Here is a 56,850-nt window from a genome sequence, read left to right as displayed (position 1 = left end):
CACTCTCGCAGCGCTCGGACATCCTCGGCGCTGAACGTCGGCTCCGATTCCGAAGCTGGCGCTACGGCCGGATCGCGGTCTGTCGACACCCTCGAGTATCGGTGGTTTACCCAACGTTGGACAACCGGGTTCCCGGCGATGTCGCGGTTTCGCGAAGTCCATACTCCGCCGCTCGTACGCCGATAACCACGCATGATTCCCTGACCTCGAAACAGACCTTCCCTTAGAGATTTCGGAGTCGACATGCACATGTGGGTCAATCTGGACGCACGGGTACAGATGCGCCTGGGGTTCGGGGTCGACATCGTCGGATACAGCAGCCGCCTCGTCCCCGAACGGGACGAGATCCAACAGCGGCTGGCCCGATTGGTGTCACAGGTGCTCGACGGTCTCGGTATCGACCTCGAGCAGACGGATTGGCAGGGCACCGGCGACGGTCTGTTCGTCTTTCTGCCGCTGGAGGTCGAGGTCCCCAAGGCGCTTGCCGCTTTGATGGGCGGTTGGCAGGAGCGGATTCACGCGGACAACCGCCGGTACCGCGATCGGATGCGACTGCGAGCCGCCGCGGCTATCGGCTTGTTCGGGCCCGGTGACCTCGGCTTCCACGGCGAGACCATCGTGGAGGTCAGCCGCCTGCTCGACAGCGCGGCTCTCCGCAACGCCGTGACCGAAAACCCGGACTCCGACCTGGAATTCATCATTTCCGACAGATTGTATCGCGATGTGGTCGAACCCGGCTATCAGCTCATGCGCTCATTCCGGTTCGAACAACGGGCTGTCCGTTACAAGACCTACGACAAGATCGGCTGGCTGTGGATCAAATGAAGGTCGTAGTGCCATGTCTCTGACCGACAGCGTAAGTAAGGGATTCGCTCACGGCGTGTTGATGTTTCGTGGCGGCATTTCGCGGCGATTCACTGAGGTGCAGGGTAATTCGAACCCTAAGGACCCATTGGGGTCACGTTCCGCGCTGCGATGGATCGGGCGCCGCCGAGGTGTCGCCGCCAGTCGCGATCCCCAGCCCGAACTGGCGAAGCCCCTGGACCTGGACGCGTCTTGGCGCACGCTGACGATAATGATCGACTGGATCAAACACGCTGAGACGAAGGCGGCGACGACGCTCGCCGCCGCGGGTGTGGTCGAGTTGGTCGTCTTCGCCTTGATCAAAGTGGCGTCGAACCCGGGAACGGTATTCGTGGTGGCCGTCTCGGTATCAGCGTGTTTGGTGGTGTTTGCCGGGATTTGCGCCGGTCTTGCCCTGCGACCGCGCCTGCGGGTGCCGCCGATTGGAACTAATCTGCTCTACTTTGCGGACATCGCGCGAATCTACCCCGAACAGGTCGGCGAATTCGCCGACGGGTTCACCGCTCTGGTCCAGGACCGTCGTGCACTGGCCGCCGCGGTCACCACACAGATTTGGGCAAATGCGCAGATCGCACATCGAAAATACCGGTGGAGCGGACTGGCGGTGACATTCTTGCTGCTGTCGCTGCCCACGCTGGCCCTAGCAGCCACGGCACTGGCCCTCGCCAACAATCAGCCCTAGCCCCACCCGCCACGTCGGGTGGGGCTCCGCCCGTTTCAGCTGGCGGCGTGCAGGACGGCGAGGTAGGCGAAGACCAGGGCGGGGCCGATGGTGGCGCCGGGGCCCGCGTAGGTGTGGGCCATGACGGGGGCGCTGGCGTTGCCTGCGGCGTAGAGGCCGTCGATGGGTGAATTGTCTTGGCGGAGGACTCGGCCGGTGACGTCTGTGGTGAGACCGCCCTTGGTACCCAGGTCGCCGGGGACGAGTTTCGCGGCGTAGTAGGGGGCCACTTCCAGGGCGCCCAGGTTGGGGTTGGGGTGTTGGCGGGGGTCGCCGTAGTAGCGGTCGTAGGCGCTTGCGCCGCGGTTGAAGTCGGTGTCGGTGCCGGTGTGGGCGAAGGTGTTGAAGCGGGTGATCGTGGCAGCCAGGCGGTCGGCGGGGACGGCGAGTTTGGTGGCCAGTTCGGCGAGGGTGGGGGCGCTGGTGAGGGCGCCGGATTTGAACCAGGCGCCGGGGAGGGGCTGGCGGGGTGGGAGGCCCGCGAAGGAGTAGCGGTTGCGGTAGCGCTGGTCGAAGATCAGCCAGGCGGGGAGGTTTTCGGCTGGGCCCGCGCCCTCGCCGTTTTCGCCGCCGTACATGCGGTGGGTGGCTTCCACGTAGGGGAGGGATTCGTTCATGAAGCGGTCGGCGCGGGCGTTGATAATGAGGCTGCCGGGGAGGTTGCGTTCGGAGAGGCAGAACCAGGGTTGGCGCGGGAGGGGGATGGAGGGGCCCCACCAGGCGTCGGGCATGAAGTCGACTGCGGCGCCCAGGGATTGGGCGAGTTGGATGCCGTCGCCGGTGTTGGCGGGGGCGCCTACGGTCCAGTCGGTGCCGATGGGTTCGCGCTGGTACCGCTTGCGCATGGCCTCGTTGTGCTCGAAGCCGCCGCTGGCGATGACGACGCCGCGGCGGGCGGTGACGAGGTGATCGACGCCGTTGCGCTGCACGACGACTCCGGTGACGCGGTCGCCGTCGGTGTGCAGGTCGACGAGCGGAGTGTCGAGCCACAGTGGGACATTCGCTTCCAGCAGACCGGCGCGGAGCATGGCGCTCAAGGCTTGGCCGCGGGCCAGCAGGTGTTGGCGCAGCAGTTGGCCTTTGAGCCAGCGACCGGCAATGCGCATGCCGCGGAAGGGCGCTCGGGGGTTGCGCAGGCCCAGATGGAGCTGGCGGAAGTCGGCCTGGGTGAGGGCGACATTCTTGGGCGACGGCGCGTAGTCGGGTTCCAGCGTGGCCAGTTCCGGGCCGAGGGCCTTGCCGTTGTAGATCCTCGGTTCGACCGAGCGGCCGTGGGCGCGGCCGCCGGGGGCTTCGGGGTAGTAGTCGGAATAGCCAGGCACCCACTGCAATCGCAGCGGGGAGTGGGTGAGCAGGAATTCGAGGGCTTCGGGACCGCGGTCGATGTAGGTGTTGATGCGGTCGACGTCACCGTATTCGCCGACGATGTGGGTGAGGTATTTGCGGGCGGCCTCGAGATCATCGGCCGGAGCCTCGCGGGCGAGGACGGAGTTGCCCGGAATCCACACGCCGCCGCCGGAGCGGGCCGTGGAACCGCCCCAGTGCGAGGACTTTTCGACAATGACGGTGGTCAGGCCGTGATGGGCGGCGGTCAGCGCCGCGGCCATACCGGCCGTGCCGGAGCCGACCACGACCAAGTCGAAACTGTCGGAGCTGATTGGCTGAGTGGGCATGTCGATCTCCGGATTCCGTTCATGAAGGTGTTGCCGCCCCGACCATTTCGGGTGGCGGAGCAGATGGTTGCGGCGGCCGGACGGAGCCTACGGCAGCGCTGCCGCCGACTCCCGGCCACGCGGTACGTCAAGCGCCGGTGCGCCAGCGATCGTCGAGCACCGCCGCCAGCGCGCCCTCGACGCACACCGCGAGCGAGGCCTCGCGCGGGTGCGGTGTGCGCAGCCATTGCAGGTAGCCGAATTCGGCGGCGGCCAGCATGAGGTGCACCAGAAGCCCCGGGTTGCTGTCGGTTTCCGGATCGCGGGACATGCGCCGCGCGACGAGCTCGACCAGGCGGGTGCGATGTTCGGGGGTGATGAGGGCGACACGGTCGAGCAGATGCGGCGCGGTGCGGAAGGCGGCGCGCCATTGTTCGAGCTCGTCGGAGGCGAGGGTGGTGGAGCGGGTCAGGATCGATTGGGCGAGAGCCACATCGGCGGGTTCGGCGACGGGACGCGCCTCGAGGAGCGGGGCGATGCCCGCACCGCCCTCGCGGACCGGATCGAGCAGAAGATCGTCCTTGCTACGGACGTGGCGGAAGTAGGTGCTCGGCGAGATGCCCGCCGCGGCCGCGATCTGTTCGGTGGTGACGGCGTCGAATCCCTTGTCCGCGAACAGATCGAAGGCCGCGTGCTGGATGTCGGCACGAATCTGACGTCGTTGCCGTTCACGAAGTGACACAGTGAGAGTATCTACAGACATGACAGAGACTGTCAACAACGGAGTAACACCCAGTCTCGTTCACCGGCCGGACCGTCCCGCTCAGCGACAGAAGCATCCCGTAACGTGGATCACACTCCTACTGTCCCGCGCATGAATTTCAATTCGCTCGTACGCGTTAAATTTTCGATAGTTTCCCTAACTGTTGCGGCCCTTGCGGTATGCGGAGTGGTTGCGACAATTCCGGTACCGACCGCGACCGCGGAACCGGTCATGACGGCGGCGACGAGGATCGAGTTGCAAGGTGCGGTGAATGTCCGCGATATCGGCGGCTATACGACATATAACGGCGCTCGGACGAAATCCGGCAAAGTCATACGATCGGATGCCCTGGGCAAGCTGACCGATGCCGATGTGGCGAAACTCGGAACTCTCCAGTTGCAGAAGGTGATCGATCTGCGCACGCCCGCCGAAGTGCAGGGCATGGGTTCGGATCGCTTGCCCGCGGGCGTCCCGCTGGTGACCCGCCCCATCGACGACACCGGCATGTTCGTGAAGATGTTCGAGGCCATTTCCTCCCGCGACCCGCAGAAACAGCAGGACCTGCTCAGCGACGGCAAGGCCGAGCAGATCATGGGCGATGTGTACCGCAGTTTCTTCACCGCGGATTCGCTCGGCAAATTCGGCCAGACCATCAGGGATATCGCGGATACGAATACCGTGACGCTGGTGCATTGCACGGCGGGCAAGGACCGGACGGGCTGGCTGACCTATGCGATGCTGCGCGCGGTGGGCGTCCCGGAATCGGTGGCGCGCCAGGACTATCTGCTGTCCAACCAGTACCGCCAGGCCGCCGACGCGGCGCTGCGTGATCAGTTGAAACAGGGCGGCATCATGCAGAATCCGGACCTGCTCATCCCCTTGCAGGAGGTCCGCGACGAGTACCTCGACATTGCCGTCGAGCAGGTGGAGCAGACCTTCGGCGACTTCGGGAGCTTCCTCACCGACGGCCTCGGCCTGGATCCCGGGACCATTCTGAAACTGCGGAAGAACCTGGTGCGCTGAGCGCGTGCGGTTCAGCCGAAGCCCGGGCGAGCGATGGGACCCAGAATGCTGAGGTCGAGATCGCCCGCGGCTTCGGTCCATCCGGTCGCATGGAGTTCGTCCGGCGAACCCACGCCGAGCGCGTCGTGCAGGCCGATGGCTGCCGAGCGGGCCAGTTCCATGAGGCTGCTGGCGGGCCGGGGCCAGAGCAGGGTGCGGCGCCAGTTCTCGATTTCCCGGTTCATGACCGGAGCCGTCCAGCCCAGCTCGCGTAATCGTTCGGCGGCGGATTCCGGAATCGGCTCGGCGAGATAGTAATTGCCGGTGAGCTCCGCGGAGAGCTTGATATCGAACTGCTGGAACTGCACATAGCGGTTACCCGTCGCGGCGATGACCACCGTCGCCCGGGAGGGCAATTCTGCGAGTAATCGGGCCAGTGCCTGCACGAACTTGTCCCATTCGGTTGTCACTGCCCACTCGCTCTGCCCCCGCACGATGCCCATCGACGCCGATCCTACGCCGTCGAATCACTTGGGTCACTGCATGTTCTGCGGCGCATACGCGCAAAACGGGAGCCGTGGCTGCGTCGACTGTGCAGCCGCGGCTCCCGGACTGTCCACTACCGCCGGACGGCGCCGAGGATTGCGGTCGGGGCATAACCGGCCAGCCGGGCATCCCGTTCCTCGCGCGTCGGAATACGGCGTACACCGAATTCCCGTGCCGCCCAACGCATCGCGTCGAGCACCGACGACGGTGTGGTGCGAACGACCGCAGACATTCCGCTCATTGCACTCTCCCAATTGCGATTTCACGACATCAGGCAGTCCATTCTTCCAAGTCCACGATGGTCCGGCCGTAAATCTCCCGTGAAAATTCGCGCACCGCCCCGGGCCCGCACCGCCCCGAGGGCTGTGACGGTTGCCACCGAGTCGATAGAATGAGATGATTCGAGCGTAACTCTCTCACCCTGTCGAGATCCTGCCCGTCAGGACCGTGATCAAAGGAGATCACCATGACCGCCGCCGTCGCGCCGATCGATCGTGCGCCCCGAGGAGCACGTCCGGAACGCCGCGCGTTCGGGCCCGGCAGCCGGATGTGGGAGGACACCGGACTCATCACCTTCTCGCTGACCGCGGGCTCGGCCTTCCTATTGCAGACCATGGAGCCGAGCATTGCGGCGGTGGTGGACGAGCACTCGGTCTTCCGCACCGACGCCATAGGCCGCGCCGCCCGCAGCATCGCCTCGGTCATGATGTGGATCTACGGCGGCGACGAGGCCCTCGCCGAGGCCGACCGTCTGCGCGCCATGCACGCCACCCTGAACTCCACCGATGCGCACGGCGTCAAACACCGCGCCCTGTCCTCCGGCCCCTGGGCGTGGGTGCTGCACACCGCCGTCTTCGCCTTCACCGAGGGCAACAAGTACTTCTCCAGCGAGAAACTCACCGAGGCCGAAATCGAGTCGTACTACCAGGAAGTCGTGCAGCTCATGCGCAATTTCTCGGTGGCGCCCAAGGAGATCCCCGCCACCTACGCCGACTGGCTGCCCTGGTTCGAGGACCAGCTGGAGAACCACCTCGTCCCCACGAATGTCGCCTACGACTACCTGAAGGCGGCCCGAACCCTGGCCCCGCCCAAGCAGATCCCCACTCCCCTGCACCCCCTCTGGCGCACCGCCGCCCGCCCCGTCGGCCGCCTGCAGCACTTCTTCACCATCGGCACCACCCCCGAGATCATTCGCGAAAAGCTCGGCATCGAGTGGACCGCCACCGACGAGCGCACCCTCCGCATCCTCGGCCGCCTGATCGGCCACACCGTCCCCCTCCTCCCCGAACGCATCCGCTACTTCCCCATCGCCTACGAGGCCCGCCGCCTCGAACGCGACCGCGCCCGCCTCCGCAAAGTAATCACTCTCCGCCCCCTCTGACCTCGCTTGCGGGTGTTACACCCCGGTTCCGGGGGCTGGCCTGCGGGGGCGATACCGACCAAGGTCACTATGGTGAGCATGCGGATGGTGTTGTGGCGGGCCCTGGTTGGTCTGTTGCTGGTGGTGGGGGCGGTGGCGGTGCCGGGGGAAGCGGCTGCTGAGGCGGGGTATCAGTGGCGGCAGGAGTACATCACGGCCGCGGATGGGACTCGGCTGCATGTGGATGTGCTGCGGCCGGAGGGTATCGCCGATGACGTGCGGACGCCGGTGATCATGACTGTCAGTCCGTATCGGGCGCATTTGGCTTATTTGAGCGATCCGCGGCTCAAAGGGGGGCCTTCGACGGAGAACCTCGAGGTGGGGATGTTCCTCGCGGCGGGGTACACGTTCGTGATCGTGGATCTGCGGGGGTTCGGCGGGTCCGACGGGTGCCCGGATTTCGGCGGGCCGGGTGAGCGGTCGGATGTGAAGACGGCCGTCGAGTGGGCGGCCGAGCAGCCGTGGTCGACGGGCAAGGTGGGGATGTTCGGGGTGTCCTATGAGGGCTGGACCGGGCTCATGGGGTTGTCCGAGAAGCCGAAGGGGCTGGCGGCGGTGGGGTCGTTCGAGCCGGTGGTGGATCCGTACGCCTATCTGCACATGCAGGGGGTGTCGTGGAAGTTCTCCGGGAAGCCGATCACCGAATACGGTGTGCGGCCGGGTGATTTCGCGGGGCTGGAGCATCTGCTCATCGCGACCACGCCCGCGCACTGGGCGGATTCCGCGGAGTACCGGGCGAATGCGATCAACTTCGATGCGAGCTGCTACTCGAAGTACCTGAGCGAGACCACCAATCATGATGGGAACTCCGCGTTCTGGCGGGACCGGGATCTGGTGGAGAAGCTGCGCGGGAATACGATTCCGCTGTTCCTGGGCCAGGGCTTCGTGGACTACAACACGCGCGCGGATCGCGTGTTCCAGGTGTGGAACGGGCTCGGGGCCGGTGAGCACAAGGCCTGGTTCGGGCAGTGGGGGCATCGGACCTGCCACACCAAGTGCGGCACACCGCATTTCGACACCGAGCTGCTGGCATTCTTCGATCGGCATGTGGCGGGCAAGGATGTGACGGTGCCGGGACCGCGCATCACGGTGAGTCAGTTCGACGGCGGATGGCGTTCCGAGCAGCAGTGGCCGCCCGCCGACAGCGGTGCGGTGACCGTCGATCTGCGCGCCGGGGAGTACATGGACCGCGGTCTGGTGCCCGGCGCCGATCGGGAGATCTGGACCGTCTCGCAGCCGCTGGAAGCGGATCAGCACATTTCCGGCGCCGCGTCGGCGACGCTGACCCTGGACAATCCCCCGCAGGCCGCCACGGTCACCGTCGAGGTGTACGACATCGCCCCGGACGGCCGAGCCACCAATATCACCCGCGGTATCGCGCCCGCGACGGCCACCACCCAGGTGCGGTTGCTGGCCCAGGACTGGCCGATCGCCGCGGGGCATCGCCTCGGATTCCGTATCACCGATGTGGTCGACGACGTCTGGTCGCACACTCCGGCCTTCGCCCGTGTCACCGTGACCTCGGCGCAGGTGCGGCTGCCGCTGCTGAGCGAGGTCCGGACTCCGGACCTGCAAGGCGGGCTCACCGAGGGCATTACCAAGTGGCGTGCGGAGCGGTCGACCACGCTGGCGCCGAATTTGATCGACAATGCAACAGTGACCGTCAACTTTCCGCCCCGGACCGGTGACCGATGACCCGAACCGCACCCGCCTCCCCCACGGTCGACGACGCCACCGCCGAACGCCTGGCCGCCGCCCTGCGCTGCGTGACCATCTCGCGCGAGAATCCGGCGGAGACCAACCTGGTCGAATTCGACCGTCTCGCCGAACATCTGGAGAGCTCGTTTCCACTGGTGCACACCCATCTGACCTGGGAGACCTTCGGTCACAGCAGGCTGTATCGGTGGGCAGGCACGCCGGACACCAGCAAGGTGGCGGCCATCCTGCTGGCGCATATGGACGTGGTGCCGGTGGACGATGAGGACGGCTGGACCCATCCGCCGTTCGCCGGGGCCGTGGACGACGAATTCGTCTGGGGGCGCGGGGCGATCGACGACAAGAGCCGGGTGCTGGCCATCCTGGAGGCCGTCGAATCGGCGCTGGCAGACGGCGTGCAGCCGGAGCGCACCATCTATCTCGCCTTCGGCCACGACGAGAAGGTCGTCCGCAATGGCGGCGCGGTGCGCATGGCCGAGCGGCTGCGGGAGACCGGGGTGCAGGCCGAGCTGCTGCTCGACGAGGGCGGGGTGATCACCCAGGGCGTTGCCGTCGGCATGGATCGCCCGGTGGCCACGATCATGGTGGGCGAGAAGGGTTTCGCGACGGTGCGGCTGGCGGTGACCGCGGTCGGCGGCCACTCCTCCATGCCCGGACGGCAGACCGCGGTGGGGCGGCTGGCGCGGGCCGTGGCGCGACTCCAGGACAATCCGTTCCCGCTGCGCCTGACCCCCGTGACGGTGGATATGGTCGCGCGCCTGCGGCAGTTCATGTCCGAGCCGCAGCGGACCCTGCTCGGCCTGGCGAAGGTGGCCGGACCCGCCGCCACCCGCATTCTGGCCATGCGCCCGCAGACCGAGGCCATGGTCCGCACCACCACCGCGCCGACCGTCATCCACGGCGGCGTGAAACAGAATGTGCTGCCGCAGCAGGCCGAGGCGTTCGTGAATTTCCGCATCCTGCCCGGTGATTCGGTCGCCGACGTGCTGGCCCACTGCCGTCGCGTGGTCCGCGACAAGCAGGTGAGCATCGAACTCCAGGGCGCCGCCTCCGAACCGTCGGCCGATCCGTCCGCCGGTCCCGCCTTCGACCTGGTCGCGGAGCTGGCGCGGGAGGTTGTCCCCGAGATCGCGGTCACCGTCGGCATCGTCCCCGGCGCCACCGACTCCCGCCACTACGACGACCTCGCCACCACCCGCTGCAATTTCGCCCCCATCATCCTCACCGCCGCCGACCTGGAACGCATCCACGGCACCGACGAACGCATCTCCCGCGCCAACTACGCCCGCCTCATCACCTTCAACCGCCGCCTCCTCGACCGCCTCGCCCACTCCTGACCGCGTCGGCGCTCTCGGCTCCGCGCCGACCACGATGCCTGCCGCCTGGGTCGGCTGGAGGGCCATGCATCGGTGGCGGCTCGCCTCGCGCCTCCGCCCGCCCCTCGACGACACGCCGGGCTGATGCGGTGGTGTACGCGCGTTCGGCGGGTGGGTGCGTGGTGTGCGGGCCGGTTGCGACCGGCGTGGGCGAGTCGGGCAGGAGTGCGCGAGAATGGCTCTGCAGTACGCGACAATTCGGGCATTCTCGTGCTCGGTGGCGCGATGACAGCGATCCCGACGAAAGGGTGCGACGATGACCCGCAGCGAGACCGGCGAGTTCCAGGGCAATGGGGGGCGCGTGTTCTGGCAGGCGTGGCTGCCCGACGGGGAGCCGCGGGCGGTGGCGGTGATCGTGCACGGGTATGCGGAGCATTCGGGGCGGTACGCGCATGTGGCGAAGCGGTTGAACGAGGCCGGGTTCGCGGTGTACGGGCTGGACCATATCGGGCACGGGCGGTCCGATGGCGGGGTGAATGCCAATATCGGGTCGGCGGACGCGGCGGCCGACAATGTGGCGACCATGTTGTCGACGGCGGCGGGGCGGCATCCGAGTGTGCCGAAGTTCCTGATCGCGCACAGCATGGGCGGGCTCATCACGGCGTATCTGGCTACGCGGGCACCCATCGACGTGACCGGAATCGCGCTGTCGGCACCGGCGATCGATATCGACGCGGGCAATGCCGTGCAGAAGCTGCTCGCGCCGCTGCTGTCACGGTTCACGCCGAATCTGCCCGTGGTGAAGCTCGATTCGACGCTGGTGAGCCGTGATCCCGAGGTGGTGCGCAAGTACGACTCGGATCCGTTGAACTATCACGGCGGCGCGCCCGCCCGCACCGCCACCGAGATGCTGAAGGCCGGTGATTTCGTCAAGGCGCACGCGGGCCAGTTGATCGTGCCGCTGCTGGTTCAGCAGGGCACCGCCGACGGGCTGGTGTCCACCAGGAGCAGCGATATCCTCGAGCAGCGCGCCGGGTCGAAGGACAAGACCGTGCTGCGCTACGACGGGCTCTATCACGAGATCTACAACGAGCCCGAGCAGGACAAGGTCATCACCGATCTCGTCAACTGGCTGGAGGCGCACCTCACCCAATAGGGGTGCGGTCCAAGCGGATTCGCTCTACTGGTAGGCGCTCAGGCAGGCGCCCTCACCGTCCAGGACGCCGGTCCGGAAGGCCTCCAGGCGCACGAAACCGCTGGCGACGACCTCGCCGTTGACATCGCTGGCGGCCAGGCCGTCCGACAGCAGTCCCGACACCGCCTCGTCGAGATCGTCCGCGGAGAGCCGGATATCGCTGCCCGGCTCACTGAGCGTCGTGGTGAACGCCCCCGACAGGCAGGCGGCGCGCAGGCCCGCGGTCTCCGCACCGGTGACGCCCAGATCCCGATCCTGTTGTACGGCAAGCATGTAACGCGAGATGAGCAGGATGAAGGCGGTGTAATCGCCGCTCACATCGGCGGTGAGGATCTCCCCATCGCCATTGCCGCGGGAGAGCCGCGCCAGATCGGGGACGTCCATGCCGATCGTGCTGTCGGCCGGGCAGTACGAAACCGGTTCCGTGGCGGTGACATTCGCGCAGCGCTCGGCGACGCCGGTGTAATCGAACAGCAGTCGATCCTGAACCGGATAGGCCCGCGCCAGGGTCTGGCCGACCAGATCCAAGGAGGTGCGGTCCACCGGCAGCTGCGCGGACTCCTCACCCGGCAGGAAACTGGTCGGCAGGGTGCCGCGCCGCTGCGCCAACTCGGCGCGGTCGATCTCGACACAGGCCTGGGCGCCTTCGGTATAGCCGATCTGCACGGCTGTCACGCGCTCGAAGGCGGTGCCGTGCTCGTTCTCCGAGGCGCCCGGCTCCTGATCGCGCACGGCGATGGTCGCGCCCAGGACGCCGTTCAATCCATCGGTGGTATTGATGGTGAAATGCCGCGAATTCCCTTCCGCCACATGGTGGAGGAAGACGCCTTCGAAGCAGTCGGCCTGCTGTTCGAGCACCACGGTGGGGGTGCGCATGCCATTGAGCCGCGCCATGGCCTGTAGCGCGTGACCGTATTCGTGGGCCATGACCATGACCACGGACATGGGCCCGAACTTGCTCACCAGCTCCGGCAGCAGCACGCCGCGGTCCCAGCCGATGGACCGGTCCACGGTGCAGTAGGCGGCATTGATCTGCTCGAAGGTGGTCTCGCCGCAGAAGTCCGGGGCCCGGCTGCGCGCGGCGGAGGCATCCCAGGACAGGAATCCGCTCGGCGGTTCGAAGGTGCCGGGGAAGGTCTTCGAATACTCCGCGCTCCAGAATTCCTGCAGATCCGCCATGGCATTGAGCGCCAGCCGGTCCTCGGTGCCGCCGTAGGCATTGACCGCGGTGAGCGTGGTGTCCGGAACGCCCGGGCGTAGACCGCTCGGTCCGGTCGCCGAAGAGGCGCCATTGATCTCGAACGGATTGTTCATCCCGCCCGAAAGATTCTCCGCGCCTTGCTTGATCGCGTCACAACCGGTGAGGGCAACCCCCGCCGCCAGCAGGAACGCGGCCAACCCGGCCCGCAGTCGCGAAATCCCCATCTCGCCTCCCGAGTCCCGCTCCGGGGCGGCCCCGCACCGTCCCGGGAACTCGTGACGGCGATCTCAGCAATCCCGGCGTCTTCGAGTATCCCCTGGTTTATCGCTCAAAGTCGCAGTCTCGCAACGACGGCACGATGATCGGTACCGGGAATGGTCACGGTGTGAATGTCGGTGGCGTGTCCGCCCGCGACCAGCACCCGGTCGATGCCGATGAACGGTCCGGCTTCGGTGAGGCTGCCCATGGAATCGCCGTCCGGCCAGGTGGGCAGCGCGCCCACGCCGAGCAGTTCGGCGGAATCGGCGTAGCGGCCGCGCAGCAGATCGCGGAAGGGGGCGTGATCGTAGGTGGCGTTGAAATCGCCGCCCACGATGACCTTTCCGGGAGTCTGGTCGAGCAGGTCACGGATGGTGCGCAGTTCGCGGCGCCAGGCGTCGAAGTCCAGATTCGGTGGCATGGGATGGAATTGGAAGACCGTGACCGGGCCGAGTTCGGGGTGGATCATGGTGACCCGCACATTCCTGTTCAGGAAGCCCGTGAGGTTCTCGGCGCCGGTCAGCTCGTAGCGGCTGAAGATACCGCCGCCCGCGCCGCCGCTGGCGGTTTCCACGTAGTAGTAGGGCAGTTCGTCGAGGAGTCCGGCCGATTGGACGCCCCGGAAAGCCTCCGGAGTGAGTTCGTCCAGGGTCAGCACATCGATGTCATTGTCCCGGACGGTCCGTACGACGGCATCCAGATCCGCGCCGCCGAAGAGCAGGTTCGACTGCATCACAGCCACATCCACGCCGGACGGGGCGGTGCCGTCCGGCAGGGCCATGGGCAGTTGCGACCAGACGGCGGCGGCGGTCACGAACAGTGCGGCCAGCGCGGTGCGCCAGCGCCGGGCGCAGGCGAACAGTACGGCGGCGATCGGGGCGGCCACCATGAAGTAGGACGCGAAGGAGGCGGCCAGGACGAATGTCATGAACGGCCACGAACCGTAGTACAGCGCGACACCGGCGATACCGGTCAGCAGGGCGAGCCAGCCGAACACCGCCAGGATCCGCCGGGACCAGCGGCGGACCGAATTCTTTTCGGGCGCACCGCTTCCCGCATCCGGCGGGCCGCCCGCCGGTGGGTCTCCGACCGCGACTCCGCCCCCGGAGAACGATCGATGCGCGACCGATGCCTGCCCGTCCCGACCGGCCGGGAACGAACCGCTGTGTGCGGCAGCGCCGTTCATCGGGGCGGCGATCGACTCCGCCGTCCCGGCGACCGGTTGCGCGGCGAGCGGGGTCTGCACCGTCTGGCCCGTCAGGGCCTGTTGCGCCGCGATCGCGAGCTCGGCGCAGGAGGCGAAGCGGTGATCCGGGTTCTTGGCGAGTGCCGAGTCGACGACGACATCGAATCCGGCCGGTAGGCCGTGACGTATGGAACTCGGCTGCGGCACAGGAAGATTCAGGTGCCCGTGCAGCAGCTGCCCGGCATTGTCGCCGGGATAGGGCGGAGTGCCGGTGAGCAGGTGATACAGCGTGCCGCCCAAGGCATACACGTCGGCGCGGCCGTCGACGGCGCGTGTGGTGTCGAACTGCTCGGGCGCGGCGTACCGGAAGCTGGCGTACAGCTGCCCGGTGCGGGTGGCGTCGCCGACCTGGTCGAGCACTTTGGCGATGCCGAAATCGGCGAGGAAGACCTGGTCTCCGGTGCGCGCCAGCAGAATGTTCGCGGGTTTCACATCACGATGCAGCACCCCGGCCGCGTGCGCGTGATCCAGCGCACGCGCCACCTGGGCAATGATGTGCACCGCCCGGTCCGGTTGCACCGGCCCGGCGCGCAGGACTGCGGCCAGATCCGTCCCGTCGACGTACTGCATGGCCATCCACAGCTACCCGTCCTCCTCGCCGCGGGCGTACACGTCGACAATGTTCGGGTGGGCCAGTCGCGCCACGGTATCGGCCTCACGCAGGAACCGTGTCCGCACGTGCGCATCATCGGATACCGCGCGCCCGAGGACTTTCAGGGCGATCATGCGCGGCAGATCCCGATCGTGCGCGAGATACACCTCCCCCATACCGCCCGCGCCGAGCAAACGCTCGATTCGATAGCCGGCGAAAAGCTGACCCTGCGCCAGCACACGAACCACTCGAACACCTCCACCTGATCGCCGACCACCCTACCCGGACTCGCGCATCGCTCCGGGGGGTGCGCGAACCGCCGAGAACGGCCCGTGCGGTGTCGGGGGGTCGTGGCAGAGTCGACGGGGCGAGCGAATACCCCCGCACCCGCCACGGGCACGAGCAGCGAAAGGACAATCCATGAGCGCAGAAGCCGTCGTCCCCATCATGCGTGTCGCCGATGCGGCCGCAGCCGTCCGCTGGTACGAGCGTCTCGGATTCACCAAGCAGTGGGAGCACCGGTTCGAACCCGATTTCCCGGCGTTCGTCGAAGTCGCCCGGGGTGAGGTGGCGATCTTCCTGTCCGAGCACACCGGCGATGCCCGGCCGGACACCCTGGTGTACCTCTGGGTCGACGATGTCGATGTCATCGCAAAGGAATTCGGCGTCGAGCCCCAGGAGATGCCGTGGGCCCGGGAGATCGAGCTGAAGGATATCGACGGAAACCGGCTGCGCATCGGGACCGCGACCGAGTAGGCGACCGCCCGGAGACTCTCGCCGTGGAACTCCGCCCACGCGCGTAGACATCCACGTCGCCCGCCCGTGCGAATCACCACGGAACCGGGTCCGGCTGCCGCGCGTCCAATCCGGTGATTGGCCGAGGCGACGGGAGGACGCCGATGGATCCGGAGGTATTGCGCCGCACCGCACAACAGAGCCTGCGCGGCGCCGAGATAGAACAGCGGCGGATATCCGGCAGCGCCGTCGACCCGGATTATGTGCAGCGGCTGGAGCATTTCGGCGGGCTCTCACACGAGCGGATCTACGCGTGCGTGCAAGCCATGGATCCGGGTGAGATGCACGCCTGCGCCGAGACCTGGGTGAATATCGCCGACAACCTCTGCGGTGACGTGACCGGCCTGACCATGACCGTGCTGGCGACGCTGGCCGACGGCCCGGCGGGCCGAATAGCGGAGGCGGCCGATATCGCGGCCCGGCAGTTCGTCCGACAAGCCATGGACGTGGCGGAAATCCTGCACAGCACCGGCCACCGCCTGACGGCCGCCGCCTACGGCGCAGAAGTCTTACGCAAAACCGTTCCCCCACCCCCGATCCCACTCCAAGGCGACCAATCCGACCCCACCGCAACCTATCTCGCCCTGGTCCTCGGAGCCCCCGGCGACGCCCACGACTTCGAAGCCGCCCGCGAGGAGCAATACCGCCTCGCCCTCGCCGCCCTGGAAGCCAACTACGTCCCGATCTACCCGCCCGCCGGATCGGGAGTCCCGCCTTCGCCCCCATCGAGATGCCCGGCGCGACCGAAGAAGTCCCAGCGATCTCCAATCCCGGAGCTCCCGAAAGCCTCAGCCCCGCACCCGTATTCGCGAGCCCACCGCGACAACACGACCCCGATTCCGCCGATCCGATCGGTTCGTCCACCACCGGCCAGCAACCCGTCCAGCCCGCAACCGCACCGGCTGCCTCCTCGGAAACAGCTGCCGCCCAGACGGTGCCCACCACCGGCAATGCCGATTCCGGCACCTACTCCCCCACCCGCGACCGCGACCTCACCACCAAACCCGCGAGTGTCGACGACACCGGCCGCCCCCTCACCCCACTCACCCCGGTTCTCGCGAGCACGCCGTCCACACCGGGCTCCCCCGGCACTCCCCGGACTCCACGTGATCCAGGCCGCAGCATCCCAGCTCCACCGACCATCGGAACCCCCTCCTCCCCACCCCTTTCCAGTACACCGGCCCGCGCCGTGAACCCCACCATGGGCTGGATGCCAGGCATGTACCCACCCGCGGCCCGCCCCACAACCGACTCCGACGCCACCCGCACCACCCCTGCCTGGCTCATCCGCAACCGCGAACAAGAACTCCTCGGCACACCACCCCCAGCCGTCCCAACCGTCCTCGGCGCCGAACTCCCCTGCGCCCGAACAGACCTCACCACCCCCGAGGACACCGCCATATGAGATGAGAATGCGCCCGCGCCCACCACGTCCAAGAGGAGACCCGCCCATACCGCCCGACGCGCATGCCCACCGGCCCTCCCCTCACCGCGGCAGCCAGCATCTCGCGGTTCACTGCCGCAATCTCGTTGTGCCTCATCGGCGCCCGCCGCAACCCCGGCGTACGGACATACCTCACCCAACCGAGGACACCTGAAATGAAATGGGAATTCACCCCTGACGAGTTCATCCACCTCTGGCAGCAAACCCGCACCGACCGCTATCCCTTCCCCCTCCGCCTCCGTTCCTCCTGTCACTGGCAGGACGACCACGACCAGCTCACCCGCGCTCTCGCCGACCGCTTGCCGACCGACAGCGACCGGACCCTGACGTCGCTGCTGCGCCTAGCCGCCACCCCCGCGATCTCTCTGTCCCTCACCGGCACCCGCCGTCACCCCTTGCGCGCCTACTCCGCCATCGATGGCAATGCTGCCGTCACCCTGGTCCAGCGCCCCAGCCCCGATCCCGACCTGGGCGCCAACGTCATCATCGAAGCCGGAACCCCCTCACTCGTCCCGAAAGTCTTCGCCGCCGTCACCGGCTCGGCCGCCGCGGGCCGTCTCCTTTCCCACACCGAAACCCGCGAATCACTCCGCCGCCTCCTCGAATCCACCCCACCCCCAACCCATCCCGCCGCCGCCCTCCGCAGGCTCCTCACCACCCCGCGCACCGGCGAGGGCCATATCGCCGCCCACCACGCCCTTCGATCCCCCGCACCCGCCACCCCCGAATACCTGAGCTGGTTCGACGTCCCCGCCGACGGTCGCTACACCTACCGTTACAACGGCCAGCGCTTCGCCATAACACCGTGCTCCCCCGAAACCCTCGCCGAACACCTCACCCGCCTGTGCGACGGCCACAGCGTCTGAAGTGCTGGTGCGGGGTTAGTGTTCGCCGCCGAAGACGCGCTCCACCACGGTTTTCGCGCGGCGGGTGACGCGCATGTAGTGGTCGAGGAATTCGCTGCCGTCGTCGTTGGGCCAGCCTGCTACGCGGGCGATGGCGGAGAGGAGGTTGCCGGGGCCGGGGAGTTGGTCGGCGGGTTTGCCGCGGACCAGGACGAGGGCATTGCGGGCCTTGGTGGCGGTGAGCCAGGCATCGCGGAGGAGTTCGGCGTCGGCGGGGTCGATGAGTTCGGCGGCTTCGATGGCGTCGAGGGATTCCAGGGTGGAGGTGTTGTGCAGGGCCGGGAACTCGTGGGCGTGCTGGAGTTGCAGGAGTTGCACGGTCCATTCGATATCGGCGAGGCCGCCGCGGCCCAGTTTGGTGTGGGTGGCCGGGTTCGCACCGCGCGGGAGACGCTCGGCGTCGACCCTGGCCTTGATGCGGCGGATTTCGCGCACCGCTTCGGGGGACATGCCGCCCGCGGGGTAGCGAATGGGATCGATGGTGTGCAGGAAGCGCAGGCCCAGATCGCGGTCGCCCGCGACCTGGTGGGCGCGCAGCAGCGCTTGGACTTCCCAGGGCTGGGCCCATTGTTCGTAGTAGGCGGCGTAGGCGGCCAGGGTGCGGACCAGTGCGCCGTTGCGGCCTTCGGGACGCAGCGCGGCGTCGACCTGCAGCGGCGGGTCGGTGCTGGGTGCGCCGAGCAACCGCTGGACCTGTTCGGCAATGCCGATGGCCCATTTGACGGCGACGGTCTCGTCCTCGCCGGGACGCGGATCGCACACGAACAGGACATCCGCGTCGGAGCCGTAGCCGAGTTCCATACCGCCCAGTCGTCCCATGCCGATGACGGCGAAATCGGCCGGAGCCGGTTTGCCGAGTTCGGCCTCGCTGGCGCGAATGGCGGCCTGCAGCGCGGCCTCGAGGGTCGCGATCCAGACCGAGGACAGCGCCGCGCACACCTGCGGCACATCGAGCATGCCGAGCACATCGGCGGAGGCCACGCGCGCCAGTTCGTGGCGGCGCAGCGAGCGCGCGGTGGTGACGGCGCGTTTGGCGGAGTTGTATCGGCCGGTGCCGGAAAGGATTCCGCGCGCCACATCACTGGGCTCCGGGGCCAGCAGCAGCGGGCCGTCCGGGCCGTCGGCGTACATGCGGATGGTTTCGGGCGCATTGATGAGCAGATCCGGCAGGTAGGCCGAGGAGCCGAGCACGATCATCAACCGCTGCGCGATGGCGCCCTCGTCGCGCAGTTCGCGCAGGAACCAGATCTCATTGTCCAGGCCCTCCGACACGCGCCGGTAGGCGAGCAGGCCCGCATCGGGATTCGGTGTCTCCCCGAGCCATTCGAGCAGCGTGGGCAGCAGCAACGCCTGAATGCGCCCCTTGCGCCCGACCTCCCCGGTGAGCGCCTTCAGATGCCCGAGCGCGTTCTCCGGCGCCACATAACCCAGCGCCGCCAACTGCCGCACCGCCGCCTGCGGGCTGAGTCGCAGATTGTCGGCGTCCAGGCGCGCCACCGACTCCAGCAGCGGCCGATAGAACAGTTTGGCGTGCAACCGCCGCACCCGCAGTGCGTTGCGCTTGATCTCGCTGGTCAGCACCCCGACCGCATCCTGCCGCCCATCGGGCCGCATATGCGCGGCCCGCGCCAGCCAGCGCATGCCCTCCTCGTCCTCCGGGGCGGGCAGCGTGTGCGTCCGCTTGAGCCGCTGCAACTGCAGCCGGTGCTCGAGCAACCGCAGGAATTCGTAGGAGGCGGTGAGATTGGCGGCATCGTCACGTCCAACGTACCCGCCCGCCGCCAAGGCCGTCAACGCCTCCACGGTCCCCTGCACATGCAGCGATTCATCGGCCTTGCCGTGCACCAATTGCAGTAGCTGCACGGCGAATTCGACATCGCGCAGACTGCCGTGCCCGAGTTTGAGCTCGCGCTCGCGCAGATCGGCGGGCACCAGATCCTCGACCCGGCGGCGCATGGCCTGCACATCGGCGACGAAGTCCGGGCGTTCGGAGGCCGCCCACACCATGGGCATCAGCGCGTCCCGGTACTTCTCGCCGAGTTCGAGATCGCCGGTGGCGGGCCGCATCTTGAGCAGCGCCTGGAATTCCCAGGTCCGCGCCCAGCGCTTGTAATAGGCGATATGCGAGTCCAGCGTGCGCACCAGCGCACCGGCCTTGCCCTCCGGCCGCAGCGCCGCGTCGACCTCGAAGAAGGCGGACCCGGCCACCGTCATCATCTCCGCGGCCACCCGGGTGGCGGTGGTGTCGGCCGGTTCGGCGACGAAGATGACATCCACATCGGAGACGTAGTTCAGTTCCCGCGCACCGCATTTGCCCATGGCGATGACGGACACCTGTGCGGGCATGGGCCGGTCCGCGCACACCCGCGCGACGGCCACCGACAGCGCCGCGGTCAGCGCGGCGTCGGCGAGATCGGTCAGATGCCGCCCCACCCGCTGGTACGGCAGTACCGGTTCATTCTCGACGGTCGCCGCCAGATCGGTGGCGGCCAGCAGCATGAGCTGATCGCGATACTGCTTGCGCAGCAGGGCGATAGCCTCCGGTCCGATGATCCCCGCGCGGAACATCATGGGCCCGGCATTGGGCCCCGTCTCCGGTTCCGCCTGTACCGCGGCCAGCAGATCCGCCAGCAGATCCTCGCGCGAGGGCAGTTCGTGCCGCAGCAGCTGCCACGCCCCCGGATCGGCCACCAGATGATCGGCGAACGCGCTGGACGACCCGATCAGCGCCAGTAGCCGCCCGCGCAGCGAGGCATCGGTCCTCAGCGCGGAATCCAGCGCCTTCCAGTCGTTTCCGAGCCGTTCCCGCAATCGGATGAGCGTGAGCAACGCCAAATCCGCATCGGGTGAGCGCGAGAGCGCCCACAGCAGCGGAACACTCTCTGCGTTGTCCCACGCCAACTCCCGCAGCGAGTCGGCGGCAGTCGGCTCGAGCAGACCGAGCCTTCCAACACCGGGAACAACGGAACGGGACGTCGGTGGCCGGACCATGCCCATAAATTACATGTCACGCACATGGGACGTCCCGGCCAACCCTCCCAAAGGAGACATCGTTGCCCGTTCGCCGCGAACCGGAAAGCAAAAGGGGTTAGAGGGCTGTGCCCTCGAACCCCTTGAACGCTACGGCCGCCTACAGGCCCAGGTATTCCTTGAGCTCGTAGGGCGTCACCTGATTGCGGTAGCCCGCCCACTCACGGCGCTTGTTGCGCAGGAAGAAGTCGAAGACGTGCTCGCCCAGGGTCTCGGCGACCAGTTCGGACTTCTCCATGTTCTTCAGCGCCTCGTCCAGGCTTGCGGGCAGTTCGCGGAAGCCCATGGCGCGACGCTCGGCGGCGGTCAGCGACCACACGTCGTCCTCGGCCTCCGGCGGCAGCGTGTAGCCCTTCTCGATACCGCGCAGGCCCGCGGCCAGCAGCACCGCGAAGGCCAGGTACGGGTTGCAGGCGCTGTCAGGGCTGCGGATCTCGACGCGGCGCGAGGACGACTTGTTCGGCGTGTACATCGGAACGCGCACCAGCGCCGACCGGTTGGAGCGACCCCACGAGGCGGCCGTCGGGGCCTCGCCGCCGTGCACGAGGCGCTTGTAGGAGTTCACCCACTGGTTGGTGACGGCGCTGATCTCGTGCGCGTGCTCGAGAATGCCCGCGATGAACGCGCGCGCCGTTTCCGACAGGTTGATCGGATCGTCCGGATCGTGGAAGGCGTTCTGCTCGCCCTCGAACAGGCTCATATGCGTGTGCATGGCCGAACCCGGGTGATCGGCGAAGGGCTTCGGCATGAACGTGGCGCGCACGTTCTCGTCGATGGCCACTTCCTTGATCAGGTAGCGGAAGGTCATGACATTGTCGGCCATGGACAGCGCGTCGGCGTAGCGCAGGTCGATCTCCTGCTGGCCGGGCGCGCCCTCGTGATGGCTGAACTCCACCGAGATGCCCATGGACTCGAGCGCGTCGATGGCGTGGCGGCGGAAGTTGGGCGCCTCGTCGTGCACGGCCTGATCGAAGAACCCGCCATTGTCGACCGGGATCGGCGTGGAGCCGTCCATCGGGCCGGGCTTGAGCAGGAAGAACTCGATCTCCGGATGCACATAGCAGCTGAAGCCCAGGTCGGCGGCCTTGTTCAGCTGGCGGCGCAGCACGTGCCGCGGATCGGCCCAGGACGGCGAACCGTCGGGCATGGCGATATCGCAGAACATGCGCGCGGAGTGCTGATGCCCCTTGGAGGTCGACCACGGCAGCACCTGGAAGGTGGACGGGTCCGGCTTGGCCACCATGTCCGCCTCGGACACGCGGGCAAACCCCTCGATGGCGGATCCGTCGAACCCGATGCCCTCTTCGAACGCGCCCTCCAGCTCGGCCGGAGCGATGGCCACGGACTTGAGATAGCCCAGAACATCGGTGAACCACAGGCGCACGAAACGAATATCGCGCTCTTCGAGCGTGCGGAGGACGAATTCCTTCTGACGGTCCATGACCGCGAGCGTAGGGAACCGGAGTTAAATCCGTGTTACATAGGGGATGAAACCTTCGGCATGTCTGCCTCGCCTTCAGCAGGTGAGGCCCTGGGCGGGCTCCTTCAGATCCACGAGGTAGGCGATGACCGGGTCGTCCACGCACGCCTCGCCCGACAGCGAGATGGTGTGCCGGGTCCCGTTGTAGGTGATGAGTGCCGCGCCCAGCTGCTCGGCCAGGTCGACACCGGCCTGATAGGGGGTGGCCGGGTCCTCAGTGGTGGAGATCACCACGGTCTTGGGCAGGCCGGGGATCGAAATGCGATGCGGGGTGCTCGTATTGGGAACCGGCCAGGTGGCGCACAGTTCGAGCGGCGCAGCATCGCTGCCGTGGCCGTCGTCGATGAAGGGGGCCACGCGGCGGTATTCGGCATCCTGCTTGGCGGCGATGGAGCGGTCGGTGACCGGCGGATCGTCCACGCAGCGGATGGCATTGAAGGCATCGCCGCTGTTGTCGTAGGTGCCGTCCTCGCGGCGGCCGTCGTACATATCGGCGAGGGCGAGCAGGGTTTCGCCGCGGCCCTGCGCCAGTTCGCTCAGGCCCTTGGTGAGCGCGGGCCAGAAGCGATTGGAGTACAGGGTCTGCTGGACGCCGGTAATGGCGTCGCCGTAGTGCAGCCCGCGGCCGTCCTCGGTGGGAACGGGCTTGTCCCACAGCGGGTTCACCAGCTCGCGGAACTTGGTGACGGCCTGGGCGGGATCCTGGCCGAGCGGGCAGCCGGGCTTGGTGCTGCATTCGGCGACATAGGCGTCGAAGGCCTTCTGGAAGCTGGCGGCCTGCAGCACCGATTCCTCGACCGGATCCTGTTGCGGGTCCAGCGCGCCGTCGAGCACCAGGGCGCGCACCTTGTCCGGGAACTTCTCGGCGTAGGTATAGCCGAGGCGGGTGCCGTAGGAGTAGCCGACGTAGCTGAGCTTGTCGTCGCCGAGCGCGGCGCGGATCACGTCCATGTCCTGCACGACCTCGCGGGTGCCGACGTGGGCGAGGAAATCCTTGCCGGTGCGCTCGGCGCACTTGTCGGCGTACTGCTTGTTGTCGGCCTCGGCGGCGGCGATACCGGCGGGCGAGTTGTCGGTATTGGGTTCCGCGCGCTCGGCGTCGTTCTCACTGGCGGTCAGGCAGCTGATGGCGGGCAGCGAGGCCCCGATGCCGCGCGGATCGAAGCCGACGCGGTCGAAGCGCTCGGCCAGTTCGGTGCCGTCGGCCAGTCCGGCCATGGACAGGCCGGGCACGCCCGGACCGCCCGGATTGAACAGCAGCGAGCCGATCTTGTCACCGGTGGCCCGGATCCGCGAGAGGGCGATCTGCGCCTGCGCACCGTCCGGATTCTCGTAGTCCACCGGCACTTTCACCCGGGTGCACTCGGCGTCGGAGGGCATATCCTCCCCGAAATCGGCGCAACTCCCCCAGCTCACCTTCTGGCTGTAGTACTGCCCGAGCCCCGCCGGCGCGGGGGCCGTCGGATTCCCGTCCACCGAGAAGGAGCAGGATGCCGCGGTCAGCGCCAGCGTCAGCGCGGCGAGCGCGGCCCGGCCGGTTCGCATCAAACCCATGCCCCGATCGTGCCATCCCACGTTTCGCACCCCTGCATCCCTTCGGTTACCGCGCACGTCCCCTGTAGATCGCACCCGCAGCAGGTACCCGCAACGAGCCGCGGATAACGGAAGGAGTTCGATGCCGCCGAGGGCGGGGCTGGATGTGAGCAATTGCATCGTCGGACGGGGCGTCTCCGGTGGCACACTGAGGAGCGTCAGAACCCCCCGGGGACCCGCGCTTGGGCCTCGAGGAACGACGAAAGAGGGACGATGATGTCCGTATCCGATGCGGAAACCCCTGCCTACGGTGCCGCTCCCGCCAAGACGGCGAAGCGCAAGACACGTGTGCATCATCTGCAGCAGATGAAGCAGGCCGGTGAGAAGTGGTCCATGCTCACCGCCTACGACTACTCCACGGCGCGGCTGTTCGAGGAGGCCGGTATTCCGGTGCTGCTGGTCGGCGATTCGGCGGCCAATGTCGTCTACGGCTACGACACCACGGTCGCGGTGTCGGCCGATGAGCTGATTCCGCTGGTGCGCGGTGTGGTCAAGGGCGCGCCGCATGCGCTGGTGGTGGCCGATCTGCCGTTCGGCACCTACGAGTCCTCCCCGGAGCAGGCCCTCGCCACGGCCGTGCGCTTCATGAAGGAGGGCGGCGCGCACGCGGTGAAGCTGGAGGGCGGCGAACGCGTCGCCGACCATATCCACAAGATCACCGCCGCGGGCATCCCGGTGATGGCGCACATCGGCTTCACCCCGCAGAGCGTCAACACCCTCGGCGGCTTCCGCGTCCAGGGCCGCGGCGACGGGGCCGACCAGCTCATCGCCGATGCCATTGCGGTGCAGGAGGCCGGGGCGTTCTCGGTAGTCATGGAGATGGTCCCGGCCGAGCTGGCCGGTCAGGTCACCCGCAAGCTCACCATTCCGACCGTCGGCATCGGGGCGGGTGTCGATACCGACGCCCAGGTGCTGGTCTGGCAGGACATGGTCGGCTACACCAGCGGCAAGACCGCCAAGTTCGTCAAGCAGTTCGGCGCGGTGGGCGACGAATTGCGCAATGCCGCAATCGCTTACGCCGAGGAAGTGCGGCGCGGCGTGTTCCCGGGACCGGAACACAGCTTCTGATCGACAGACGGGAATGCTCACGTACATAGCCGATAGCTATGAACGTGAGCATTCGTTGTGCATAGCCCGGACTCCCCTGGGAAATCGATGGCAGACTCGTTGCCAAGAGAGTCATCGATCGATCAAAGGGAACCAATGTCGAAAACCCGTTGGACGAGCATCCTCCGGAACCGGCGTACGCCGTTATTGCTGGTGGCCACGGCGGCGACCGTCGCCCTGACCGCTGGCTGCGGAGGCGGTACGACCACGGGGTCCGGGCAGCCGAGCGGTACGAGCAAGCCCTCCAGCACCACCAAGGCGCCCACCACCAGCGGCACCACCGCCGCGCCCGGCACCGAGGGCGGCAAGGTGACCGTCTCCGATGCCGCCGCCGTGCAGCTCTGCGATCTGATTCGCCCGCAGCTCTCGGACTGGCGCGTGCAGGGTCCGACGCTGGGCGCCATCGCGCTCAATACCGCCGTGCACGAGTGGGCGCTGCGCAATGGCGGCATCAATATGCAGGTGCTGGGCGACAAGGACGTGGTGGACCGCATCATGATCGCCAATTGCCCGGATGTGCGGGATCAGGTGCTCTCGGCGCTGAACCTGCAGTCCATGGCCGCGGGAATCGCGTTCTGATGCGCACCCTGTACCCGGCGATCGAGCCGTACGAGCAGGGCCTGCTGGACGTCGGCGACGGCCAGCGGATCCATTGGGAGGTCAGCGGGAATCCGGCCGGTAAGCCGGTGGTGTTCCTGCACGGCGGGCCCGGCGGCGGCACCGCGCCGTTCCATCGGCAGTTCTTCGATCCCGAGGCGTACCGGATCGTGCTGTTCGATCAGCGCGGCTGCGGGCGGTCGGTGCCGCATATCGCCGACGGCGCCACGCTGGAGGCCAATACCACCTGGCATCTGGTGCGCGATATCGAGGCGCTGCGCACCCATCTGGGCGTGGAGCGCTGGCAGGTCTTCGGCGGTTCCTGGGGTTCGACGCTCGCGCTGGCGTACGCCCAGACCCATCCGAACCGGGTCACCGAGCTGATCTTGCGCGGGATATTCCTGTTGCGGCGCAAGGAAATCGACTGGTATTACAATGGCGCTGCGGGGTACGTGTACCCCGACGAGTGGGAGAAGTTCCTGGCGCCGGTGCCGGAAGCAGAGCGCGGCGGTGATCTGGTGGAGGCCTACCACCGCTTGCTACATTCCTCCGACGAGAAGCTCGCCACCGACGCGGCCGTCGCGTGGTCAACCTGGGAGGGCGCCACGAGTTCCCTGCTGCCCCAACCGGATCGGGTCGCCGAATCGGCCGATCCGCGCTTCGCGCTGGCCTTCGCCCGCATCGAGAACCACTACTTCCACCATCGCGGCTTCCTCGACGAGGGGCAGCTGCTGCGCGATATCGACCGCATCGCGCACATTCCCGGGGTGATCGTGCAGGGCCGCTACGACGTGGTGTGCCCGGCCGTGAGCGCCTGGGATCTGCGCAAGGTCTGGCCCAATTCGGAACTGCACCTGGTGCCCGATGCCGGTCACGCCGCCGCCGAACCCGGTATCACCCACCATCTGGTGGAAGCCACGGACAAGTACAGGACGTAAATGAGCACCACAGCCGGTCCCGCATTGATCGCCGCCTTGAACGTCGATGTGGACCGGCTGTGCGAAGCCGAACCTGATGTCCGCCAAAACCTTCCGGATTCGGTGCACCAGATGCGGGTGGCGACCCGGCGGCTCTGCAGCGTGCTGCGCTCCTACCGGCAGTTGCTGCCCCGTAAGCAGGTCACCGAGGTCCGCAACGAATTGCGCTGGCTGGCAGGGCTGCTCGGGGTGCCCCGGGATGCCGAGGTGCGGGCCGAACGGTTCGCGGCCCTGCTCGGCCAGAACGGGGCGCCCTTCGATGCCGATACCGTGCCGCTCGGTGAGAAGGCGGCGCCGAAGCCGGATTTCGGCGCCCGCCTGATCGCCGAGGAACGCGCCCGCTATGTCGAGGGCCACCGTGCCGCCGTCGACGCGCTCGACGGCCGCCGCTACCGCGCGCTGACCGGCCGCCTGCACGGCATGATCACCGATCCCCCGCTGCGCCCCGCCCACGCGAACAAGCCCGCGGCGGACGTCTTCACCGCCGTCCTCAAACACGACTTCCGCGACCTGCGCCGCCTGGTGCGCGCCGAACCGGCCCTGTCCGAAGCGGAGCGCGTCGAGCACCTGCACGATATCCGCAAGGCCGCCAAGCGATTGCGCTACTCCGCCGACGCCGCCACCAAGATCCTCGGCGAGCCCGCCGCCGCCCTGTCGAAGAACGCCAAACGCCTCCAGACCGTCCTCGGCGACCACCGCGACGCCGTCGAAGCCCTCGAGACCCTCCGCGCCCACGCCGCCGATGCCGGAGAATCCGGCTACCAACGCCTCTGCGACGCCGAGGAAGCCGCCGCCGCCAAGGCCCTCGAGCAATACCCGGCCGCCATCGAGTTCCTCCGGCATCACGCGCTGTAGGCGGACGGCGAGACCCTCGGCGTGCGCCGACTCGGCCTTATTCGGCGGGGAAGGTGAAGGTGACGGTGCGGGTGGTCGGGTCGGAGGTGGTGAGGCGGACTCGGACCTGTTTGCCTTCCGGTGGGGCGCCGGTGCATTTGGCGAGGACGGGTGGGTCGGCGACGAAGATTTCGGCGGGGCGGGTGCCGTTGGCTTCGCGGAGGACGACGGCGTCGAAGTCCGTGCCGAGGCGCTGGGCCAGGACGGTGGATTCGGTGAGGTCGAGGCAGGCGCGTTCGACCTTGCCCGCGGTGGCGTCGCTGCGGAGCATGGCGTCGGCGGCCTCGGCCAGACTGTCGCGGACCCACTGGGGGACGGGGGTATCGGCGCAGTGGGCGAGGCAGGTCTCGGTGGACCAGCGGTCGGAGAGGCGGCGCAGGGGGGGGCGGTGACGTGGGCGTAGGGTGCGCCGATTCCGCTGTGCTGCACGGTGTCCGGCTCCTGGCCGTTGAGCAGGGTATAGGAGGCGCCGCGCAGCAGGCCGGTGGCTTCGGACATGAGCACCAGGGCCGGTGGGGTGTTGGCGTCCAGGCCCGCGAGCATGCGGCCGACGGGGACCTCGGCGGGCCAGTCCACGCCCACGGCGGCGGCGGTGCGGCGCATGGATTCGATGGTGGCGGCGGCGGGCGGCGGCATGGTGCGCAGCAGGCCGATGTGGTCGGAGCCATTGCCGTCGAGCATGATTCGGGCGGCGCACATGCCGGTGAGCAGGGAGACCTGTTCGTTCCAGTCGTCGGCGGCGGTGCGGGGTTCGATGACCAGCTGCCAGTGGTTGTCCTTACCGTCCTCGTCGTGGCGGATCACGCTCTGGGCGGGCAGTCGCAGACTGATGGCGCCGCGTCGCAGACCCGCCTCGATGCGTAGCCTGCCGAACTCCGGCAGCGCGGTAATGGACGGATGCAGGCGACCGGCGTCGGCGTCGGCCTGCACCGCGGTGTAGTCGAGGCGGGCCCGGGAGCGCACCAGGGCGCGCTCGACCGAATACCGCCGCGGCTCGGCGTTTTCGTCGAGTTCGATGGTCCACAGGGCGGCCGCGCGATCGACATCGGGCAGCAGGCTCGCGCGCCCCTCGGACAGGACCCGGGGGTGCAGCGGCACGGTGCCGTCGGGGAAGTAGAAGGTCTGGCCGCGGGCGAGGGATTCCCGGGCGAGCGGCCCGTCGGGCGATACGAACGCGGCGACATCGGCGATGGCGTAGTGCAGGAGAAACCCGGTGGCGGTGCGCTCGAGATACAGCGCCTGATCCAGATCCATGGCGCCGGGCGGGTCGATGGTGACCAGCGGAATGTCACGGCGGTCCGCTCGAGACCCCGCGAACGCGTCGACCGCGTCGCGGGCCTCCGAGACGGCCTCGGACGGATAGTCCGAGGCCAATCCGAATTCGGTTCGGACGGCGCCGAAGTCAACCGGCGCCGACACGATCCTCTGATGCAGTTCCACTGCGTGCGCTGTCCCTTACTGCAGGGCCAGCATGGTCCCGTTCAGCTGATCGAACGGACCGTACACGGTGAACACCACCCGGCCGGCCGGATACTGAGACGACAATACCGCCGCCGAATCCAGCGAAGCGCCGAACGATGCGGCTGAGGGATGCGGCAGGCCCGCGATGGCCATGCCGATGTGGTTGTTCGCCACCCACTGCGTATCCGCCGGGCTGAGATCAACCTGCCACCCACCCGGCAGCGGGGTCACCGTGGCCGCCGAAGCGGATCCGGCGCCCAGCACAACCGAAACGGAAGCAGCAGCGGCGAGGAGCGCACCCGCTGCCAGTTTGCGAGCAATTCGCATATAGACGAGACCTGCTTTCCGACGTTCGTAGACCACCCTTGTCCGCTGCCCTTCGCAACGGAACTTTCCAACGCGCAACACTTTATGACGACGATCACGTCCGGGGCCAGTTCCGGGCAGATCGCCTGCTCGACACGCCGAGCCGCGCCGAAGCGAATCATGTGGCGCGCCGTCATTGTCGTCCAACCCGACGGTTTGTGCACATCGTTACCGGAGCGGCGTCGCGCACGCCGCCCTCGCTCTCCGCCACCACGGCGCGCGTTACCCAACGCGCCGTGGCTCTAAACCCTTCGCAGCCCGGCTATCTGCCGCGAATTCCACCGGGCAGCACGGCCGACAGCCACTTGAACAGATACGCGATCGCGAACAGTACGAGCACCGCCAGCGGCTGGATCAACATGGAAACCGACATCGATCCGCACCTCACCCTTCATTGGTCGACGCGCCCGGACCCGCTGCCCGCGATGACGCGTCTGAGTCATTCGAATTGGCTATTACCGAGCGGGTTTCGCGCCCGTCCGACGCCGCGCCGGAGGGCAGTTCCGCGGGCTTGGACGCATCGAGCGCGGCCGGAGGATCCGCGGGCGCGGGATCGTTTGCCACGACCGGGGAATCCGACGCCCGCCCCGCATCGGCGGCAGCGCTCCCGGCCGCCGCCGGAGCGCCCGGCGTCGCCCGCTCCAGGAAGCGCAGCAGTTCCACCGGGAACTGCAGCACCAGCGTCGAATTCTTCTCCGCCGCAACCTGTACGACGGTCTCCAGCAATCGCAGTTGCAGGGCGGCCGGGGACTGCGACATGCGGGCGGCGGCATCGGCCAGCTTCTGCGAGGCCTGAAACTCGCCGTCGGCGGAGATGACCCGGGCCCGGCGTTCGCGTTCCGCCTCGGCCTGGCGCGACATGGAGCGCTTCATCGAATCCGGTAGCGCCACATCCTTGATCTCGACGCGATCGATGTGCACGCCCCAGCCCAGGGCGGGCGAATCGATCATGAGCTCCAGGCCCTTGTTGAGCTGTTCGCGATTGGAGAGCAGATCGTCGAGATCGCTCTTGCCGATCACCGAACGCAGCGAGGTCTGGGCGACCTGACCGACGGCGTACAGGTAGTTCTCCACCTCGATGATGGCCCGCAGCGGATCGATGCCCCGGAAGTAGACGACCGCGTCCACCCGCACGGTCACATTGTCCCGGGTGATGCCCTCCTGGGCGGGCACCGGCATGGTGACGACCTGCATCGACACCTTGCGCATCTTGTCCACCGCCGGGATCAGCAGGCGCAGTCCGGGATCTCGCACGGCGCGCACCCGCCCGAGCCGGAACACCACGCCCTTCTCGTATTGGTTGACGACTCGCATTCCCGCGGCAATGGCGGCCGCTGCCGCCGTCAGCGCCCCGGAGGTGGCGATCAGTAAGAGTATTTCCATCGCGTGCCCCGCGAATTTCCCGCAGTGCCACGGATATCCGCCCGCGGCCTGCTTCCATCATGGCACCGCGGGCGGGCCCCCAAAAGGGGCGGACGAGTCGGTCTGTAAGCCGGATCCTGTCCCCGGTGCGAGCACCGGGTGGCGACCATCCATCTGGACACACCGTTGCCGGGTGCCTCGAGCAGTCCACCCGCAGGCTCGGGCGAGCAGCCCTCGAACGCCTGCGCAGCCGCACTCTCGCGAATGCGACCTTCGACCTTGCTCCGGGCGGGGTTTACCTAGCCGCTCCGGTCACCCGGTGCGCTGGTGCGCTCTTACCGCACCGTTTCACCCTTACTGGCCACTCACTCCGAAGAGCACAGCCGCCAGCGGTTTGTTTTCTGTGGCACTGTCCCGCGGGTCACCCCGGGTTGCCGTTAACAACCGCCCTGCTCTGTGGAGTCCGGACTTTCCTCGGCGCGGGGCGGCGGCATTCGCATGCCCGTTCCCTGCGCCGCGGCCGCCCGACCGACTCGTCCGCGGGACCCAAGGTACCGTAATGCGCCATGGAGCGTGTCGAGGTGGGGTTCCCCTCCGGTGGTGATGAATGTGCGGGCTGGCTCTATCTCCCGGACGGACCGCCCAGACCCCGGCCGCTCGTCGTCATAGGACACGGCCTCGGCGCCGACCGGGAAATGGGCTTGGACCGCTACGCGCGGCGGTTCGCCATGGCGGGAATGGCGGTGCTGGTCTTCGATTACCGGGGGTTCGGGGCGAGCGGCGGGGAGCCGCGGCAGGTGATCAATATCGCGCGGCAGCGGGCGGACTGGTATGCGGCCATTGCCTACGCGCGCACGATTCGCGGAATCGATGCCACTCGAATCGCGCTGTGGGGCAGTTCCTTCGGCGGCGGGCATGTGCTGTCGGTGGCGCCGGACGATCACTACATCGCGGCGGTGGTGGCGCAGTGCCCGTTCACCAGTGGCTGGTCCTCGGCCATGGCGAAGGGGCCGATCAGCCTCACCAAGACGGGCACGATGGCGCTGACCGATCTCATTGTCGGCCCGATCATCCGCAAGCCGATCAAGGCGCGGCTGGCGGGCAAGAAGCACTCCGCGGCGCTCATGAGCGCCGCCGACGTCCCCGAGGGATTCGGCCGCCTCGCCGAGGAGAGTAGTCGGTACCGTCCGAAAGTGGCTGCCCGCGTGGGTGTGTCGACCCTGTTCGGCTCCCCGCCCGCCGCACCAAGGACATCAAGGCGCCGGTCTTCTGCGCCGTCTGCGACAACGACACCGTCGCCCCGGCCGGACCAACCCTGAAGGCGGCCGAGCGCACCAAGCACGCGGTGGTGAAGCGATATCCCATCGGGCACTTCGACATCTACTTCGACGACTGGTTCGAGAAGGCCGTCTTCGATCAGACCGAATTCCTCAGCGCGGTCCTGCGGCCGTGAACGGCCGCGCCGGAATCCGTTCAGAGATACGAGGTATCGTTCACCAGCCGCACCGACGATCCGCCGTCCGGATAGAACTCGGCGATGGACAGCGATGCCAGATCCAGGTGCAGCCGGTACAGCAGCGACGGCCCCACCCCCAGGGCCAGCTGCAGCAGTGTCTTGATCGGCGTGACATGGCTCACCACAAGCACATTCGCGCCCGGATACAACGCCACCAGATCCCGCCGCACCCCTTCGATCCGCTCCCGCACCTGATCGAAGCTCTCCCCGCCGGGCGCGGGCAGCGACGGATCCCCCAGCCACCGCGCATGCGACTCCGGATCCCGCTCCCGCGCCTCCAGGAACGTCATCCCTTCCCATTCCCCGAAATCCGTCTCGATCAACCCGTCCAGCACCCGAACGGGCACCCCCAGCGCCCGCCCCGCGGCCTCGGCCGTCTCCTGCGCCCGCCCCAGCGGCGAACACACGATCGCCGCGATATTCCCCTTACCCGCAAGCATTTTCGCCGCCCGAGCCGCCTGCTCCCGCCCCAACTCCGTCAACGGCGGATTCCCCCGCCCCGAATACCGCCGCTGCACCGACAATTCCGTCTGCCCGTGCCGCAACAGCAACAACCGCGTCGGCCGACCGACCGCCCCCGTCCATCCGGGCGCAGCTCCGCCGCTGCCCCCTTCGGCCGACGAGCTCTCCTCCAAGGGAAGCAGTTCGGCGCCAGCACCGGAATTCCCGGCCGCCCCCACGGCGGACGGCTCCTGCGACGACAGCGCGGTCCGGACCTCATCGACAATGTGCGCGTCGTCCATGGCCTCATTGGCCAGTCGATCGGCGTGCGAGTTCTCGTTGCGCGGAATCCAGGCGAAGCTCACCCGATCGAACCCGGCGACCAACTGCCGCGCCCGCTCGGCGAGGGGAATCATGGCCTCGTGCTTGACCTTCCAGCGCCCCGACATCTGCTCGACCACCAGCTTGGAATCCATCCGCACCGACACCTCGCGCGCCCCGAGCTCGGCCGCCGCCTCCAAACCCGCGATCAGACCCCGGTATTCAGCGACATTGTTGGTGGCGACCCCGAGGAACTCCTTGCGCTCGGCCAGCACTCGCTCCCGATCGGCATCCCACACGACCGCGCCGTACCCGGCCGGTCCGGGATTCCCGCGCGAGCCACCGTCCGCTTCAACGATCACCATGCTCGCCACCGCTCACCCTCCACATTCCGACGTGCCATCGCGACGGGTCCGACCTGTCCGGACGGAGCGCGCCATCCGCTCGGTCAGCCCGCGCGCAGGTCGCATACTGCCATTCGCGCCCGCCCGCATCAGGTCAGGGGGCGATGAGTTGCAGCGCGCGGTCGGGGAACTGCGCGCGGGCGGTGATCACAGTCCGGATTGCTTGGTGCGCACCAGGATCGCGTTGCATTCGGGGCAGCGCAGGACCAGATCGGGGGCGGCCTTGGCAATGCGGGCGATTTCGCCGCGGTCGAGTTCCATGCGGCAGGCGCCGCAGCGGCGGGCCTGGAGCAGGCCCGCGCCGACGCCGTATCCGGCGCGCTGCTTGTCGTAGGCGGCGAGCAGGTCGGCGGGGAAGACGCCGGTGAGGGCGGCGCGGTCGGATTCGCAGCGCTGCTGGGCGACGGTCAGGTCGGCGAGGGCGTCGTCGCGGCGGCGCTCGGCGTCGACGAGATCCTGTTCGGCCTTGTCGAGGTTGGCACCGGCGTGGTCGTGGTCGGCGGCGGCGGCCTCGCGGCGCTCCATGACCTCGATCAGATCGTCCTCGAGGACCTTGCGGCGGCGTTCCAGGCTGGTCAGCTCGTGCTGGAGCTCCGAGAGCTGCTTGGCGCCGACCGAACCGGCGGTCAGCAGGCCGCGGTCGCGCTGCTCACGCTTGGCGACGGCCTCGATCTCGCCCTCGAGCTTGCGAATATCGCGGTCCAGATCGTCGATGAGGATCTCGACCTTCACCGCGGCATCCTTGCGGGTCGTCCGTTCCGCCTCGAGCTGCCGCACCTCCTGCTCCTCGGGCAGCACCTTGCGGCGATGCTCGATCCTCGTCAGCTCGGCGTCGACAGCGGCGAGGTCGAGCAGCTTGGCCTGGATCGATGGTTCGGCATTCAACGCGGAAGGTCTCCTGGACGCTATGGACGGTTCAAGACTCCCACCGTACCCGTCTTCGGCATCCCGATTGGCCAACCCAGCCGCAAGCTGGACATTCGATCGGCGAGGACCTGGGCGCGGGCGAAAAACACCGGACGGCCGGGTGACGGATGTGACATCGTCGCCTCATGGCAGAGCATGTGTACGAGGTCGAGGTGACGTGGTCGGGCGCGACCACCGGGTACCGGTCGTATTCGCGGGACCACGAGGTGCTCGCGGCGGGACGACCGCCCATCCCGGCCACCTCCGATCCGAAATTCCGGGACAGCAAGGAGCGGTGGAATCCGGAACAGCTGCTGGTGGGGGCGCTGTCGGACTGCCACATGCTGTGGTTCCTGCATCTGTGCGCCGAGGCGGGCGTGGTGGTGACGGGCTATCACGACAGCGCGGTCGGAGTGATGGACGACGAGCGTTTCCAACTGGTCACGCTGCGCCCCCGGGTCACCGTGACCGAGCCGGACATGATCGAGACGGCCATGGGCCTGCACGAGGAAGCGCACAAGAAATGCTTCATCGCCAATTCGGTGAATTTCCCTGTGGCGCACGAGCCGACGGTCGTGGCCGAGTAGCCGTGGTCGCCGCGTAGGCGCGATCCTCGCCGAGGTCAGCCTTCCGCCGCGCCGATGCTCCACGGATCGGTGCGCAGCGTGGACACCCGCGTCTCGATATCCGGCAGCGCCGCCCGCACGACGCCTTCCGCCTGTGCGCACCAAGGGAATTCGGTCGCCCAGTGGGCGGCGTCGACCAGCGCCGGGCCACCGGCGCGCAGGTGCTCGTCGGCCGGGTGGTGCCGCAGGTCGGCGGTGACGTAGGCGTCCACGCCGAGGCGGGCGACCTTGCCGAGGAAGGAATCCCCCGCGCCGCCGCACACCGCGACGGTGCGGATGATCCGATCCGGATCCCCGGCCGCACGCACGCCCCAGGTGGTCGCGGGCAATCCCTTGCGCACGCGAGCGGTGAACTCGCGCAACGATTCCGGCGCGGCGAGCTCGCCGACCCGGCCGATGCCCAGCCCCGACGGCAGCGCCGCCCGCTCGGTCACGTGATAGGCGGGCTCCTCGTACGGATGCGCGGCCCGCAAGGCCGCCAGCACCGCCGCGCGCCGGGCCGGAGGCGCGATCACCTCGATCCGGTCCTCGTCGACGACCTGCAATTCGCCGATCGCGCCCAGCGCCGGATTCGCACCGTCGAGCGGCCGGAACTGCGCGGTGCCCGCGACCCGCCACGCACTGTCGTCATAGTGCCCACTCGCACCCGCACCCGCCGCGAACAGGGCGGCCAGCACCGCCTCGGTATGTGCGCGCGGTATCACCACCGACCAAGCGTCAAGGGCGGTAACCGGTTTCGGATCCAGCGGCCCCGTGACGGTCAGCCCCATCGCCTGCGCCAAGGCGTCCGATACACCCGGATCTGCCGAATCGGCATTGGTGTGCGCGGTGAACAGCGCACACCCGGACCGAATCAGCCGATGCAGCAACGCCCCCTTCGGCGTATCCGCCGCCACCGTATCCACCCCGCGCAACAGCAGCGGATGATGCACGACGAGGGCCTGCGCCCCCCATTCGATCGCCTCGTCCACCACGGCCGCCGTCGCATCCACCGCGAACAGCACCCGCGAAACACTCTCCCCCGGATCCCCGCACACCAGCCCCACCGAATCCCACGATTCGGCCAGCTTCGGCGGATAAGCCGCCTCCAGCGCCGCAATGAGATCCGCCAGCCGCACCGCCGTCACCACAACCGAACCTCCTCCGAGACAGTCACATTCATATCGCAGTCAACCCAACCCGTGCGGCGCACCGTACGGCCGAACCCGCCCACCGCTACCGGAACGGCAAGTCGCCCCGCCCACCCCGACCGCAGCGGCAGACCGACCCCCGCCCCCGCGACCGGAGGTCGCCCCGCCCCCCGCAGAGGTCCTCCGGTCCGCGGCCGCGCCTCACAGACCGACCTCGCGGATCGCCGCGACCAGCCGATCCACCTCGGCGGCGGGCCGCACGGCCAACCGCAGGAACCCGGCGCCCAACCCCGGGAAGGTGTCCCCTCGCCGCACCGCGATCCCCTTGTCCGCGAGCCGCTTCCGCAGCAACTCGGCATCCGGAACCCGAATCAGCAGAAACGGCCCGCGCGCCGGTTCGTGCACCTCGACGCCGAGCTCGCGCAGCCGCGGAATCATCGCCTCCCGATCGGCCGCAATGGCTTCCGCCTTCCGCTGCGACTCCGCCACCGCCTCGGGCTCGGCGGTCGCCGCGATCGCCTCCAATTGCAGTGTGCCCAAAGGCCAATGCGCCCGTCCATGGTTCAACCGCGCCAGCACCTCCGGATCCCCCAGCACGTACCCGCACCGCAGTCCGGCCAGGGCCCACGTCTTCGTGAGACTCCGAAACACCAGCACATCCGGGTAACTCACCCCTGCAAGCGATTCCGCCTCCCCCGGGACCGCGTCGGCGAAGGCCTCGTCCACGACGACAATCCGCCCGGCCCGCCGCAACCCCAGGATGCTCTCGGCCGGATGCAGCACCGACGTCGGATTGGTCGGGTTCCCCACGACCACCAGATCCGCCTCCTCCGGCACCACCGCCGACTCCAGCAGATACGGCGCTTCCAACACCACTCGCACCACCGGCACCCCCGCCTCCCGCAATGCCAACTCCGGCTCGGTAAAAGACGGATGAATCACCGCCGCCACCCGCCGAGGCTCAGCTTCGATCCCCGCCGTCAACCGCGGCAGCATGGCGAATCCCTCGGCCACCCCGGCCAGCAACAGCACCTCTTCGGCCCGCCGCCCGTGCCGAGCCGCGACCGCCTCCCGAGCCGCCCGCTCCTCCCCCGCATCCGGGTATCGCCCAAGCTCCGCGAGTCGCCCCGCCAGCCGCTCCCGCAACCACTCCGGAGGCCCGCTCCCCTGCACGTTCACCGCGAAATCGACCATCCCCGCCCGCGTCTCCACATCCCCGTGATGCCGCAACTTCGCAAGGTCGACATTCGTGGCATCCGGATCCGCCGCTGCGGCCTTCGCAGCGGGGTGGGGGTCGTGGTCGGCGGTGTCCTGCGGCACAGCAGTCTACCCTACGTGGCCGGGGTTCGGGGCCAACCGACAGAATGGCTGGTGTGGGCGAGCTGCATGTGACCTTCATCTGCACCGGGAACATCTGCCGGTCTCCGATGGCGGAGAAAATCTTCCAGGCGCATCTCGAGCGCGCGGGTCTCGGTGACCGGGTGCGGGTGAGCAGTGCCGGGACGGGGAGTTGGCATGTGGGGGACGAGGCGGATTCGCGGACGAATCGGGAGCTGCGGGCGCACGGGTATCCGGTGGGGCATGCGGCGGCGGTGATCGGAAGCGATCATCGGGATGCGGATCTGCTGGTCGCCCTGGATACCGGGCACGAGCGGGAGCTGGCGCGAATGGGCGTGCCGTCGGAGCGGCGGCGGCTGCTGCGCAGCTTCGATCCGGCGGCGGACGGGGCGGATGTGCCGGACCCGTATTACGGCGATCAGTCGGATTTCGTGCTCGTGCGTGAGCAGATCGAGGCGGCGGTGCCCGGACTGCTGGACTGGGTGCGCGAACAGCTCGGCGAACCCGGGAGCGGTGAGCGCGCATGAGCGGGACCAAGCTCTCCGGACTGCGCCGCCTCGGCTTTCTGCTACGACCCAGCTGGGTGATCCTGGCGGCGGTGGTCGCCGGATTCGCCTACCTGTGCTTCACCGTGCTCGCCCCGTGGCAGCTGGGCAAGAACACCTCCACCTCGGAACGCAATCAGCGCATTGCCGACTCCGTGGAAGCGGCCCCGGTGGATGTCACCACCGTGCTCGGCGGCCCCGGTAAGGACACCGAGTGGCATCGCGTCACCGCCGAAGGCAGCTACGTCCCCGACTCGACGGTCCTGGTCCGCCTCCGCCACCTCGACGGCGCCCCCGCCTATTCGGTGCTGGCCGCCTTCCGCCTCGACGACGGCCGCACCCTGCTGGTCGACCGCGGCCAGATCGCCGCCGTCAACGGCACCCGCGCCCCCGAGATCCCCGCCCCGCCCACCGGCCAACAGCATCTCGAGGCCCGCGTCCGCGCCTCCGAAGGCATCATCGAATCCAAGCCCCCCATGACCGAAGACGGCTACCGCCAGGTCTATTCGACCGACACCGCCCAGGTCTCCACCGTCCTCGCCCTCCCCCTCACCCCCATCCCCACCGACGGCCGCGGCGGCTACCTCCAACTCGACCCCGGCCAGCCCGGCGTCTTCACCCCCGTAGCCCTCCCCCAACTCGACGCGGGCCCCTACCTCTCCTACGGCCTGCAATGGCTGGCCTTCGGCATCATGGCCCCCCTGGGCCTCGGCTACTTCGTCTACGCCGAACTCCGCGCCCGCCGCCGCGAACGCGCCGCCACTGCCCCGAAACCCGCAACCACGCAGCCCACCCCGGCCGCACCGACCGCTCCCTCAGCGACCTCGAGCGAGCCCCCGAGCGCCCCACCCGCAAAGCCCACCAATGAGGCCCGCCTAGCCGACCGCTACGGCGGCACCCGCCGCTAACCACCCCAGTTCACACCCCTTCGGCTCGGTTCACACCCAATCCAGTGCACCAATAACGGGTGTGCACCAACGGGAAAGGGTGTGAACCGCGCCGGGGGTGGGTGGGGTGGGGTCGGATAGCCTCGCCGGGTGCGTGGGACTTCGATTGCGGTGGGGCTGGTGCTGGGGTTTGCGTTGGATCGCGGTCTGGGTGATCCGCGACGGGGGCATCCGGTGGCGGGGTTCGGGTCGGTGGCACAGGCGCTGGAGCGAGTGATCTACCGGGATGGGCGGGGTGCGGGTGTTGTGCATGAAGTGTTGTTGGTGGGGGCTACGGGTGGGCTGGGGATTGGGGTGGCGCGGGCTGTTTCCGGGAGGCGTACCGGTGAAGTGTTGGTGACGGCGGTGGCGGCTTGGACCGTGTTGGGTGGGACCACGTTGGCGCGGACGGGGCGGAGCATGGCGGATCGGCTCGAGGCGGGGGATCTGGAGGGGGCGCGGGAGTTGCTGCCTTCGCTGTGCGGGCGGGATCCGGGGGTGCTCGATGCTGATAGGTTGGCGCGGGCGGCGTTGGAGTCCATTGCGGAGAACACCTCCGATGCGACGGTGGCGCCGCTGGTTTGGGGTGCGGTGGCGGGGGTTCCGGGGCTGCTGGGGTATCGCGCGGTGAATACGCTCGATGCGATGGTCGGCTATCGGAATGCGCGGTACGAGCGGTTCGGGTGGGCCGCGGCGCGGACCGACGACATCGCGAATCTGCTGCCCGCGCGTGTCAGTGGCGCCATCACCACCGCCCTGGCGCCGCTCGTCGGCGGCCGCCCGGCCGATGCGTGGCGCGCGTGGCGCCGCGACGCCGCCAAGCACCCGAGCCCGAATGCCGGTGTGGCGGAATCCACCATGGCCGGTGCGCTCGGCGTGACTCTCGGCGGGCGCACCGAATACCGGCACGGCGTCGAAATGCGCCCCACCCTGGGCGATGGCCCCACCCCTGTGGTGCGCGACCTCCGCCGCGCGGTTCGGCTCTCCGAAGCCGTCCAACTCGCCACCGCCCTCGCCGCAGCAGCTTTCGCCCTGGCCCGCCGCCGCGCCTGACCCCGCCACTTCGGGGCGGGGGCCGGGGATGTCACAGTTGTGCGGTGTGTGTCGTCTGTTCGGTGAAGGCCGGATGGCGTGCGGGAATGAACGGTGAGGGCTATGAGTGACGACGAGCGGCGGGGTGTGCCCGATCAGGCCGAGTTGGCGCGGCAGTTCGAGGAGCATCGGGGGTATTTGCGGCGGGTTGCTTACAGCACGCTGGGGAGTCTCAGTGATGCCGATGATGTGGTGCAGGATGCCTGGTTGCGGTTGCAGCGGTACTACGAGACCAGCCCGGAGGGGGCTGATATCGAGAATCTGCGGGCGTGGCTGACCACGGTGACCGGGCGGCTGGCGCTGGATCATCTCGGGTCGGCGCGGGCGCGACGGGAGCAGTACATCGGGGAGTGGCTGCCGGAGCCGGAGATCACCTCCTGGGATGATCCGGCCGATCGGATTTCGCAGGACGAGCGGGTCACCACGGCGCTGCTGGTGGTGCTGGAGTCGCTGTCGCCCGCCGAGCGTACGGCGTTCGTGCTGCAGGATGTGTTCGGTATGACCGGTCCGGAGGTCGCGGAGGTGGTCGGGCGGACACCGGCGGCGGTGCGGCAGTTGGCTTCTCGGGCACGCAAGCATGTGGAGGCGGGTACGCCGCGCTTCCCGGCCAGCCCGGACGAGCACAACAAGGTGGTGTCCGCCTTCGCGGTCGCGTGGCGGTCCGGGGATTTGAGCGCGCTGCTGGGGCTGCTCGATTCCGATGTCACCTTCACCGCGGACGGCGGCGGCAAGGTGCAGGCGTTCATCGATCCGCTGCACGGCGCCGAGACCGTGGCCAATACCTTCCTGGCCTTCCTCGCCCATGCGGCGCGCGAGGGTGGCGCGTGGGGCCGGTCGGTGCTGGTCAACGGGCGGCCGGGCCTGGTGGTGTTCGACGGTCAGCACACGGGCGTGTTCTCGTTCACCATCGACGACGGCCGCATCACCAATATCGATGTGGTCCGCAATCCGGACAAGCTGCAGAACCTGCCCGCCGAGGGCGAACCGGATTGGCAGCTCGGGAACACCGACGGCGCGCAGACGGCCGACTGATTGCCGAATCGGCGGGCCCGCAACCGGATTCGTTCCGGCTGCGGGCCCGCCGTCGTCTAACCCCGGCCCTGCGGCGAGCCGAGAATGCTCAGAAATGTCGTCTTGCCCGCGGGTTTCAGCCCATGTGCGGCGGCGACCTCACCGGAGAACAGCTGTCCGTCGTCGGCGGTAAGACCTTGGGCCAGACCGTGATCGGCATCGCAGGCGGCGCGCCAGCCCCGGTCGGCAATGGCGCGGGCATAGGGCAGGGTGGCGTTGGTGAGCGCCCAGGTGGAGGTGTGCGGTACCGCGCCGGGCATGTTCGCGACGCAGTAGAACAGTGAATCCGCCACTCGGAAGGTGGGTTTCGCGTGCGTGGTGGGATGCGAGCTCGCGAAGCAGCCGCCCTGGTCGATGGCGATGTCCACCAGCACCGAGCCGGGCCGCATGCCCGCGAAGAGGGTGTCGGGCACCAGTTTCGGCGCCCGCGCGCCCGGCACCAGCACCGAGCCGATCACCAGATCCGCGCCGAGCACGGCGCGTTCGACCTCGGCCGCATTGGAGCCGAGCGTGGTGACGCGGCCGCCGAAGCGCGCGTCCAGCTCGCGCAGGCGCGGAATATTGGTGTCCAGCACGGTGACCCGCGCGCCCATGCCGACGGCGACCGCGGCGGCATTGCTGCCCGCCATGCCGCCGCCGAGCACCACCACATCGGCGCGCCGCACCCCGGGCACCCCGCCGAGCAGGACGCCCGCCCCGCCCTGCGGCGTCATGAGGTGATAGGCGCCGACCTGGGTGCCGAGCTTGCCCGCCACCTCGCTCATGGGCGCCAGCAATGGCAGCGAACCATCAGCAGCGCGCACGGTCTCGTAGGCGATGGCGGTGATCCCCGACTGCAGGATGGCATCCGTGCACTCGCGCGAGGCCGCCAGATGCAGAAAGGTGAACAGCACCTGCCCCGCCCGCATGCGCGGATACTCCACGGCAATGGGCTCTTTCACCTTCAGCACCAGGTTGGCCACATCCCAGACATCGTCCGCCCTGGTCAGCAACTTGGCCCCGGCCGCGAGATAGTCGGCGTCGGCAAACCCCGACCCGACCCCCGCCCCCTCCTCGACCACCACCTCATGCCCGTGCCGCACCAACTCCCCGGCTCCCGCCGGTGTGAGCGCGACCCGATACTCCTGCTCCTTGACCTCCCGTGGGACACCGATCCGCATACCGCCATGGTGGCCCAGAACTCCGCTCCCGGCCATGAGCGCCACGACGCAAGTTCCGATCCGCAATCCGATAGCAATCGGAAGAAGGGCGGGGGCTGAGTCCCCGGACCCCCTTAGAAGAAAGGCGAAGGCTAGACCTCCGAGCCCCTAGGAGCGGAGCCTCGGGCCCGCCTAACAGGGTCGCGGGCCGAAATCGCGAGCCCTGCAAGCGAGGTCGCGGGAGGCTCCGGGCGTCACCAGACGTCGCGGACCACCGATCCGGCCCCCCATCCCCTGGACGAGTTGCGGGATGAGCCGTGCTGGGCTCGTCAGGCGGAGACGGTGAGTACTTCGCCGGGGACGGGGATGCGGAGTTGGTGGGTGCGGTTGGCGTAGGCGAAGTTGCGGATGAGGTAGTCGAGGGGTTCGGAGAAGTGGGCCCAGCCTTCGGCGTGGACGGGGATGATGAGGGCGTCGTTCAGGGCGGCGGCGGCTTTGACCGCGGTGCGGCCGTTGAGGGTTACGTCGGTGTCGCCGAAGCGGTCGACGTTGGCGGCGCCCACGTTGAGGATGGCCAGGTCGATTCGGCCTATGCGGGTGGCGATCTGGTGGACCAGGTCTACGGAGGCGTTGTCGCCGGAGATGTAGACGGTGGGGTGGTTGTCGGCTTGGAGGACGAAGCCGGTGACTACACCGGAGAAGGCTTCGGCGCCTTCGGGGCCGTGCAGGGCGGGGACGCCGGTGACGGTGACGTCGCCGATGCGGACGGATTCCCAGTTGCGCAGGCCCTGAACGCCTTCCATGCGTCCGGCGGCGTCGGGGGTGGACAGGACGCGGTCGACGGTGGTGAGGAATTCCCGGCCGGAGGTGTCGAGGTTGTCGGGGTGCTGGTCGTGCGAGAGCAGCACCACGTCCACCGCGCCGATCCGGTCGGCGGGGACGGCCGGGCCGGTCAGCTTGTGCAGGGTGATCCCGACGTCGTAGCTGCCGGGCGCATCGAACGTGGGATCGGTCAGCCAGGTCAGGTTGCCGTAGCGGAAGCGCACGGTGGGCCCGCCGATGTGCAGGAGTTCGAGGGTGGCGGAGGCGATCGTGTTCGTCATGACACCGAGTTTCGTGAATCGGCGAGCGGCGCAACAGTGGCCCGAAGGCCGGGCATCGATAAAATCGGGCCATGCATTCGGTGGCCGTGCTGGCATTCGATCAGATCAGTCCCTTCCATTTGTCGGTGCCCGGCTTGGTATTCGGCCGCATCGGCGCGGGCGAGGAGCGCGGCACGCCCTATCGCGTGCGGGTGTGCGCCGAAGCTCCCGGAATCCTGTCCACCCCGGCCGGATTCGACATCATCGTGCAGCACGGCCTGGAAGCCCTGGACGAGGCGGACACGGTCGTCATCCCGAGCTGGCAGCGCCATCGCCCCCTGCCCGATCCGACGCGCGACGCCCTGCGCCGCGCCCACGCGCGCGGCGCCCGCATCGCCGGGCTCTGCCCGGGCTCGTGGGCCGTCGCGGCCAGCGGTCTCGCCGACGGCCGCGAACTCACCACGCACTGGTCCGCGGCCGCCGAACTGGCCCGCGCCTTTCCGGCCGTCCGCGTCCGCGCCGACACCCTGTGGTCCGATCACGGCGATGTCATCACCTCCGCCGGGGTCGCCGCCGCCCTCGACTGCTGCCTGCACCTGGTCCGCGCCGACCTCGGCAGCCGCATTGCCACCGACCTCGCCCGCGCCCTGGTCCTGGCCCCGCACCGCAGCGGCTCACAGGCCCAGTACATCCCGGTGGCCGTCCCCGACGCCCTCGACGACGACCCGCTCGAACACGCCATGGTCTGGGCCAGAACACATCTCGACGAACCCATCGACCTGGACTCCTGGGCCCGCACGGCCTTGATGTCGCGCCGCACCTTCACCCGCCGCTTCCGCGACCGCACCGGCTCCAGCCCGCAACAGTGGCTGCTGCATCAGCGCATCGACCGCGCCCGCCTGCTGCTGGAATCCACCGGCGACACCATGGACCGCATTGCCGCCGACGCCGGTCTGGGCACCGCCGTCAACCTCCGCCACCATTTCCACCGCGTACTCGGCACCACCCCCGCCAACCACCGCGCCGTGTTCCGGGCCGCCGCCCCCGGTCTGTGAACGCGCGCGGATCCGGGCGAGCGCGCGGATCCGGCCACCCGCTAGGTTCTGGTCATGATCATTCAGCTGGGCGAGCATTCGCCGGAGATCGACGAGAGCGCGTGGATCGCGCCCAATGCCACGGTGATCGGGCGGGTGCGGCTGGGAGCCGAAGTGAGCGTCTGGTATTCGGCGGTGCTGCGCGGGGATATGGATGCGATCAGCGTGGGTGAGCGGTCCAATATCCAGGACGGGTGCGTCCTGCACGCCGATCCCGGATTCCCCTGCACGGTCGGTGCGGGAGTCTCGGTCGGGCACAATGCGATTCTGCACGGATGCACGGTGGGCGACGATGTGCTCGTCGGCATGGGCCCCACGGTGCTCAATGGCGCGGTGATCGGCGCGGGCAGTCTCATTGCCGCCAATGCCCTGATTCCGGAGGGCGCGCAGATTCCGCCGGGTTCGCTGGTGGCCGGAATTCCCGGCAAGGTGCGCCGTGAACTGGGCGAGGCCGAGCTGGATCGGATTCGCCTGAATGCCGCTGCGTACCTGCACAACATGAGCCTGCACCGGGTCGGTCAAGAGCGCTGACTGCAAGGGGTTTGTGATAAGTCCCACACTGAACAAGCGACCATATAACCCGCTGCTAGCATTCTCGAAGCGTTCCCCGGCGGCCCGGGTTATGCCGCCGCTTGCCGGGTGCGCGCTCGGGCTAGCAGGAGGTTTCATACGGTGTCGTACGAGCATGACGGTATGCACCGACGGCGAATCAGCGTGGCCGATATCGCGGCCCAGCCGGGAGGCATCGAGGCGCTCCAGCGCCGAGTTCACGAGTTACGTTGCAGCGGTATAGATTTCGCGGCGAATGCGATCGAGCGCGAGATGGCGGCGCTGAAGCTGCATTGATCGGCGGGCCCCACACCCACCCCGGTGAGACGATGAGATAATCGCTGCGCCCTAGCCGCAATGTCGCGGATGCCAACCGATCGACTGGAGACTCGATGCCGTCCGTGCCCGCCATACTGCAACGCATCCTGGAGAAGCCGCGGGCCGAGGGCGAACAGCTATTGGAGAGTGCCCTATCGGCATTCCTCGACTTCGGAATCAAGCGAACCAGCATGGGGGAGATCGCCCGTCGCGCCGGAATCAGCCCCGCGACGCTGTACCGGCGCTTCGAATCCAAGAACGATCTCGTCGAGGCCGTGAGCGTGCGCGAGGCACAGCAGTTCGTGGCCGCCATCGACCAGCGGGTGCAGGAAGTCGCGCACACCGGCGCCTCGGTCAGCGAGCAACTGGTCGAGATCTTCGTCGCCTTCATCACCAACCTGGCCAATAACAAACTGCTGCAACGACTCCTGCGCACCGAGCCCGACGTGATCCTGCCCCGGCTCACCACCGAGGCCGGTCCGGTGCTGGCGGTCGGCCGCACCTATCTGGCCGAAAAGCTGCGCACGCTCCAGGAATCCGGCAATGTCCCGGACTTCGACGCCGAACTGGTCGCGGAAGTGCTTGCGCGCCTGGGCCAGTCGCTGGTGCTGACGCCGGACGGGCTCATCCCGCTCGGCGACGAGCAGGCCGCCCGCGATTTCGCCCGCCGCACCATGCTGCCCATGGTGGGCGTGCAGCCGGACTGACTGCAAGAGATCGTTAAGCCGATCACGGGTCCGGCATTGCCAGACTGAGCCCATGAAGCTCCGCCTGCCGCAGTCGGTCCGCTCCCGGGCCGCCGCTTGGTTCCGCCCGCGCCGTCTGGCGAAACTCCTGGTCGCCGGTGTGCTCGCCGCACTGCTGGTGGGCGTGAGCTCGGTGCTGTGGGTCCGGTTCACCACCGAGGATTTCCTGTACAGCGCCGAGACCGTCCCGAATGCCGATGTGGCCATCGCCTTCGGCGCGGAGGTCTACGACGACGGCACGCCGTCGGAATTCCTCGCCGCCCGTCTCGATCTGGGTCGACGCCTGCTCGAATCCGGCAAGGTGAAGGCGCTGCTGCTCACCGGCGACAATGGGCGCGCCTCCTACAGCGAACCCGACAGCATGCGCGACTACCTCGTGCGCAAGGGCGTGCCCGCCGCCAAGATCGCGCTCGACTACGCGGGTTTCAGCACCTACGAATCCTGCGCCCGGGCACACCGGATCTTCGGCGTGAACAGCGCCATCGTGGTGACCCAGGACTTCAGTCTGCCGCGCACCGTCGCCCTGTGCCGCTCAGTCGGCATCGACACCCTGGGCGTCGGCGATGACGGCCGCCTGCACGACGGCACCTATCGCCGGAACTGGCTGCGCGATCAGCTGGCGACCACGAAGGCCGTGTATTCGATCGTGGCCCAGCCGGATCCGACCTTCCTGGGCAGGCAGGAGACCACCGTCCGCGATGCCATGGCCGCGGATTCCGGCAGCTAGGGCCGCTCCGAGTCGATCGCGGCATCCGGCTCGGCCGAGGTCTCCGGCCCTCGCGCCGCCCGCCCCGCGCGGCGATGCTGCCGCCATTTCCAATAGACCAGTCCCAGCACCGCCAGTACTGCGAGCCCGATCGCCAGATCGGCGTCGGCCTCCTTGACGATCTTCGTAAAGGATTGCCCGACCAGGTATCCCGCCAGGACGAGCACCGATCCCCACACGATCGCGCCCGCGAGGCTGGCGAGCAGGAAGCGTCGGAACGACATGGACGACATGCCGACCAGCTTCGGCAGCATGGTCCGGAAGAAGGCGCTGAAGCGTCCGAACAGAATCGCCCAGACGCCGCGCCGTTCCAGGAAGCCGCCCGCCTTCTCCAGATTCGCGCGGTAACGCTCCAGAATGGCCCACTGCATGACGCGCGGGCCGTACGCCCTGCCGGACAGATACCCGACACCCGCGCCCAGCACCGCGGCCACCACGACCAGGGCGAGCGTCGTCGCCAGATTCAGGTGACCCTGACTGGCGGCGACGCCCGCGAGAATGGCGGCGGTATCACCGGGGACCAGTAGTCCGAAGACCATGGCCTCCTCGGCGAAGACCAGCAGTCCGACGACGAGGTAGGTCCAGACCGGGGAGAAGCTGAGTATTCGCTGTATCAGCTCATCCATGGCGACGACGCTAATCGCCGCGCCGCCGCGAGCGCGGCAGACACTCCCTGGTTCAGGCCCGCGCGTGCAGCGCCTTCACCGTCGGAGAGCTCTCCACCGTATTCGAATCCGGGTAGGTGCGCAGGACTCGATCGGCGGTGCCGGAGGTGGTGACGGTGAACCAGTAGTGCTCGTTCTTGAAGTGGTGCAGCCGGTGATTGCGCCAGACCGCCTTGAAGAGCTTAGTTTTCGGCTTGTAGTCGGTGTGGATCAAATAATGCGTCCACTCATAGTTGAGACCGAGGACGCCCAGCACCATCAGGAAGGTGAGCCCCATGGCCGGACGCGGAAAAGCCAGCAGACCGATGGCGGCCAGCGCGGGCAGCAGCCACAGGAAGATCTGCCACGGAATGAAGATGAGCGGGATGGCCCGCGGGTCGGTGTGATGCTCGCGGTGTTTGCGAGCCAGTAGCGAATCCACGATCACGGGGCCGAGAGTGCGTGGCCGCCAATGCAGGATGAAGACGTGGATCAGCCATTCCGTGAACGGGAACAGCGCCAGCATGACCACCGGCACGAGCGCGTCGGTCCACTGCCAGTCACCGGCGAGAATGCGCGCGGTGAGCGCGTTGACCAGCATGGCGGCAATGATCCACGGCGAGGGATGCCGCAGGAATTCCCGGAAGGCGTCGCCGAGCGACAGCTGTTTGCGGCGCGGGCGCGCCTCGTCGGCGGCCAGCCGAGTGCGGGCCTGTGCGTCGATCGCGGCTTCCTTGGCGCGACGATTTCTGATTCGCGTGGCTACGTTCATTGTTCCGTTTCCTCCATCCGGCGCATCACGGTCTCGAATTCCGTGCCCGCCAAAGCCAAGAGCTCCCCCGCGGCCCGGCGCGCGGCGGCGGCGTCACCGCTCGCGACGGCCGCCGCAATGGCCCGATACCGCTCGATCTGACCGACCTCCGCGGCCATCACGCCCGCCAGTGCGACGATCGCGGGCTCGTACACGGCCTTGAGATTGTTGAACAGCAGCCGGTACACGATGGAATCCGCGGCATCCACCAGGTGACCCCAGAAGCCGAGCGCCTCGATCTGCTGAGCCACCGGATCCGACTGCGCTGCAAGCGATTCCAGTGCGTCGGCGAGCTCCCGGGCCGCCCCGGGCCACCCCGTTCGGCGGCCAGCCCCGCGATCTCGCGCCCCATGGCCCGCCGGGTCTCCAGCACGCTGCGGATCACCGACCGATCCAATTGCCCCTTGCGAATCAGCAAGCGCGGCAGCATATCCAGCCCGGCGGACCGCCGGAAGTCGCACACCGTGGTGGCCCCGCCCTGCCGGACCTCGACGAGCCCGCTGTGCGCCAGCCGCTGCAGCGCCTCACGCACGGTGGGCCGATACCCCGAGGGCCTCGGCCAGCTGCCGTTCGGCGGGCAGCGCCGCACCGGGCTCCAGTTCCCCGTCGAGCACCTCGCCCACGAGCTGTTCGAACACGGTATCCGGCAAGGTGCGCCGATCGATTCGCTTGATCGCCATGCCCGAGACGGCATGGCGCGAGTGGCCAGGTGGTCAAGTGGTCATACCAGTTTCTTTCTGCCCAGGTCAGGTGGAGAACGGCGAACCCGCGCCCTCGGATCGGGTCTGACCGCCGCGACCGGTCACCGAGAGCAGCACCGCGATGTCCTCGAGCGACCGCCCCTCGACATCCACCGCCAAGGCGCGGGCGATCAACCCGCCGGTGATCATGACCGCCGCACCCAGCAGATAGCCGAGGAACAGCCGTCCCGGTTGCGATCCGTCACCGATCAGCGCACCGTAGATGCCGGGCCCGAGCGCGCCCACGCACTGCCCGATGGCGAAGAACACCGCAATGGATTTCGCCCGCACCTCCAGCGGGAAGATCTCGCTCACCGTGAGATAGGCCGAACTCGCGCCCGCCGAGGCGAAGAAGAAGATGACGCACCAGCACAACGTCTGCGTGACCGCGTTGAGCCATCCGGCGTAGAACATGCTCGCGGAGATCGCCAGCAGCACGCCGGAGAGGATGTAGGTTCCCGAGATCATCGTGCGCCGTCCGATCGTGTCGAACAGGTGCCCGATCGTGAAGGGCCCCAGCAGGTTTCCGGCCGCGAATGCGATCAGGTAGATGGGCGTCTCGGAGGCGGGCACATCGTAGAACTTGCCCAGCACCAGCGTGTAGGTGAAGAAGATCGCGTTGTAGAGGAACGACTGGCTGATCATCAACGACGCGCCCAGCACCGCCCGCCGCGGGTACTCGCGGAACAGCACCCGCGTCAGCGTCACGAAGCCGATCCGCTCTGCGGGCTCGACCTCCATGACCTTCGACTCGTCGATCGGCGGCAACTCGTGCCCGGTCGCCGCCACCTCCCGCTCGATGCCCGCGATCGTCTCCTCCGCCGCCCGCTCGTGCCCGTGCATGACCTGCCAGCGCGGACTCTCCGGAAGATGGCGCCGCACCAGCAGAATCACCAGCCCCAGCACCGGGCCGATCAGGAATCCGATGCGCCAGCCCACCGACAAACTCATATAGTTCAGCAGAATGTAGGTTCCGATCGTGCCGATAACCGCACCGGCCCAATAGGTTCCATTCACCGCAATATCGACCCGCCCTCGATACTCGGCCGGAATCAGCTCATCGATAGCGGAATTGATCGCCGCATATTCGCCACCGATACCCATACCCGCAATGAACCGCGTAACATACAGAAACGCGATCCACCCGGGACCGTTTCCCAACGTGAACGCGGTGAGCCCGCTGCCGATCAGATATACGCCCAGCGTGATCATGAACAGATTCCGCCGCCCCAGCCGGTCGGACAGGTTGCCGAAAAGCAACGCCCCCACCACTTCCCCCGCCAGGTACACCGTCGCCATCAAACCAACCGCCGTCGACGACAGCCCCAGCGTCTCCGGCTCGGTCAGCGTCTCCGCCACCGCGCTGGCCACGGTGATCTCGAGACCGTCGAGGATCCACGACACCCCGAGGGCCACCACCATCCGGGTGTGAAAGCGCGACCACGGCAATCGATCTATCCGCGCCGGAATCAGTGTCCGAACCGCACCTTCCGCCACTTCCGGCGACCCCGACATCACGACCTCCCTGAAGTTCGAAACTGCAGTTCGGACTACCCGTCACCCACCCAAACGAACCGAACCTTACTTCACAATTTATTACGTTTCGATAACGCGGGATTGGGTATTCCAGAGAGGTCGGATTCTCTATGAGATCGAGGAGCAGCAGATGCCGATCACCGACGCTCGACCGAATCGGGCGGAACGCACCGCCGACCCCTACGAGAATATCGAACCGTGGTTCGACAAGCTGGCCGATCTGGCGCCGGAGGACCCGCAGCGCAAGCGAATTCGCGAGGAAATCCTCGCCCGCTGCGCTCCACTGGCCGAACATGTCGCCCGCCGCTTCGCCGGGCGCGGCGAGGAATTCGAGGATCTGTATCAGATCGCCTCGCTGGGGCTGGTGCTCGCCGTCGACCGCTTCGATGTGACCCGCGGCAGCACCTTCCTGTCCTACGCGGTGCCGACCATCATGGGCGAGGTGCGCAGGCACTTCCGCGATCACACCTGGGCGGTGCGAGTCCCACGGCGCACCAAGGAGATTCAGTATCACCTCGGTCCGGCCATCGAACTGCTGGCACAGCGTTCCGCCCGTATGCCCACCGCGCGGGAACTGGCCGCCGAACTTGAGGTCGACCTCACCGAGGTCACCCAGGCACTGGTGGCACGCAATGCCTACAAGGCGCATTCCCTCGACGCCGCAGCGGATTCGGACGAGGGCAGCGTCCGCGCGGTCGTCGACACCCTCGGCGCCGACGAGCCCTGCTACACCCTGACCGAAGACGCCATGGCCGTGCGCCCGCTCATCGCCGAACTCCCCGAGCGCGAGCGCACCGTCCTGATCATGCGCTTCTATCAGCACATGACCCAGTCGCAGATCGCCGCGCGCCTGCGCGTTTCGCAGATGCAGGTCTCCCGCATCCTGAGCCGCACCCTGACCGCCCTGCGCACCCAGGCGCTGAGCGACATCCGCGGCTCCTGATTCACGACCGGCTCGCGTACCCGCTTCGGGTACGCGAGCCTTTCCGGCCGCGCCCGCGACCGGTCAGGGCCGCGACGCCCTGGTCTCGACGCCCTCGCGCACCGATTCCGCCAGCCGCGTCCCGCGCTCCCGCGCCGTCGCCGCGAGTTCCGCCCCGCGTCCACGCGCCAGTTCAGCCAGCTCCGCCTCTCGATCCCGCACGGCCGCCGCCAATTCCGCTTCCTTCGCCCGCACCGCTTCGGCCAATTCGGGCCCGCGCTCCCTCGCGATCTCCGCCAGCTCCGCCCCGCGTTCCCGCGCCGCCTCGGCCCATTCCGGTCCGCGCTCCTTGGCGAGCTCCGCCCATGCCGCGCCGCGCTCCCGCGCCAGCTCGGCCAGCTCGGCGCCCTTGTCCGCCGCCACAGAGGCCAAGGCCCTGGCTCGAATCGCGGTGTCGTGCAACTGTTCCGCCAGTGCGTGCCCGGTCTCTCCGGAGGCCCCGACCGAAATCGCCGCCGATACCGCGGCGGCCGCACCGCGTGCGGCCCGCCGTCCGCGCCAGCCCAGTGAGGGCTTGCCCTCGGTGTCCGCGCTCGCAATGAGCAGACCGCGGAGCAGGCTCACATCCTTCAGAAATGCATTGCGCTTGCTGGCTTTTCGCTCCGGGTCCTTCTCCGCCCAGAAGTCCTGCTCGATAACCGCCGAGGGCACCACGGTCGCCGCGAGCACCAGGGCGGCGGCGCGCGGGCCCGGCCCAAGGCCAGCAGCACGCCGCCCGCCACCTGTGCCCCCGCATTGATCCGCACCACCAGCTCGGGATCGCTGGGCAGTTTGGCGCCGACGTCCTCCGAACTCCGCTCCCGGGCTTGCCGCAACAGCGCTCCCGCCGTCTCCACACGCCGTTCGGGATGCATCAGCGTGTCCACTCCATCCACCACGAACGCCGACGCCAGCAGCGGCCGCGCAACTCGTCGTAACAACATGAACGTCCCCTTGCCTAGATTTGCCTACCGCTCGATCGGATACCTCCTGCTCCTCGAAGCAAACAGCGAATACATTGTTAGGTAAGCATATGTTAATGTCGCTATATGGAGTCGAATCAACGGCGCGCCGCGGCGTTCGAGAAGGATCTGGACCGGAGACAGCTACGGGCGAATGGGCATGACTGGTCTTATTACGTTGGCGGACAAGGCATTCCCGTAGTTCTGCTGCCAGGGGGCGCGGGCATCGCGATCAGCTGGCTGGACCTGACGCCCACACTGTGCCCGGACTTCAGCGTGATCACCGCCGATTACCCCGCAACCGCAGCGACATTCGATGAACTCGCCGATGAGCTGATCGCGATCCTGGATGCGGAGAACATCGAATCCGCGCATCTGGTAGGGCAATCCGCGGGCGGCATGCTGGCCGAGGTCCTGTCGCGGCGGGCGCCACAGCGTGTCGAGTCGATCGTGTTCACCGGCACCGGACTGTACGGGCCGGAGGATATCGATCGGCTGAAAAACCGTGTGGCGGCGACGGAATCGACGCCGTGGGAGGAGACGAGAGCCGCCGCCCGGCAAGCCCTGCGGACAACCTGGCAGGACTCCGCCGATGCCGAATTCTGGATCGAGCAGGTGGACGCCGCCTACGAACGGGCCGGACGACAGGGCACCGCCAATGCCATGCGGTGGCTGCTCGACCTGGCCCAGCGCCTACCCGAACTACAGCAGCAGCCGCCCTGGCCGGGCCCGACCCTGATCGTCCGCTCCGACGACGATCAACTCATCACCGAAACCCACACCGGGCGGCTGCGCGCGCTGCATCCGGATACCGAATACTAGACGTTCCCGGCAGGCGGTCACTCCCTGCTGTTGACCCGCCCCGCCGACTACACGGCGCTGGTCACCGGTTTCCTGAAGCGCCGAACCGCCGGATAGCCCCGGAATCAGGTGCGTACCCTCGCGATTGATGACGGAAGTATGACGTGCCCCGGCTGCGGGGAACTTCGGGCATGAGGCACGGGTTGTACGTGTGGCCGAACCGAGGAGGTCATGTTGACGCAGGAATACAACCGGAATCCGGCTGCGGTCGCCGCCTTGTCGCCCGAGCAGTACCACGTTACCCAGGAGAACGGGACCGAGCGGGCCTTCACCGGCGAGTACTGGGACAACCACGAGCCGGGAATCTACGTGGACGTGGTGTCCGGGGAACCGTTGTTCGCATCCGTGGACAAGTTCGACAGCGGCTCCGGATGGCCGAGCTTCACCAAGCCCATCGACGGCGGGAAGGTCGTCGAGAAGCGCGATCTCAGCCATCTCATGATTCGCACCGAGGTGCGGTCCGCCTTCGGCGACAGCCACCTCGGGCACGTGTTCACCGATGGACCGCGCGCCGCGGGCGGGCTGCGGTATTGCATCAACTCGGCTGCCCTGCGATTCATTCGCCTCGATAACCTCGAGGCGGAGGGCTACGGGCAGTACCGGACTCTTTTCACGAAGGAGGAAGAGTGACCGACACGCGGAAGGCGATTCTGGCCGGTGGATGCTTCTGGGGCATGCAGGATTTGATCCGCAAGCAGCCGGGAGTGCTGTCGACCCGGGTGGGATACACCGGTGGCGTCAACGACCACCCGACGTATCGCAATCATCCGGGGCACGCGGAGGCCGTGGAGATCATCTACGACCCAGCGGCGACGGACTACCGCGCGCTGCTGGAGTTCCTGTTCCAGATCCACGATCCGACGACCAAGGATCGCCAGGGCAATGACATCGGCAGCAGCTACCGGTCGGCCATCTTCTATCTCGACGACGAGCAGAAGCGGGTCGCGCTCGAAACCATCGCCGATGTGGACGATTCGGGACTGTGGCCCGGCAAGGTGGTCACCGAGGTGACGCCCGCGAGCGCGTTCTGGGAGGCCGAGCCGGAGCATCAGGATTACCTGGAGCGGTATCCGGAGGGCTACACCTGCCACTTCCCGCGACCGGGGTGGAAGCTGCCCAAGCGGCAGACGGCGTGACCGCCTGAAGTAGATCCGACGAAACGAAGCCGCAGGCCCACTGGCCTGCGGCTTCGCTTGTTGTCACGACCTCAGTTGGCGGGCGTGGTGGTGACCGGCGCGGTCGTGTCCACCGTCGTGGTGGGCGCGGTGGTCGTCGGAGCCACGGTCGTCGGGGCGATGGTGGTCGGCTGTGTCGTCTGCGGCTGCGCCACCTCCGCGGCCGTGGTCGGCGGAGTCGTCACCTCTGGCGCGACCGTCGTGGTCAAAGGAGCCGCCGGGTCGGTGGTCGTCGGGGCCGTGGTCGTCGGCAGCGTCGTGGTCGGAGCGGTCGTCGTCGGCCCGGTCGTTGTCGTCGGCCCGGTGGTCGTGGTCAGGGCCTTCGGATCGCTTCCGGGGGTGGTGGTGACCGTGGTGGTGCCCGACTTCGACGTGGTGGTGGGTCCACCCGATTCGCTCGACGGCGCGGCGGCCAGCACCGCGGCATTGGTGGACGGCTTGGCCGTCGTGGTGTTCAGCTCACCGGCCTGCGCCTTCTTCGCCAGTTCGGTGAGCCAGGCCGCCGCGTATTCGGCGGAGGTCAGCGGCTTGCCGTCCTCGGGATTCGCATCCCGCCAGTAGTCGAAGTGATGGCCGGTGCCATTCGGTCCGAGGGTGAGCTTGTACGGATCGCTCATGATGACCGGAATGGTGTTCTGATTGGTCACGATGAGTCCAACGATCTCGTTGAAGATCTTCTGCGGCAGATACGCCAGCGGCGACATGTTCTCGGCCGCGATATTGTCCGCCTGCGCCGGGGCCTGCTTCTCCCCCGGTTTGTAGGCCGGACCCGAAACGCGCAGCAGCACCGTGAGGAAGGTCTCGTCGCTGGCCATCCAGTTCGGCTGCGAGGAGATATCCGCGAAGGCCGCCATGGCAATGCGTCCCAGCGCGGTCGCGACGTCCTGTCCGGTCGCCGGAGTGAGTCCTGCGCGTTCCAGCTGATCGGCATTCACCTGGCGGCCCACATTCACCACCAGTTGCAGCAGCGAAATGTTCTGCGGCGCGGAACAGGTCAGGTCACCGTCGGAGCAGAACGAGGCGATCTTGCCGTTCAGCTTGCCGAAATCCCCGCTGGTACCGGGCAATGCGCCCTGGCCCGCCACCGGCTTGGCGCCGTTCTGATACTTCTGGTCGAACCCGTCCGGATTGCTGAACGGATCCTGCGCCCCGAGGAACGGCCCGTCGCCCGCCTGTCGGCCGGAGTCGGCGAGAATGACGACGCCGACCACATCGGCCGGATCCACAATTCCGTATTCGCCGTTCTGCCCGGGTTCCTGATTTCCGATCTTCATGGCCACCCGGCGCACCACATCCGCGCCTTCGCTGTAGCCGACGATGGAGAACTTGGTATCCGGGCAAGCCGCCGAAATCTCCGTCATAACCCGTTCGGCATTGGCCACACCGGTATTGACGGCATCCTCGTAGGTGGCCATATTCGCCGGATACGAGATATAGACGGCCGCATAGGAGTCGGGATCCACGGAGCCGTCCGGGGCATTCACGACCGGATCGAGCCATTCACTGGAATGATCACCCGACAAAGCGGCGGGCAATTCCTCTCTATTGGCTCCGACCAGCAGTTTCGCCTCCCCCTGCTTCGGTGTGTCGCCACGCCCGGCAACCGAAATGGTCACCATGTCATGACATTCCGTCACCGACGCTTTGAGCTGCGTTTCCGTGCTGTCTTCCGGCGTCGACGAGGTCACCGACAATGTCGCCGCGACAGCCACCGCCACGCCCAGCACCGCCGGTGCGGCAACCGCGGAGGCGATGCGATGACGTGCGAAGAATTCGCCAAGAGCCATGCCCTGTTCCCCATTCCAAGAACAACTACAAGCGGACGGACAGGCTCCCGACTAACCGGCCCTCGAGTCACGAGGGACGTCGTAACTGGACACCCGAGTGTTACAACGGGGTTGTCGCGGGCTCGTCACGAATCCGCCGCGCCGCAGTCGCGGTTCGTGATCCGCGCCACGAAAACCACTGGTCGGGTCGGCACGTTCGCCGATACAGTGCCGGGCATGACACGTTTGAATCAGATTGTCGCCGTAGAGAAAGGGATCAAGTCCCGGACCTTCTCCGAGCTCACCGAGGCCCATCACAAGCTGGGTAAGAATCCGCTGCTGAGTGGGATTTCACGCACTTATCGTCCCAAGGACGAGGAGGGTGAGCAGCTGCCGCCCGAGTCGACGCGCGTGCAGGTGAGGTCCGAGGAGGTTCTGAAGACCACGGCGGACATTCTGACCAAGCTGTTCGATGTGGTGGCCACCAAGGATTGGGCGAACTGCACGGCCCGCGCGGATGTGGTGGTCGACGGGCGCACGCTGGTGGCCGACGCGCCGGTCACGTATCTGCTGTTCCTGGAGAAGCAGTTGGTCGATCTGCATACCTTCGTGCGCAAACTGCCGGTGCTGGACGCGTCGGAGTCCTGGGAGTACGACGCCTCCGCCGACTGCTACGCCACCGAGCCGGTGCAGACGGTGCGCACCAAGAAGACTCCGCGCAACCATGTGAAAGCCGAAGCGACGGAGTAGCATCCGGCGCAGGTCGAGGTGTATCACGAGGATGTGGTGGTCGGTTACTGGCGCACCATCAAGTTCTCGGGGGCATTGCCCGCCAAGCGGGTCAACGAGCTCACCGAGCGCGTCGAGAAGTTGCAGCAGGC

At 67.9% G+C, this 56,850-nt stretch carries 51 protein-coding genes, 1 other RNA gene and 4 pseudogenes (1 of these 56 running past the window's edge); 31 read left to right on the top strand and 25 right to left on the bottom strand.

Annotated features, from left to right (window positions below; all coding sequences use genetic code 11):
* Window positions 1-243: 243 nt before the first annotated feature.
* Together NC4_RS22800 and NC4_RS22795 are read left to right on the top strand one after the other, a co-directional pair.
* Window positions 244-825, top strand: coding sequence for a hypothetical protein (locus NC4_RS22800; protein ID WP_067541606.1), 582 nt, complete (start codon window positions 244-246; stop codon window positions 823-825).
* A 13-nt stretch (window positions 826-838) separates the two neighbouring features.
* Entirely contained in the window at window positions 839-1,546 is a 708-nt protein-coding gene (locus NC4_RS22795; RefSeq protein ID WP_157555093.1) for a Pycsar system effector family protein, read from the top strand.
* Between the two features lie 35 nt (window positions 1,547-1,581).
* On the opposite strand, the gene kstD is transcribed toward NC4_RS22795, so the two are convergent.
* Both kstD and NC4_RS22785 read right to left on the bottom strand, forming a co-directional pair.
* On the bottom strand, window positions 1,582-3,258 hold the full coding sequence (gene kstD, locus NC4_RS22790) for a 3-oxosteroid 1-dehydrogenase (protein ID WP_067541602.1): 1,677 nt from the start codon (window positions 3,256-3,258) through the stop codon (window positions 1,582-1,584).
* A gap of 127 nt (window positions 3,259-3,385) precedes the next feature.
* Window positions 3,386-4,000 (bottom strand): TetR/AcrR family transcriptional regulator, encoded by a 615-nt coding sequence (locus tag NC4_RS22785; protein ID WP_067541600.1) that lies wholly within the window; start codon window positions 3,998-4,000, stop codon window positions 3,386-3,388.
* A 231-nt stretch (window positions 4,001-4,231) separates the two neighbouring features.
* Here NC4_RS22785 and NC4_RS22780 point away from each other — a divergent pair, with 231 nt between their 5' ends.
* Entirely contained in the window at window positions 4,232-5,023 is a 792-nt protein-coding gene (locus NC4_RS22780) for a tyrosine-protein phosphatase (RefSeq protein WP_218021268.1), read from the top strand.
* 11 nt (window positions 5,024-5,034) lie between these two features.
* On the opposite strand, the gene NC4_RS22775 is transcribed toward NC4_RS22780, so the two are convergent.
* Both NC4_RS22775 and NC4_RS40460 read right to left on the bottom strand, forming a co-directional pair.
* Window positions 5,035-5,505: a TY-Chap domain-containing protein gene (locus NC4_RS22775; protein ID WP_067541596.1), complete on the bottom strand. Its 471-nt coding sequence runs from the start codon at window positions 5,503-5,505 to the stop codon at window positions 5,035-5,037.
* Window positions 5,506-5,621: 116 nt separating this feature from the next.
* Complete coding sequence (locus NC4_RS40460) at window positions 5,622-5,780, bottom strand: hypothetical protein (RefSeq protein ID WP_157555090.1); 159 nt, start codon at window positions 5,778-5,780, stop codon at window positions 5,622-5,624.
* 234 nt (window positions 5,781-6,014) lie between these two features.
* Here NC4_RS40460 and NC4_RS22770 point away from each other — a divergent pair, with 234 nt between their 5' ends.
* The 4 genes from NC4_RS22770 to NC4_RS22755 all read left to right on the top strand — a co-directional run bounded on the left by NC4_RS22770 (window position 6,015) and on the right by NC4_RS22755 (window position 11,156).
* The gene (locus NC4_RS22770; protein WP_067541594.1) at window positions 6,015-6,929 is read left to right on the top strand and encodes an oxygenase MpaB family protein; all 915 of its coding nucleotides are present in this window, start codon (window positions 6,015-6,017) and stop codon (window positions 6,927-6,929) included.
* A 78-nt stretch (window positions 6,930-7,007) separates the two neighbouring features.
* Window positions 7,008-8,663: a CocE/NonD family hydrolase gene (locus NC4_RS22765; protein ID WP_245721851.1), complete on the top strand. Its 1,656-nt coding sequence runs from the start codon at window positions 7,008-7,010 to the stop codon at window positions 8,661-8,663.
* Window positions 8,660-10,021 carry a M20/M25/M40 family metallo-hydrolase gene (locus NC4_RS22760; RefSeq protein WP_067541589.1) on the top strand — a complete coding sequence of 454 codons (1,362 nt, stop codon included), beginning with the start codon at window positions 8,660-8,662 and terminating at the stop codon, window positions 10,019-10,021. Before NC4_RS22765 ends, NC4_RS22760 begins: the two co-directional genes overlap by 4 nt.
* Before the next feature lie 295 nt (window positions 10,022-10,316).
* Window positions 10,317-11,156: an alpha/beta hydrolase gene (locus NC4_RS22755; RefSeq protein ID WP_067541587.1), complete on the top strand. Its 840-nt coding sequence runs from the start codon at window positions 10,317-10,319 to the stop codon at window positions 11,154-11,156.
* Window positions 11,157-11,180: 24 nt separating this feature from the next.
* Here the strand turns inward: NC4_RS22755 and NC4_RS22750 are convergent, their stop codons facing one another.
* On the bottom strand, window positions 11,181-12,620 hold the full coding sequence (locus NC4_RS22750) for a neutral zinc metallopeptidase (protein WP_067541585.1): 1,440 nt from the start codon (window positions 12,618-12,620) through the stop codon (window positions 11,181-11,183).
* Between the two features lie 104 nt (window positions 12,621-12,724).
* Window positions 12,725-14,731, bottom strand: a pseudogene (locus NC4_RS45310) (protein kinase domain-containing protein).
* A 181-nt stretch (window positions 14,732-14,912) separates the two neighbouring features.
* Here NC4_RS45310 and NC4_RS22735 point away from each other — a divergent pair.
* The 4 genes from NC4_RS22735 to NC4_RS22725 all read left to right on the top strand — a co-directional run bounded on the left by NC4_RS22735 (window position 14,913) and on the right by NC4_RS22725 (window position 17,597).
* Window positions 14,913-15,248 carry a glyoxalase superfamily protein gene (locus NC4_RS22735; protein ID WP_067541581.1) on the top strand — a complete coding sequence of 112 codons (336 nt, stop codon included), beginning with the start codon at window positions 14,913-14,915 and terminating at the stop codon, window positions 15,246-15,248.
* A 143-nt stretch (window positions 15,249-15,391) separates the two neighbouring features.
* Window positions 15,392-16,480: a WXG100 family type VII secretion target gene (locus NC4_RS40455; RefSeq protein WP_157555084.1), complete on the top strand. Its 1,089-nt coding sequence runs from the start codon at window positions 15,392-15,394 to the stop codon at window positions 16,478-16,480.
* Window positions 16,481-16,497: 17 nt separating this feature from the next.
* A complete protein-coding gene (locus tag NC4_RS40450) occupies window positions 16,498-16,692 on the top strand; it encodes a hypothetical protein (protein WP_157555081.1) in 195 nt (64 codons plus the stop codon).
* Between the two features lie 194 nt (window positions 16,693-16,886).
* Window positions 16,887-17,597, top strand: coding sequence for an ESX secretion-associated protein EspG (locus NC4_RS22725; protein ID WP_067541579.1), 711 nt, complete (start codon window positions 16,887-16,889; stop codon window positions 17,595-17,597).
* Window positions 17,598-17,612: 15 nt separating this feature from the next.
* Here NC4_RS22725 and NC4_RS22720 read toward each other — a convergent pair whose 3' ends face one another.
* From NC4_RS22720 to NC4_RS22710, 3 genes are all read right to left on the bottom strand, one after another.
* Complete coding sequence (locus tag NC4_RS22720; protein ID WP_067541768.1) at window positions 17,613-20,627, bottom strand: bifunctional [glutamine synthetase] adenylyltransferase/[glutamine synthetase]-adenylyl-L-tyrosine phosphorylase; 3,015 nt, start codon at window positions 20,625-20,627, stop codon at window positions 17,613-17,615.
* A gap of 139 nt (window positions 20,628-20,766) precedes the next feature.
* The gene (locus NC4_RS22715; protein ID WP_067541577.1) at window positions 20,767-22,107 is read right to left on the bottom strand and encodes a glutamine synthetase family protein; all 1,341 of its coding nucleotides are present in this window, start codon (window positions 22,105-22,107) and stop codon (window positions 20,767-20,769) included.
* 75 nt (window positions 22,108-22,182) lie between these two features.
* Entirely contained in the window at window positions 22,183-23,700 is a 1,518-nt protein-coding gene (locus NC4_RS22710) for an alpha/beta hydrolase (protein ID WP_084529660.1), read from the bottom strand.
* A gap of 255 nt (window positions 23,701-23,955) precedes the next feature.
* On the opposite strand from NC4_RS22710, the gene panB reads away from it, so the two are divergent.
* The 4 genes from panB to NC4_RS22690 all read left to right on the top strand — a co-directional run bounded on the left by panB (window position 23,956) and on the right by NC4_RS22690 (window position 27,275).
* Complete coding sequence (gene panB / locus NC4_RS22705; protein WP_067541764.1) at window positions 23,956-24,807, top strand: 3-methyl-2-oxobutanoate hydroxymethyltransferase; 852 nt, start codon at window positions 23,956-23,958, stop codon at window positions 24,805-24,807.
* 135 nt (window positions 24,808-24,942) lie between these two features.
* The gene (locus NC4_RS43030) at window positions 24,943-25,425 is read left to right on the top strand and encodes a hypothetical protein (RefSeq protein ID WP_245721850.1); all 483 of its coding nucleotides are present in this window, start codon (window positions 24,943-24,945) and stop codon (window positions 25,423-25,425) included.
* Window positions 25,425-26,381, top strand: coding sequence for a prolyl aminopeptidase (pip, locus tag NC4_RS22695; RefSeq protein WP_067541570.1), 957 nt, complete (start codon window positions 25,425-25,427; stop codon window positions 26,379-26,381). The genes NC4_RS43030 and pip overlap by 1 nt, the downstream gene beginning before the upstream one ends.
* The gene (locus NC4_RS22690) at window positions 26,382-27,275 is read left to right on the top strand and encodes a CHAD domain-containing protein (RefSeq protein ID WP_067541568.1); all 894 of its coding nucleotides are present in this window, start codon (window positions 26,382-26,384) and stop codon (window positions 27,273-27,275) included.
* A 37-nt stretch (window positions 27,276-27,312) separates the two neighbouring features.
* Here NC4_RS22690 and NC4_RS22685 read toward each other — a convergent pair.
* The 4 genes and pseudogenes from NC4_RS22685 to rnpB all read right to left on the bottom strand — a co-directional run bounded on the left by NC4_RS22685 (window position 27,313) and on the right by rnpB (window position 31,039).
* Window positions 27,313-28,754 (bottom strand): annotated as a pseudogene (locus NC4_RS22685) (RNB domain-containing ribonuclease).
* Between the two features lie 15 nt (window positions 28,755-28,769).
* Window positions 28,770-29,288, bottom strand: coding sequence for a hypothetical protein (locus NC4_RS43025; protein WP_245721849.1), 519 nt, complete (start codon window positions 29,286-29,288; stop codon window positions 28,770-28,772).
* Between the two features lie 237 nt (window positions 29,289-29,525).
* Window positions 29,526-30,455 (bottom strand): slipin family protein, encoded by a 930-nt coding sequence (locus tag NC4_RS22675; protein ID WP_439957549.1) that lies wholly within the window; start codon window positions 30,453-30,455, stop codon window positions 29,526-29,528.
* 158 nt (window positions 30,456-30,613) lie between these two features.
* Window positions 30,614-31,039: RNase P RNA component class A (rnpB, locus tag NC4_RS22670), an RNA gene on the bottom strand.
* 30 nt (window positions 31,040-31,069) lie between these two features.
* On the opposite strand from rnpB, the gene NC4_RS22665 reads away from it, so the two are divergent.
* A complete protein-coding gene (locus NC4_RS22665; RefSeq protein WP_369690778.1) occupies window positions 31,070-31,822 on the top strand; it encodes an alpha/beta hydrolase in 753 nt (250 codons plus the stop codon).
* A gap of 154 nt (window positions 31,823-31,976) precedes the next feature.
* Here NC4_RS22665 and NC4_RS22660 read toward each other — a convergent pair whose 3' ends face one another.
* Window positions 31,977-33,146: a bifunctional RNase H/acid phosphatase gene (locus tag NC4_RS22660; protein WP_067541762.1), complete on the bottom strand. Its 1,170-nt coding sequence runs from the start codon at window positions 33,144-33,146 to the stop codon at window positions 31,977-31,979.
* Window positions 33,147-33,332: 186 nt separating this feature from the next.
* Complete coding sequence (locus tag NC4_RS22655) at window positions 33,333-34,070, bottom strand: zinc ribbon domain-containing protein (protein WP_067541563.1); 738 nt, start codon at window positions 34,068-34,070, stop codon at window positions 33,333-33,335.
* A gap of 167 nt (window positions 34,071-34,237) precedes the next feature.
* Between NC4_RS22655 and NC4_RS22650 the strand changes: the two genes are divergently transcribed.
* The gene (locus NC4_RS22650) at window positions 34,238-34,678 is read left to right on the top strand and encodes an OsmC family protein (RefSeq protein ID WP_067541561.1); all 441 of its coding nucleotides are present in this window, start codon (window positions 34,238-34,240) and stop codon (window positions 34,676-34,678) included.
* A gap of 35 nt (window positions 34,679-34,713) precedes the next feature.
* Here the strand turns inward: NC4_RS22650 and NC4_RS22645 are convergent, their stop codons facing one another.
* The gene (locus tag NC4_RS22645; protein WP_067541760.1) at window positions 34,714-35,844 is read right to left on the bottom strand and encodes a Nif3-like dinuclear metal center hexameric protein; all 1,131 of its coding nucleotides are present in this window, start codon (window positions 35,842-35,844) and stop codon (window positions 34,714-34,716) included.
* 204 nt (window positions 35,845-36,048) lie between these two features.
* Complete coding sequence (gene cobC / locus NC4_RS22640) at window positions 36,049-37,077, bottom strand: Rv2231c family histidinol phosphate aminotransferase CobC (RefSeq protein ID WP_067541758.1); 1,029 nt, start codon at window positions 37,075-37,077, stop codon at window positions 36,049-36,051.
* Window positions 37,078-37,211: 134 nt separating this feature from the next.
* Between cobC and NC4_RS22635 the strand changes: the two genes are divergently transcribed.
* The 4 genes from NC4_RS22635 (at window position 37,212) to sigJ (ending at window position 40,780) form a co-directional block, all read left to right on the top strand.
* Window positions 37,212-37,712: a low molecular weight protein-tyrosine-phosphatase gene (locus NC4_RS22635; protein WP_067541559.1), complete on the top strand. Its 501-nt coding sequence runs from the start codon at window positions 37,212-37,214 to the stop codon at window positions 37,710-37,712.
* A gap of 20 nt (window positions 37,713-37,732) precedes the next feature.
* The gene (locus NC4_RS22630) at window positions 37,733-38,638 is read left to right on the top strand and encodes an SURF1 family cytochrome oxidase biogenesis protein (protein WP_067541756.1); all 906 of its coding nucleotides are present in this window, start codon (window positions 37,733-37,735) and stop codon (window positions 38,636-38,638) included.
* A 150-nt stretch (window positions 38,639-38,788) separates the two neighbouring features.
* Window positions 38,789-39,709: a cobalamin biosynthesis protein gene (locus NC4_RS22625; RefSeq protein ID WP_084529621.1), complete on the top strand. Its 921-nt coding sequence runs from the start codon at window positions 38,789-38,791 to the stop codon at window positions 39,707-39,709.
* Window positions 39,710-39,811: 102 nt separating this feature from the next.
* Window positions 39,812-40,780: an RNA polymerase sigma factor SigJ gene (gene sigJ, locus NC4_RS22620; RefSeq protein ID WP_067541555.1), complete on the top strand. Its 969-nt coding sequence runs from the start codon at window positions 39,812-39,814 to the stop codon at window positions 40,778-40,780.
* 56 nt (window positions 40,781-40,836) lie between these two features.
* Here sigJ and ald read toward each other — a convergent pair whose 3' ends face one another.
* Window positions 40,837-41,979, bottom strand: coding sequence for an alanine dehydrogenase (ald, locus tag NC4_RS22615; protein WP_067541754.1), 1,143 nt, complete (start codon window positions 41,977-41,979; stop codon window positions 40,837-40,839).
* 308 nt (window positions 41,980-42,287) lie between these two features.
* On the bottom strand, window positions 42,288-43,061 hold the full coding sequence (locus NC4_RS22610; protein WP_067541553.1) for an MBL fold metallo-hydrolase: 774 nt from the start codon (window positions 43,059-43,061) through the stop codon (window positions 42,288-42,290).
* A 71-nt stretch (window positions 43,062-43,132) separates the two neighbouring features.
* Here NC4_RS22610 and NC4_RS22605 point away from each other — a divergent pair, with 71 nt between their 5' ends.
* The 5 genes from NC4_RS22605 to NC4_RS22590 all read left to right on the top strand — a co-directional run bounded on the left by NC4_RS22605 (window position 43,133) and on the right by NC4_RS22590 (window position 46,474).
* Window positions 43,133-44,095, top strand: a complete 963-nt coding sequence (locus NC4_RS22605) for a GlxA family transcriptional regulator (protein WP_067541550.1) — start codon at window positions 43,133-43,135, stop codon at window positions 44,093-44,095.
* Window positions 44,096-44,149: 54 nt separating this feature from the next.
* Window positions 44,150-44,665, top strand: a complete 516-nt coding sequence (locus NC4_RS22600; RefSeq protein WP_067541548.1) for a gamma carbonic anhydrase family protein — start codon at window positions 44,150-44,152, stop codon at window positions 44,663-44,665.
* 141 nt (window positions 44,666-44,806) lie between these two features.
* Entirely contained in the window at window positions 44,807-44,980 is a 174-nt protein-coding gene (locus NC4_RS41115) for a hypothetical protein (RefSeq protein ID WP_169814852.1), read from the top strand.
* Window positions 44,981-45,075: 95 nt separating this feature from the next.
* Window positions 45,076-45,708, top strand: a complete 633-nt coding sequence (locus NC4_RS22595; RefSeq protein WP_067541546.1) for a TetR/AcrR family transcriptional regulator — start codon at window positions 45,076-45,078, stop codon at window positions 45,706-45,708.
* A gap of 52 nt (window positions 45,709-45,760) precedes the next feature.
* Window positions 45,761-46,474: a SanA/YdcF family protein gene (locus tag NC4_RS22590; protein WP_067541544.1), complete on the top strand. Its 714-nt coding sequence runs from the start codon at window positions 45,761-45,763 to the stop codon at window positions 46,472-46,474.
* On the opposite strand, the gene NC4_RS22585 is transcribed toward NC4_RS22590, so the two are convergent.
* The 4 genes and pseudogenes from NC4_RS22585 to NC4_RS22570 form a co-directional block, all read right to left on the bottom strand.
* Window positions 46,471-47,139 carry a DedA family protein gene (locus NC4_RS22585; protein WP_067541542.1) on the bottom strand — a complete coding sequence of 223 codons (669 nt, stop codon included), beginning with the start codon at window positions 47,137-47,139 and terminating at the stop codon, window positions 46,471-46,473. The genes NC4_RS22590 and NC4_RS22585 overlap by 4 nt on opposite strands.
* 52 nt (window positions 47,140-47,191) lie before the next feature.
* Complete coding sequence (locus tag NC4_RS22580; RefSeq protein ID WP_084529619.1) at window positions 47,192-47,929, bottom strand: sterol desaturase family protein; 738 nt, start codon at window positions 47,927-47,929, stop codon at window positions 47,192-47,194.
* Window positions 47,926-48,648 (bottom strand): annotated as a pseudogene (locus tag NC4_RS22575) (FadR/GntR family transcriptional regulator). Before NC4_RS22575 ends, NC4_RS22580 begins: the two are co-directional and overlap by 4 nt.
* Before the next feature lie 66 nt (window positions 48,649-48,714).
* Entirely contained in the window at window positions 48,715-50,130 is a 1,416-nt protein-coding gene (locus NC4_RS22570; RefSeq protein WP_245721848.1) for an MFS transporter, read from the bottom strand.
* Window positions 50,131-50,374: 244 nt separating this feature from the next.
* On the opposite strand from NC4_RS22570, the gene NC4_RS22565 reads away from it, so the two are divergent.
* Window positions 50,375-51,187 carry an RNA polymerase sigma factor SigF gene (locus tag NC4_RS22565; protein WP_067541538.1) on the top strand — a complete coding sequence of 271 codons (813 nt, stop codon included), beginning with the start codon at window positions 50,375-50,377 and terminating at the stop codon, window positions 51,185-51,187.
* A gap of 63 nt (window positions 51,188-51,250) precedes the next feature.
* On the opposite strand, the gene NC4_RS22560 is transcribed toward NC4_RS22565, so the two are convergent.
* Complete coding sequence (locus NC4_RS22560; protein ID WP_245721867.1) at window positions 51,251-51,895, bottom strand: DoxX family protein; 645 nt, start codon at window positions 51,893-51,895, stop codon at window positions 51,251-51,253.
* Between the two features lie 359 nt (window positions 51,896-52,254).
* Between NC4_RS22560 and NC4_RS22555 the strand changes: the two genes are divergently transcribed.
* From NC4_RS22555 to msrA, 3 genes are all read left to right on the top strand, one after another.
* Window positions 52,255-52,989 carry an alpha/beta fold hydrolase gene (locus NC4_RS22555; protein WP_067541536.1) on the top strand — a complete coding sequence of 245 codons (735 nt, stop codon included), beginning with the start codon at window positions 52,255-52,257 and terminating at the stop codon, window positions 52,987-52,989.
* 213 nt (window positions 52,990-53,202) lie between these two features.
* On the top strand, window positions 53,203-53,658 hold the full coding sequence (msrB, locus tag NC4_RS22550; RefSeq protein ID WP_067541750.1) for a peptide-methionine (R)-S-oxide reductase MsrB: 456 nt from the start codon (window positions 53,203-53,205) through the stop codon (window positions 53,656-53,658).
* Window positions 53,655-54,164, top strand: a complete 510-nt coding sequence (msrA, locus tag NC4_RS22545; RefSeq protein WP_067541534.1) for a peptide-methionine (S)-S-oxide reductase MsrA — start codon at window positions 53,655-53,657, stop codon at window positions 54,162-54,164. Before msrB ends, msrA begins: the two co-directional genes overlap by 4 nt.
* 71 nt (window positions 54,165-54,235) lie before the next feature.
* On the opposite strand, the gene NC4_RS22540 is transcribed toward msrA, so the two are convergent.
* Window positions 54,236-55,990 carry a cutinase family protein gene (locus tag NC4_RS22540; RefSeq protein WP_067541532.1) on the bottom strand — a complete coding sequence of 585 codons (1,755 nt, stop codon included), beginning with the start codon at window positions 55,988-55,990 and terminating at the stop codon, window positions 54,236-54,238.
* Here NC4_RS22540 and NC4_RS45170 point away from each other — a divergent pair.
* Window positions 55,961-56,850: pseudogene (locus NC4_RS45170) on the top strand (DUF7873 family protein) (it continues 88 nt past the right edge of the window). The gene NC4_RS22540 and the pseudogene NC4_RS45170 overlap by 30 nt on opposite strands.

Origin of the sequence: Nocardia crassostreae, assembly GCF_001613405.1 — a bacterium.
Classification (GTDB): domain Bacteria; phylum Actinomycetota; class Actinomycetes; order Mycobacteriales; family Mycobacteriaceae; genus Nocardia; species Nocardia crassostreae.
The sequence above is the reverse complement of the archived record's forward strand: the minus strand, read 5'-3'. Positions and strand labels throughout refer to the sequence as shown.

Coding starts and splice junctions, on each gene's coding strand:
- NC4_RS22800 (WP_067541606.1), top strand. CDS start 244: ATGCACATGTGGGTCAATCTGGACGCACGGGTACAGATGCGCCTGGGG.
- NC4_RS22795 (WP_157555093.1), top strand. CDS start 839: ATGTCTCTGACCGACAGCGTAAGTAAGGGATTCGCTCACGGCGTGTTG.
- kstD (WP_067541602.1), bottom strand. CDS start 3,258: ATGCCCACTCAGCCAATCAGCTCCGACAGTTTCGACTTGGTCGTGGTC.
- NC4_RS22785 (WP_067541600.1), bottom strand. CDS start 4,000: ATGTCTGTAGATACTCTCACTGTGTCACTTCGTGAACGGCAACGACGT.
- NC4_RS22780 (WP_218021268.1), top strand. CDS start 4,232: ATGACGGCGGCGACGAGGATCGAGTTGCAAGGTGCGGTGAATGTCCGC.
- NC4_RS22775 (WP_067541596.1), bottom strand. CDS start 5,505: ATGGGCATCGTGCGGGGGCAGAGCGAGTGGGCAGTGACAACCGAATGG.
- NC4_RS40460 (WP_157555090.1), bottom strand. CDS start 5,780: ATGTCTGCGGTCGTTCGCACCACACCGTCGTCGGTGCTCGACGCGATG.
- NC4_RS22770 (WP_067541594.1), top strand. CDS start 6,015: ATGACCGCCGCCGTCGCGCCGATCGATCGTGCGCCCCGAGGAGCACGT.
- NC4_RS22765 (WP_245721851.1), top strand. CDS start 7,008: ATGCGGATGGTGTTGTGGCGGGCCCTGGTTGGTCTGTTGCTGGTGGTG.
- NC4_RS22760 (WP_067541589.1), top strand. CDS start 8,660: ATGACCCGAACCGCACCCGCCTCCCCCACGGTCGACGACGCCACCGCC.
- NC4_RS22755 (WP_067541587.1), top strand. CDS start 10,317: ATGACCCGCAGCGAGACCGGCGAGTTCCAGGGCAATGGGGGGCGCGTG.
- NC4_RS22750 (WP_067541585.1), bottom strand. CDS start 12,620: ATGGGGATTTCGCGACTGCGGGCCGGGTTGGCCGCGTTCCTGCTGGCG.
- NC4_RS22735 (WP_067541581.1), top strand. CDS start 14,913: ATGAGCGCAGAAGCCGTCGTCCCCATCATGCGTGTCGCCGATGCGGCC.
- NC4_RS40455 (WP_157555084.1), top strand. CDS start 15,392: ATGGATCCGGAGGTATTGCGCCGCACCGCACAACAGAGCCTGCGCGGC.
- NC4_RS40450 (WP_157555081.1), top strand. CDS start 16,498: ATGCCAGGCATGTACCCACCCGCGGCCCGCCCCACAACCGACTCCGAC.
- NC4_RS22725 (WP_067541579.1), top strand. CDS start 16,887: ATGAAATGGGAATTCACCCCTGACGAGTTCATCCACCTCTGGCAGCAA.
- NC4_RS22720 (WP_067541768.1), bottom strand. CDS start 20,627: ATGGTCCGGCCACCGACGTCCCGTTCCGTTGTTCCCGGTGTTGGAAGG.
- NC4_RS22715 (WP_067541577.1), bottom strand. CDS start 22,107: ATGGACCGTCAGAAGGAATTCGTCCTCCGCACGCTCGAAGAGCGCGAT.
- NC4_RS22710 (WP_084529660.1), bottom strand. CDS start 23,700: ATGGGTTTGATGCGAACCGGCCGGGCCGCGCTCGCCGCGCTGACGCTG.
- panB (WP_067541764.1), top strand. CDS start 23,956: ATGTCCGTATCCGATGCGGAAACCCCTGCCTACGGTGCCGCTCCCGCC.
- NC4_RS43030 (WP_245721850.1), top strand. CDS start 24,943: ATGTCGAAAACCCGTTGGACGAGCATCCTCCGGAACCGGCGTACGCCG.
- pip (WP_067541570.1), top strand. CDS start 25,425: ATGCGCACCCTGTACCCGGCGATCGAGCCGTACGAGCAGGGCCTGCTG.
- NC4_RS22690 (WP_067541568.1), top strand. CDS start 26,382: ATGAGCACCACAGCCGGTCCCGCATTGATCGCCGCCTTGAACGTCGAT.
- NC4_RS22675 (WP_439957549.1), bottom strand. CDS start 30,455: ATGCGAGTCGTCAACCAATACGAGAAGGGCGTGGTGTTCCGGCTCGGG.
- NC4_RS22665 (WP_369690778.1), top strand. CDS start 31,070: ATGGAGCGTGTCGAGGTGGGGTTCCCCTCCGGTGGTGATGAATGTGCG.
- NC4_RS22660 (WP_067541762.1), bottom strand. CDS start 33,146: ATGGTGATCGTTGAAGCGGACGGTGGCTCGCGCGGGAATCCCGGACCG.
- NC4_RS22650 (WP_067541561.1), top strand. CDS start 34,238: ATGGCAGAGCATGTGTACGAGGTCGAGGTGACGTGGTCGGGCGCGACC.
- NC4_RS22635 (WP_067541559.1), top strand. CDS start 37,212: ATGGCTGGTGTGGGCGAGCTGCATGTGACCTTCATCTGCACCGGGAAC.
- sigJ (WP_067541555.1), top strand. CDS start 39,812: ATGAGTGACGACGAGCGGCGGGGTGTGCCCGATCAGGCCGAGTTGGCG.
- ald (WP_067541754.1), bottom strand. CDS start 41,979: ATGCGGATCGGTGTCCCACGGGAGGTCAAGGAGCAGGAGTATCGGGTC.
- NC4_RS22610 (WP_067541553.1), bottom strand. CDS start 43,061: ATGACGAACACGATCGCCTCCGCCACCCTCGAACTCCTGCACATCGGC.
- NC4_RS22605 (WP_067541550.1), top strand. CDS start 43,133: ATGCATTCGGTGGCCGTGCTGGCATTCGATCAGATCAGTCCCTTCCAT.
- NC4_RS22600 (WP_067541548.1), top strand. CDS start 44,150: ATGATCATTCAGCTGGGCGAGCATTCGCCGGAGATCGACGAGAGCGCG.
- NC4_RS22595 (WP_067541546.1), top strand. CDS start 45,076: ATGCCGTCCGTGCCCGCCATACTGCAACGCATCCTGGAGAAGCCGCGG.
- NC4_RS22590 (WP_067541544.1), top strand. CDS start 45,761: ATGAAGCTCCGCCTGCCGCAGTCGGTCCGCTCCCGGGCCGCCGCTTGG.
- NC4_RS22585 (WP_067541542.1), bottom strand. CDS start 47,139: ATGGATGAGCTGATACAGCGAATACTCAGCTTCTCCCCGGTCTGGACC.
- NC4_RS22580 (WP_084529619.1), bottom strand. CDS start 47,929: ATGAACGTAGCCACGCGAATCAGAAATCGTCGCGCCAAGGAAGCCGCG.
- NC4_RS22570 (WP_245721848.1), bottom strand. CDS start 50,130: ATGGTGGTGGCCCTCGGGGTGTCGTGGATCCTCGACGGTCTCGAGATC.
- NC4_RS22565 (WP_067541538.1), top strand. CDS start 50,375: ATGCCGATCACCGACGCTCGACCGAATCGGGCGGAACGCACCGCCGAC.
- NC4_RS22555 (WP_067541536.1), top strand. CDS start 52,255: ATGGAGTCGAATCAACGGCGCGCCGCGGCGTTCGAGAAGGATCTGGAC.
- NC4_RS22540 (WP_067541532.1), bottom strand. CDS start 55,990: ATGGCTCTTGGCGAATTCTTCGCACGTCATCGCATCGCCTCCGCGGTT.